The organism is Eubacterium maltosivorans (assembly GCF_002441855.2).
Taxonomy (GTDB): Bacteria; Bacillota; Clostridia; order Eubacteriales; family Eubacteriaceae; genus Eubacterium; species Eubacterium maltosivorans.
Genome location: NZ_CP029487.1, coordinates 2990290 through 3047960 on the forward strand (window position 1 = coordinate 2990290; position 57671 = coordinate 3047960).

Here is a 57671-nt window from a genome sequence, read left to right on the forward strand (position 1 = left end):
AAGAATTCCCAAGCGGCGCTTCAGGCGGTGGAGACACTCCAGACCGCCTTGTCAAACGCGGCAGAAAAGGGCTCGAGCGCTTTACAGACAGAAGAAAATAAAGAACTGGAGGCCGTTAAAGAGCGAATCCGAAATGGTGATACGGACGGCCTTAAGGTTGTTTTTATGACCTTTGACGACGGTCCCAGCGAGCACACCAATGAGGTGCTTGATATTCTGAAAAAACATCATATCAAGGCCACCTTTTTTACAAATGGCCGTGATAACGAAGTAGCCAGAGCTGCTTATAAAAGGATTGTGGATGAAGGCCATACCCTGGGAAATCACAGCTGGAGCCATAAATACGACCTTTATAAGAATCCGCCGGCTTTTTATGAGGACGTTGAGAAGCTGGATAAATTCCAGCTTGAGGTGACAGGAGAGGCCGAGATATCCCATATGTTCAGATTTCCTGGCGGTTCGCTCAATGCCAACGCGAAGTGCATACAGGGGATTCTTGACAGAGGCTATAACTATGTGGATTGGAATTCCTCAGCCGGTGACGGGGGCGGTAATCCCGCCAGTACCGACGCGGTTGTGAATAAAATTATGAGTGAGGTGCATCAGCACAATGTGAGCACTGTTCTCTGCCATGCAGAGCTGCGGGACACTACACGGGCCGCTTTACCCCAGCTTTTTGATGCGCTTAAAGCGGAAGGGTATACTTTTTTACCTATGGAATCGGATCTTTCATATCCCAGACAGGTATAAAAAGAGAAAAGTTGAAAAGTTCTCCCGGACCGCTAAAGTCCGGGGTTTTTTGCTGTTTTTAAAGGCAGTTACGTTAAGTAAAGATTAAGTAAGATTCGATAACATGTAAGCAGCGACGCTTCTGCCTTAAAGCGCAGAAGAAGTTCTATTACCGATCGAATTTTCGATAGTAGGAGATTCGCATGAAATTTTGTAGTTTATATAGTGGAAGTTCTGGAAACAGCCTTTTTGTTTCACACAGCAAAACAAAGCTTCTGATCGACGCAGGCCTCAGCGGAAAGCGGATTGAGCAGGCACTCTGCTCCATTGACGAGCTGCCCGCTCAGCTTGGCGGTATTCTGGTAACACACGAGCACCGCGACCATATACATGGTGTCGGTGTGCTTTCAAGGCGTTACGACCTGCCGGTTTACGCCAACTTTGCCACTTGGGAAAGTATGCGGGACAGCCTTGGAAAGATTGCGGAGCACAACGTCCGGGTTTTTGAAACCGGACGAGCCTTTGTTATCGGAGATTTACAGATCGAAGCTTTTAACACCTCCCATGACGCAGTGGAATCTGTGGGCTTTACCATTGACAGCGGATGCAGCAGCGTGGGTATTGCCACCGATACGGGCGTTATCACGCCGAGGATTATGGAAGCCCTGAAAGGCAGAGACCTTGTAGTGCTGGAATCCAACCACGATCCGGCCATGCTGGAGGCAGGACGCTATCCCTTTCCACTTAAGCAGCGTATTAAGGGAAATCATGGGCATCTCTCCAACGAAATATGCGGCGAGACAGTCTGTACCCTGGTGAAGGAAGGGCTTGACAAGATTGTTTTAGCCCATCTCAGTGAGGAAAACAACTATCCCCTTCTGGCATACCAGACCACTGCACGGATACTGGAGGCAGAAGGCATACAGCCTGGAGAAGATTTGTCACTGGTGGTTGCAGGCCGAAAAAACAGCAGTGAAATTTATGAACTGTAGCGGAACTTTCATCCAAAATCAAACGAGGTGAAAGAAAAATGTACGAAAATAACGAAAGACCAAAGAGAGGGTCCCATGTGCCGGCCGCCATCGCCGGCGGCGTGGTCGGCGGGATCATCGTGGCGATTATTCTCGTGGCTGTCCTGTACTTTACAGGTACCCTTGGCGGGGGAACCCGTACCGAGACCGTTGCGGGCCAGAAAGTGATCGTCAACGATGTGAATGTGGACTCCCAGGTAGAAGCCGTGGCGCAGGTCGTCCCGGAATCTGTAGCCGGAATTGAGACCACCATGACAGAAAATACCATGATGGGCACACAGGAAGCTGTTGGCGTAGGCTCAGGTTTTATTGTGACATCCGACGGTTATATTGTCACAAACCAGCATGTTATCAGCGATAACCCAAAGGAAATCAAGGTATCTTTGGCTGATGGCAATAACTATACCGCCCAGAAGATTTGGGCTGATTCCAGCCTGGATATGGCCATTATCAAAATTGACGCCAAGAATCTTCCTGCAGTTACGCTGGGAGACTCTGATAATTTAAAGGTCGGCGAGGTGGCCATTGCCATCGGAAATCCCTTAGGGCTTCAGTTTGAGCGAAGCGTCACCGCGGGGATTATCTCGGCCTTAAACCGAAGCCTGGTAGTCGACAGCAGTCTGGTGGCTGAAGACCTGATCCAGACCGACGCTACCATCAATAAGGGGAACAGCGGCGGCCCCCTTGTTAACGCCAGCGGCGAGGTTATCGGCATCAATACCTATAAAAACGCCCAGGGCGAGGGGATGGGCTTTGCCATTCCCATCAATGTGGTCAAACCCATACTCAATCAGGTTGTGACAAGCGGCAGCTTTACACCGACTGTCATTGGCATCAGCGGCTATGATAAACAGCAGGCCGCCTACTATAATGATGCTGAGCCCATCGACAAGGGCATCTATGTCGCCTCGGTGCAGGCGGGCGGCGGCGCGGCCAATGCTGGTATCCAGAAAGGCGATATCCTTCTGACCATTGACGGAAAAGACGTGAACACCATGCTGAAGATGAAGGAAATCCTCTACGGACACAAACCAGGAGATACCGTCAAAATTACCTATGAGCGCGGCGGGCAGACAAAAGAAACCGATGTGACCCTGCAAGCTGGAAATTGATCGAAAAATTTTATATAATAACCATAAGGAGCTGCCGCTTAATGCGGCAGCTTTTTTAAATTGATAAAAATCCGCTAATGCCCATTTTGTTTATGATAGGCAAGATATTAAAATACAGGAGCCGTTGTATTTTCAGACAAAAAGGACTATAATGGAGAAAATTTACATACAGGGCCAGTGCCAGGAGCTGGCCTTCAAAAATATTGGGAAAAGAGGTATCTGGCCTGGCGGATAACAGTAGTCATGAAATTTTCTTTTGTAACCATACATGTCAATCATTTGGAGGAATCGATCCGGTTTTATGAGGATATTCTTGGCCTTAAGGTTTTGCGCCGTTTTGAGGCCGGACCGGGAAGGGAAATCGCCTTTATGGGCGGCGAGGGAGCAGAGCTTGAGCTCATCGGAGATGCTCATGACAGCGAGGTGAACGTTAATGAAAAGATTTCTCTGGGCTTTGAGATCGCATCGGTAGAAGAATGTATAAAGACGCTTCAGAAAAAAGGCGTGCCGGTTTTCAGCGGTCCTTTTCAGCCAAATCCAAAGACGCGTTTTTTCTTTATTCAGGATCCGGACGGCGTGATGCTTGAGTTTATCGAACAAAATTAATTTTCAAACCATGACAAAGGATGTCAGTATTTGTGTGGTATGATAGAGACAAATACAGAACATCAGGAGGAAAAAATGGAAAAATTTTGCCAGTCCTGCGGGATGCCAATGAGCGAGGAAGTGTGTGGAACCAATGCCGATGGCAGCAAAAACGGTGATTACTGCCAGTATTGTTATGAAAAGGGTGCTTTTACAGCGCCGGATATAAGCATGGAAGAAATGATTGGGATCTGTGTTGGGCCGATGGTGGAGAGCAACGCTGAAATGACAGAAGAACAGGCGCGGGGAATGATGAGAGCGTTTTTCCCAAGCCTTAAGCGCTGGAGAGCATAACCAGGAGGATGCCACATAATCTGGTGGCATTCTTTTTTATTTTTGCAGCGCCTCTTTTCGTTTGACAAATGGGAGATAACGCCATAAAATTAAAGTAATACCAAAAATATAAAGGAGGCGCCATTATGGAGCTGCCGACCCAGGATGAAATATTAAAATTGATCTCCATTATTCAAAGAAAGACTCAGATGTATTTAAATAAGCAGACCAGCGAGCTGGGACTGACCAGCGGGCAGGCGCCCTTTATCATGATTACCTGTGAGAATGGGAGAATACCGCAGAACCGTTTTGTTGAGCTGCTGGACATGAACAAAAGCACTGTGACCAAAATGGTGGCAAAGCTCGAGGAAAATGGTTATATGACCCGGGAGGCAAACGCCTGTGACAGCCGTTCCTTTGATGTTTATCCCACCGAAAAAGCCTATGAGGTGTTGCCGGAGCTGCAGCGCATCGGTACCGGATGGGTCGATGAGATCACGGCAGACATGACAGAAATTGAAAAAGCTGTTTTTTTCGATCTTCTGAGAAAGAGCGCGGAGCGGGCAGGAAAATACTTTGACAACCATTAAAAAAGCCAACGTCGTGCTGGCTTTCAGGATGTCGACAAAGGGTCGGGAATCGTATCGCTTTAAATGAAAAAGCAGTGTCCGAAATGCTCAGACACTGCTTTTTTCTAATCCGCGTAATTATCGAAATATCCCTGGATTAATACAATGGGGGTCCCCTTGTCGCCACTTCCGGTGGTTAAGTCGCACAGACTGCCGAGCAGGTCGGTCAGACGGCGCGGCGTAGTGCCCTGGGTTTCCATTTTTCCAACGAGAGATTCCTTGGGCTTATTGGCAATGTAGTCAGAAATCGCTGATTTGAGGGCGTCGCCGGATAAATCAGCAAAGTTGTTGTCAGCCAGATATTTTAGTTTGACTTCGTTGGGGGTTCCATTTAAACCGTCGGTGTAAGCCGGGCTGACAACTGGATCGGCCAATTCCCAGATTTTGCCGACCGGATCCTTGAAGGCGCCGTCGCCAAAAACCATGACCTCAATGCTTTTGCCAGTTGCCTGGTGCAGTCTTGCCTGTACCTCGTGGACGAAATGCTCACAATCCTTCGGAAAGAGCTTGACTTTTTCCTCAGTCGCTTTGTTTGAGCCCAGGAGACCGTAATCGGTATTGTAGCCGCTGCCGTCTACCGGTTCGGTCAGCAGGTCGTCCAGACCCAGAACGGTTTGAGCGCCAGCGGCCTTTAACAGACGTTTGGAGCGTTCGCGGGTATGGATATCACAGGTGAGTACATGCTTTTCGTAGAGCAGGATACTGCGGCAGTCATTGGCAAAGACAAAACGGACTTCGGCGTTTTCCTCTTCGCAGAGTGTCTTATAGTAAGAGACGTAATCGACACCGGTAAAGGTGTGCGGATTACTTCCGAACAATTCGCGGTAGCGGGCTTCATCCAGCACGTCTGTCCAGGGGTTTACACCCTTTTCATCAAGCTGATCAAGGTCCACCAGATGATTGCCCACCTCGTCGGAGGGATAGCTCATCATAATGGTCAGCTTTTTAGCGCCCCTGGCGATTCCGCGCAGACAGATGGCAAAACGGTTGCGGCTCATGATTGGAAAAATTACGCCGAACTCGCCGTCTGGAAATTTAGCCTTTACATCCTTGGCGATGGCGTCCACACTGGCGTAATTGCCCTGTGCCCGGGCGACTACCGCTTCAGTAATGCCCACAACATCACAGTCGTTTAAATCAAAGCCCTCGTTTTGAGATGCCTCTAATACAGAATCGACCACGATGCCTGCAAGATCGTCGCCCTCCCGAATGATCGGTGCCCGTACGCCTCTGGATACGGTGCCGGTTGCTCTTGTCATATTGTACCTCCCGCGGCAGTGCCGCTTTTTTTCAGAATAAATTAAAATGAAAGCTGGGTCATTTCCCCGATGCTCGTGCGCTTTCAAAAAGAATTATATTATAAAACTTCCGGCGTGTAAAACAATTATTGTGCCCAATTTAAAAAAGCGGCTTATCGGCCGCTTTTGTTTCGTCTCTTTTCTTCATACATCCGCCTGTCCACCTGATCAAAAAAGTCGGCGGCATCCATTTCACCGGGATGGTATTCCTTAATCCCCATGCTCGCATTGATCGAAAAATGAGTATCACCTTTATAAAAAAGGTGTTCTCTGATGTCTCGGGATAGACCGGAGAGAATGGGCTCGGCCTGTTCCAGGGAAAGGTCTGGGAAAATCAGGATAAATTCATCACCGCCGATACGGGCCGCCCAGCCGCCGCCGTTGGCGGCAGCGTCTGTCAGCAGAGAAGCCATCTCACGCAGAACAACGTCGCCGGTTTGGTGTCCATAGGTATCATTGATGAGTTTAAAATCGTCAATGTCCATCATGGCGGCGGTAAAGGACTGCTTATCGTTGACACAGCGTGAAACCTCACGCTCTGCATAACTTTTATTGTAGAGGCCAGTATAGAGATCACGGACGGAAAGATTGTTGAGCTCTGCGATAACATCGGTGATGATCGTGTTGTCACAGTGGCGGTCATCATTGATCATCAGGCTGGCAGTAACATCTTTGGCCAGCTCCAGAACGCAGCGGCGTCCATCAATGGTATGCGGTGTGGAGAGAATCAGAAAGACCTTGTTTTCCAGATACTCCAGCTTGATGACAGGCTCCTTGAGACTGAGCGCGCGAATGGAGGAACAGTTATGACAGGGCGTGCCGCGCTGCCAGATTGCATAACAGGGAATGTCCTCGGCCTCCAGACGGGCGTTTTTACAATTATAGACACAGTAGTCCGCAGGTGTGACAAAGCGGTACAGGTCAAAAAAAGATGCGGCGGACTGGTCGATCAGACTGTGCAGTGCGGCATCAGAGTCTTTTATTTCAAACATGATCTTTTCACCTCGTGACCGTCCATAGTGGACGGACTGTTTTTCTGAGATTATAGTATCAGTGCGGAGCATGATTGTCAATTAAAATCATTTTGGAAATCAAAAGTTTCAGTTCGGCTTGTTTTACCGAAACCGGTATGTTTTTACTGAAATGGTCGCGGCCGCTGGCGCTTTTCGTGATAGGATAAATAAAAAAGCTTATTATTCAGATTTAGGAGGAAAAGAAATGGAACCAAAGGGAAAAGCTCTTTTAAAAGGTGCAGGAATTATTTTTTTAATATGGGGTATCCTTATCACGATTTTTGGAGTCGTGTTGTTTTCAACAGCGACGATGCTGCAGCAGCTGGGAGACAGCCATGAAATCCAGCAGATTGCCACAGAGGGTGGTCTCACAATGGAGGGGCTGGTGCATACGGTCAATATGATGTCTGTATCGCTGATCGCCAACGGCGCCTGTATCGTGATCCTGGGGATTTTAGGAATTATTTTCTGCAAAAGCATCGGGAAAGCACGCTTTTTAAGATTTTTAAGTATTCTGGTTATTGTGTTCAGCGCGGTAAACCTTGGAATGAGCATTCTCTATGGCTTGACCGCAATGATTCCACATATGGTCAGTATTGTTCTGGGCATTGTCTACTTTATCGGCGCAGACCGGAATGTTAAGACCGTCAATTTAGCGCTGGAGGATATTGACGCTGAGGATGCCGGCATACTGGTGGAGGAGGTACAAAAGAAGGAAACGGAAGAAGACGTGTAAGTGCCTGACGGGCAAATAAAATAACGTCGGCTGCATTTTATGCCCGACGTTATTTTATTGCGGTTGAACCTGTTAAAAAGGAGCAGATCGTGGTAAAATAAAAGAATAGATATTGAAGGAAGCGTTTCGAAAGAGGGATGTAAAATGAGCTTGTTACCGATTGATCAAAATCCAGAATTTCGAGGTCTGGCAAATGAGATTTTAAACCGTCAGTTTGAGCTGGATCCAAAGCTTGGCAGAGAGCTGGGCGAGATGGACAAAAAGAAAATGTATCAGGACGTCGTGTACAATTTGGATATGCTATACACTGCTTTGGCGCTTGAGGATGGAAAGATTTTTGAGAATTATGCCCGGTGGCTTTACCAGCTGCTCTGTCCATTGTTGTCCTCTTATACAAAGGAGCGGGTCAGAGATCAGCTTTTGGACAGCTATGCTCTGATGGAGGAATGCATGGAGCGGGCTGTCGCGCCTGAGAGCTTGCCTGGGATGAAGGAAATGCTTGACCGCGCGTCGCGCGCGACGGTTGAAGAATGTGAAAAGAGCGGAAAAGCAGAGGAAAAGCCGCCGAGAAAATATGAGGCGGAAATTCAGGAGTACCTGGATTGTGTTTTAAGGGCTGACACAAAAAATGCAATGTTTTTAATCCCGGAATATGTAAAGAACGGTATTCCTCTGCCAGACGTCTATGTAGACATTGCAGGCGAGTGTATGCGTGAGGTGGGTGAGCTGTGGCACAGCCATACAATACAGGTGAATGAGGAGCATTACTGCACCTCAACCACACAGATGGCGCTCTCCCAGCTGTACCCGGTCATTTTCAGCCAGAAGCGCAGGTCAAAAAAGATTCTTGTGGCCTGTGTCGGCAGTGAGTTGCACGAGCTGGCAGCGCGCATGGTGGCAGATCTCTTTGAATACAATGGGTGGGACAGCGTTTATCTTGGAGCGGCGGTGCCGGCGGAAGCTGTCCAGGCCGCAGTAGAAGCGCATCAACCAGATTTGGTAGCCCTCTCAGTAACCATGCCCCAGCATCTGTTAATCTGTAAGGAAACCGTAGAACGGCTGCGGAGCATGTATCCGGCTATTAAGATCGCCGTGGGCGGAAAAGCTTTTGAATGGACAAATGAAATATGGAAGAACTGGAGAGTCGATGCATACACTCAGGATGCCAAAACTTTTGTGGCATGGGCAGTGGATACACTGAAATAAAAAGATATGATTGGATATTTTGCGCTGTGCGGCGCACAGGGAAACGTCAATAAAGTCATCCGAAGCGTACCGATGTGTTTTGTGAATGAAGGGGAGAATATACGGCAGCTTTTTTCAGAGGATGAAAATATGGATGCGCTGCTGAATCCGGCGGACGGCCAGGTGACGTCCGCAAGGCTGAGAATCCGAGAAGAAGATCGGAGCGTCTGGGCAGCGGCAAAGAAAAGGGGCACACAGCTGCTTTTCATAATGTGGGATATTGAGGATATCTCCGAGGTGTCTGAGCTGATGAGACTGTATATTTCCATGACCGATGATCTGGAGCTGGTGCAGCAGGAGCCCTATGAAGCCAGTTATTATGAGATACAGAAGGTTAATAATCAGCTGATTAATTATCAACGGGCATTGACGAAGGCCAACGAACGGTTGAAAATGCTGCTTAAGGAAGTGCGTGAAGCCAAAAGCACCATTGAACTTCTGGAGCGCGACCCATTGACCAATCTGTATACCCAGAACGCATTTTTTGACCGGGCGGCGGCTATGTTGAAGGAAAATCCTGAAACGGATTTTGATATTATTGCTGTGGATATTGAGCGCTTTAAGATGGTCAATGACGCATTTGGCAATGCAGCAGGCGACAAGCTACTGACAGAAATGGCCATTTGTCTGCTGAGCATACGCGAAGATGGAAAAACACTGTTTGCCAGAGCTGGGGCGGATAAGTTTTACGCGCTAATACCCCACGGCACATCAGCTTATGAGATGCTGGACCGGCACATTGGATTTTTAGAGGAAAACTATCCGCTGCCCATGCGTCTTCAGATTAAGCTGGGTATCTACCGCATAGAGGACCGGAGTCTCAGTATTCCGAGGATGTGTGATCGTGCGGTGCTGGCAGCAGACAGCATCAAAGGTTTTTTTGACAAACGGTTTGCCTGCTATGATGATTCGATCCGTAAAAAGATGATCATGGAGCAGAACATTATCGATACCATGAGAGAAGCGCTGGAGCGGGAGGATTTCCAGGTCTACCTTCAGCCAAAGGTAGAGATCGGTAATGGACGGCTGATGGGGGCAGAGGCTCTGGTGCGCTGGCAGCATCCGCAGCTCGGCATGGTTTCGCCGGGAGACTTTATCCCGGTGTTTGAGAAAAATGGATTTATTTATGCCCTGGATCAGTTTGTATGGCGGAAAGCCTGTGAGATAATGGGCCGGTGGAAGAGTGAAAAGGGAGCGTTTATCCCTGTATCGGTCAATGTATCCAGGGCGGATATCTACCATGTTGATCTGCCAGGAGTTTTGATGAAAATGGTTGAAGAAAACGGCCTGGAGCCAGGGAACCTGCATCTGGAGATCACGGAGTCGGCTTATGTGTCCGATTCACGGCAGCTGCTCCCGGTTATTGAACGGCTCAAGGAGCTTGGTTTTATCATTGAAATGGATGACTTCGGCAATGGGTACTCTTCGCTCAATACGCTTTCCGAGCTTCCCATTGATGTACTGAAAATTGATCTGGAATTTTTGAGAATGCGGAAAAATGTCATGCGCAGAAAACAGATTATGCGTTTTGTTATCAATCTGGCCAACGAACTCAGGCTCCAGGTTATCGCGGAAGGTGCAGAAACAGAGGAGCAGATTGAGCTGCTGCGTGAAATGGGCTGTGAATACGCCCAGGGCTATTACTATGGAAGACCCATGCCCCAGGATGATTTCCAGGACTACCTGTCAAAACAGACGATCAGCGAAGCCAAAGTGTTATGAATAAAATAATGGCATAAAATGGACAGGAAAAAAGCCGTCCGCTCAGACATCATATCAGAGCGGGCGGCTTTTTATGATTTGATTGAATTTCTTTTATTTTTACAAAATAAAAAATGTAAATATTTTCAGAAAGAAATATCCGTAAATTTTGCAGAAAAATAGAAAAAATACAAAAATTTTGTTAAGATAGTGGGGTTTCCAGGTTGACATTCATTATAGAAGTTATATAATGACATTAAACAATGATTGACAATATTTCAGATATAAACAAAAGTAAAAATCACAAAGGTTTGGAGGGATAAAAGATGAAAAAGGTCATTGATGACGAGCGGCTGATGGTTAAAATCTGCGATATGTATTACAATCAGGATTTAAACCAGAAAGTCATTTCAGCTCAGCTTGGCTTGTCCAGGCCAACGGTTTCCCGGATCATCAGCAATGGTAAGGAGCGGGGAATTGTAAAAATCATCATCGACAACCTGGAAGGCACCGACTATGTGGAGCTGGAACGGGAAATCGAAAACCTGTATGGCCTGCGTGAGGTCATTGTCGTTGACACCAAGAAAGACATTGAAGACCAGAAAAACGAAATTGGCCGGGCAGCCGCCCAATACCTGGAACGCGTGGTCAAGGACGGTAACGTCGTCGGTGTATCCATGGGAACAACTCTGGGGTATATCGCCCGACATGTTGTGGGAAATGCGACCAAAAATATCACTTTTGTACCGCTGATCGGCGGCATGGGTCATCTTCGGATGGAGCTGCACTCCAACTATATTGTAGAGGATCTGGCAAAGGTGTTTGGCGGGGAATTTATGCTTATGCACGCTCCGGCAAGAGTTTCCGGCAAACAGATTAAAGAAGAGCTTCTGAAAGAGGACGGCATCAGCAAAATTATCCGGATGGGTGATAAGCTGGATGTGGCGCTGGTGGGAATTGGGGTTCCAAACAGCACGTCTGCCATTATGGCTACCGGCTATTATGACCGGGTAGAAATGAACAAAATGCGTGAAAAACATGTGGCAGGCGACATCTGCATGCAGTTTTATGACATTAACGGCAGCACAACCCCTTTCAAGATTGATAATAACGTGGTCGGTATTGAAATTAAAAAGCTGCGCCGCGTACCGCATTCCATCGGTGTAGCCTGTGGCATTGAAAAGGTCGACGCCATCAAGGGCGCCATCAACGGCAAGTATATCAATACCTTAGTCACCGATGTTGAAAGCGCAAGAAAGCTGATTGAAGAAGAATAGCCGTAATTTACGGTCATTAATACTTTTAGATTTTTTAAATTAAAAGGAGAACCTAACAATGAATGAAATCCTGAACCTGGCCATCAACGAAATGGCAAACACTGAATTTGACTGCTCCTGCGGGAGACATCACAATTTCTCAATTCATGACATCGCCATCGGAAAAGGCGCGATCAAGGAACTGCCGCGTGTGGCGGAACCCTTTAAAGAAGGAAAAATCCTCATCGTTTACGATGATAACACCTATAAAGCAGCCGGTAAGGAAGCAAAACAGCTGTTAGACAACGCGGGCTTCAATGTCAAGGAATTACTGTTTGACCGTGGTGGAGAATTATTGATTCCAGACGAAAGTGTTGTCGGACGTATTCTTGAAGAACAGGAATTGGACGTCAGCCTGATGGTAGCCGTGGGTTCAGGCTCACTTAATGACTCTGTTAAATATGTATCCTCCCGTACAAAGGTGCCTTATATCATTGTCTGCACCGCCCCCTCCATGGACGGCTATGTAGCTGATGGCGCGCCGCTGATCTGCAACGGTTATAAATATTCTTATCCGGCATGCCTTGCTTATGGCGTTGTCGGCGATACCGATATTATGAAAGAAGCGCCAATGGAATTAATCCACGCAGGCTTTGGCGATGTCGTCGGAAAAATCACCGCCCTGGCTGACTGGGATTTATCCGTTAAGGTCAATGACGAATACCGCTGCGAAACCTGCGTAGAGCTTGTACAGCGCGCATTGGATAAATGCTTTGGCCAGGCAGAAGCGTTAAAAGAACGCAATGACGAAGCGACTTTATACTTAATCGAAGCCTTAACCCTGACTGGTGTGGCCATGGGACTTGTCAATATCTCCCGTCCGGCTTCCGGCGCAGAACATATGCTGTCTCACTACTGGGAAATGGATTATATCGCAAGAGGGCTGACACCAATCCATCACGGCACACAGGTTGGTGTTGCGACACCAGTTATCGCCATGTTCTTTGAAGAAATGGCAGACCTTCTGCCAGAGGGAACCGGAGCACTGTGTCCGCCGCATAAAGAAATTGAAGAACTTCTTCGCAAAGCTGGCTGCCCGGTGACACCGAAGGATATCGGCATTGACAGAGATTTATTCCACAGAAGCCTGATCGAAGGCTACAAGGTACGTCCGCGGTATTCTGTTATGGAATTTGCAAAAGCTCACGGCCGTCTGGAAGAAATTGCAGACAAAATTACAAATACAATTTACGGAGAATAAGCATGCGATTTGAAAAAGACCAGGCATTGAATGATGTCAAACTGTTCGTACTGGATATGGATGGCACCGTCTATTTAGGCAACAACCTGATCGAAGGGTCTCTGGATTTCATCCATAAGGTTAAAGAAACTGGAAGAAGTTTTATCTTTTTTACCAATAACGCGTCCCGTGTGCCGTCTTTTTATAAAGACAAGCTGGCTAAAATGGGTTTGGAGGTAGAGGAAAGCGATGTTGTCACCGCTGGTGACGTCACTGCCGAATTCTTAAAAACCTATTACCCCGGCAAGCGTGTTTACCTAAACGGTACGCCGCTTTTGGAAAACAGCTTTAAGGAAAAAGGGATTAATCTGGTTGATGACGAGCCCGATGTGGCGGTTCAGAGCTTTGATACCACCCTTACCTATGAAAAACTGGATAAGATCTGCCGTTTTGTTCGTAACGGCGTACCTTTTGTAGCCACCCATATGGACACCAACTGCCCGACAGAGGATGGTTTTATGCCGGACTGCGGCGCAATGTGCGATTTAATCACCTCGTCCACTGGCGTGAAACCGCGTTTCCTGGGCAAGCCCTTTAAGGAAACGGTGGATATGGTGCTGGAAATTACCGGCTTCAAACGCGACGAAGTTGCCTTCGTCGGTGACCGAATCTATACGGATGTGGCAACTGGCGTTAAAAATGGCGCAAAGGGCTTCCTGGTACTTACTGGTGAAGCGGATATGCAGACTGTCGCAGAATCCGAGGTAGAACCAGACTGCATTTATGATTCTTTATATGAAATGAGCCAGTATTTGTAAAATCAGACAGGCTTGATTTAGAGAATAAAGGATAGTTGAAAGGCGACTGTCAGCCTTCAACTATCCGCTAAAAAGGTTGCTAATTCTATTTTATGCTGGTATAATAACGCTTTTCAGTGTAAAATAATGGATAAAGAAAAATGGAGAGTGTCCAGATGAACGATGGCTTAAAGTATTTTATTTTTCTGGCTTTTGCCATGATGGTTCTGCAAAGCTTTTTATCCTATCTTCAATATAAAAGCTACCAGAAAGCTGTGAGCGCCCTTCAGGGAAAGGGCTGGATCCTGGGCATTGGCATGCGCAAGGGGGGCTTCCATATAAAGGGCGGCGCCATTGTTGTGCTGGCCTGGAACCGGGGAACTAACCAGGTCATGGCCTGTAAAAGACTACAGGGAATTGCCATGTGGAAGCGCTTTGAAGATGTGGACGACTATAACGGCATGACACTCAATGAAGTGCGCAAAATCGGGATCGAGGAAGATCTTGCCATCAACCCCCGGTTGCGCGAAAAAGAACCTTACAGTCCGCTTTTAGTTGATAAGCGCCGTAAAAAAGGCGCTCTCATACAGGCTATAGAAGCCATAGACAGGCGTCTCGCAAAAGAGATGGAAAAAGAGGAACAGAAAAAGGTCGTGCAGGATGACGGATTAGAACGGCAGGAGTTACAGGCACGGCTGCGCGCAAGACAGCGCGAAATCAGAGAAGAGCAGTCCGACAAAGGCTGAGGGGCCTTTCAGGGCTGTGTGAGGGGGCGGTTTATCTTCAGGTGAAGAACAAGTACAGAGAACGTGTAAACGTTGGCCGTAACGCATACGGCAGGCTTAATGGTTTTATTTATATGAGTATTTATTAATTTTTAGAAGGAGTGATTTTATGGAAGCTTTACAAACTTTCGGACAAGGCTTTATGGGTCTGTTCCAGAACGGCGCGAACTACTTTATCCAACTTTATGTCTTGCAGTTACTGCCATGGGTTATTATCATGATAACCTTTATGCACATTCTGTTTAAACTAATCGGACTGGAACGAATCGAAAAGCTTGTCCAGTTGTGCAACAAATTTTTCTTAACCCGCTGGATTCTGTCACCGGTAATCGCCATGGTATTCTCAGGTAACCCGATGACTTATCCCTATGCCCGTTTCTTACCAGAAAACCAGAAGGTAGCCTTCTTTGACCCTGGTATTTCTTTCTGCCACCCCGTTACCGGTTTATTCCCACACGCCAACCCAGGCGAACTTTTCGTATGGCTGGGGATTGCCAGCGGTGTCTACGTACAGGGCTTACAGTTCGGTATCGGCATCGAATCTCTTGGTGGCTTAGCAGTGGAATACTTCCTGCTTGGGATGGTGATGGTACTGCTTCGCAGCATCTTTACCCAGGTAATCTACAACGCTAAGTACAAAGCAAAATACGGCCATGCACAGGGCTCAGAAACGGAGGCATAAACCATGTACAATGCAGTAAGAATTGAAAAAGGACATGGCGGATGGGGCGGACCGCTCGTTATCCAGCCAACTGAAAAGAAAAATAAAATTGTCTCCATTACTGGCGGCGGCATCGACCCGTTAACCCGCAAGATCGCAAAGCTCACCGGCGCAGAAGCCATTGACGGCTTCTCAAATGGTGTACCGGATGATGAAATGGCCTGCGTTATCATTAACTGCGGCGGTACCTTGAGATGCGGCGTATACCCCAAAAAAGGCGTTATGACCGTTAACATCACCCCGGTTGGCCAGTCTGGTCCTTTGGCGGAATTTATTAAAGAAGATATTTACGTTTCCGGCGTTGTCGAAAGCGGCATCACACCGGCAGACGGTTCAGAAGTGCCGGTTGAAGAGGACACGGCTGAAGAAGAAGTGGTTGAAGAAGCCACTCCGGCAGCAGACGCTCCAAAAGAAAACTGGGTAGCACGCGGCGGTAAAGCCCTCGCTGGCTTTGCAACCAAATGTGTGCAGGGCGGTAAAGAAGCCATTGATATTACCATCAAAGACATCCTTCCGTTCATGGCCTTTTATTCACTGCTCATCGGCCTCATCGAATTTTCCGGTTTAGGCGCTCTGATGGGACAATATGTTTATCCGTATTTAGGAACCCTTCCGGGTCTTTTGATACTGGTAATTATTTGTGCACTTCCTATGATTTCTCCGCTGGTAGGTTCCGGCGCATTAATCGGCCAGGTCTTATCCGTTTTGGTCGGCTATGGAATCATGAAAGGTGCATTCCCAGTTGTTTTAGCACTTCCGGCCCTCTTTGCCGTCGATGCTCAGGTAGGCTGTGACTTTATCCCCGTTGGTTTATCCATGGGAGACGCCGCAAGCGATACAGTAGACATCGGGGTACCATCTGTGTTATTATCTAGATTGTTCACAGGACCGATCATGGTGCTTATCGCATATTTTGTAGCAACAATGCTCTAGAATAGATTTTAAGGAGGAAGAATCATGGGATATAAATCAACCGTAACCGAAATTGGACCAATGGTGCAGGACTTTATCGGTGAAAAAATGATTATCGTCTTTAACGATAACGCACCTGCAGCCCTCAGAGAAATGGCTGTTCTCCATTCAATCGAAGAAATGGAAAAGGATATTGCCGTGAACGATATCATCGCCATTGGCGGACAAGAATTCGTGGTAACAGCTGTCGGCAGCGAAGCTAACGAAACATTCAGAACAATGGGGCACTGTACTTTCTGCTTCAACGGAGGGGATACGGCGAAGATCCCAGGACATATCGAACTCCTTGGCGAAGGTATGCCGGAAATCACTGTAGGCTGTACCATCGAAATCATTCACACCTAAGAAAACGGAGAGGTAAATATGTATTCAAAAGAAACGGTTATTATCAACAAAACAGGTCTTCACGCAAGACCAGCGTCTGACTTTACCAAAAAAGCCAGCGGCTTTAAATCAGCCATCAATGTAAAAAATCTGGATGAGGATAAAGAAGGAAACGCAAAATCCATCATCGCAGTTATGGCAATGTGCCTGTCAAAAGGAACACGCGTTGCCGTAAGCGCAGAAGGAGAAGACGAACAGCAGGCGGTCGATACACTGATCGAGCTGATCGATTCTGGCTTCGGCGAAGAAGAGTAATCTAAGAAAGAGGAGTGCGCGAAAGGGACGGTAAACCCCGACGTGGCACTCCTTTTTTATTGTGTCAAAATTCTGGTGACGCTTGTTTTTTTTTTGCCTTAAGCTTATAATGAATACATTAATGTAAAGAATTCAAAAAGGAGTTAATATAAAATGCAAATATCCAAACGCGTAATGGGGATGGGAGAACCTGCCCTTTTAAAATATTATCCCCTGGTGGATAAAGCCGAGGCTGAAGGGAAAAAGGTTTTTTATCTGAATATCGGACAGCCCGATATTTGTACCCCGCCCAGCTTCATGAAAAAAGTCAACGAAATGAAGGAAAACGTTCTGGCCTACGCAGCTCCCGAAGGCGAGAACGCGCTGCGGGAAGAAGCCTGCAAATATTACCAGAAATACGGCTTAACTTATCATAAAGGGGATATGCTCATCACTAACGGGGGCAGCGAAGCCCTGCTTTTTACCTTTCTGACCACCTGTAATCCCGGCGACCAGATCCTGACCCCAGAACCGCTCTACAGCATTTATAAGGAGATGGCCTCAGCCACCAGCATTGACTTAAGAGGTATCAAAACCTATGCCGAAGAAGGCTTTGCCCTGCCGGACAGAGAAACCATCGAGGCCGCCATTACACCATCGACCAAAGCCATTCTGATCACCAATCCCGGCAATCCAACCGGCAAAGTGTTCAGCAGAGAAGAAATCGAACGCGTGCGGGATATCGCTCTTGCCCATGACCTTTACGTTATTGCTGATGAAGTTTACCGCGAATTTATTTATGACGGGTTAGAATATGTAAGCCCCGGCCATTATCCAGAGCTGGACCAGAACTGTATCATTATCGACAGCATTTCAAAGCGATACAGTGCCTGCGGCGCGCGCATTGGTTTTATCCTGTCAAAAAATCACGCGTTCATGAACCAGATAAAAAAACTCTGCCAGATGCGTCTAGCTGTTTCCAGCGTCGACCAGCTTGGCGCCGCTGAGCTTTTTAAGCTGGACACCAGCTTTTTTGACGATGTGCTCAAAGAGTACACGCACCGGCGTGATATCGTCTATGACTGCCTGAAAACCATCGATGGTGTGGTCTGTAAAAAGCCGACAGGAGCATTTTATTATGTTGCCAAGCTTCCGACAAAGGATGCCTGCGACTTTATTGAATGGATGATCACAGATTTTGATTACGAGGGAAAAACCGTGCTGTTGTCTCCAGCCAACGATTTTTATATTCATCCCGAGGATGGTGCGGATGAGGTGCGTATTGCCTATGTTTTAAAGGATACGGATATGGCTGCTGCCGTGGAAACCCTGAAACAGGGACTCAATACCTATAAAGAAAAATTCCCGGAACGCTGCAAATAGGAGAAAAAAATGGAAATAAAAAATTTACAAAAGGGTCAGCCGTTTTTAGGCTACCTCTTTATCAAATCCCAGGTAACCAAAACCGCTGCCAACGGCAGCCGCTATTTTAATATGAAGCTCACAGACACCAATTTTGACGAAATTGACGGAAAAATGTGGGATGTCAAAGAAGCCGATGAGGAAGAATTCATCACCGGTAAGCTTGTGAAAATCAAGGGTGCTGTTCAGGAATACAACGGCCATCTCCAGCTTATTGCCAACCGCATGCGGCTGGCTAACGAGGGCGATGATGTCAACATCGATGATTTTGTGGAGTGTGCCCCCAAAAACACCAATGATATGATTAAAGAAATCAACACAACCATTGACGCCTTTACAAATGAAGACATTAAGAAGCTGACCAAAGCGATCTTTGAAGATAAGACCAGTATATTGTCTTACTTTCCGGCGGCCAAGTCCAATCATCATGCCTTAAAGGGCGGGCTGCTTTATCACACCTATTCCATGCTGCAAATTGGAAAAAGTCTGACACCACTCTACCCGTTTCTTAACGCAGATTTACTGTATTCAGGTATTATTCTGCACGATATCGGCAAGATTACCGAGATGGAATCCGATGAAAACGGCTCTGTCAGCGATTATACCGAAGAAGGCAAGCTGTTAGGACATATCGTTACAGAAATCGTGGAAATCGACCAATACGGACAAAAACTTGGCATCAGCGAGGAAGTCCTACTGCTTTTAAAGCATATGATTCTTTCGCATCATTATGAAGCCGAATACGGAAGCCCTAAAAAACCGATGTTTCCAGAAGCCGAGCTGCTTCACCATATCGACATCATTGACGCCCGCATGAATACCATGGAAAAAATTCAGAACAGTATAGAGCCAGGCGCCTTCTCTGAAAAGATCTGGGGATTGGACGGTATCCAGCTTTACCGGAGCAAATTATAAGCTCTATATAATGTAGAAAAAAGCAGACGCCATCGAGCGTCTGCTTTTTAAAATGTCCAAGTTAAAATAAAAACAAAAAAGATAAAAATAAATGTTAAAAGCGCTTGACAAAGGGTAAAGAACGGGGTATACTAATTAAGCTGTCTCGGAGAGCACAGCACCGCAGGGCTTTCAGTCCAGCACTTGAGAAAATTTAAAAAATAAATTTTAAAAAGTGCTTGACAGAATAAGAACGACGCGGTATAATAAAGAAGTTCGCTTGAGAAAGTCGAACATAAACTTAAAATTTTCTGAAGAGAATCAGCGGAGTGCAAGGCGCACGTTTGAACGCGTGAGGGAGCATACCGATGTATGTGACCGAACAAGAGAAAACGGGCAACGCAGCAATCGGATGATTGTCGAAAGAAAAAAAGGGTCATAGAAAAGAGAATAGTACCATAAAACCTGAAATTCCAGCTGATGGAAATCAGCAAAGGATAAAAAACGCAAGTGCGATGAACACTTCAAAAAAATCATCACATGAACCAGATCAAGAAGCCGAAAGGCAAACGATAAACTTTTTATTGAGAGTTTGATCCTGGCTCAGGACGAACGCTGGCGGTATGCTTAACACATGCAAGTCGAACGAGAAGATCAGTTAAGAACCTTCGGGGGAATAAGTGATTGGAAAGTGGCGAACGGGTGAGTAACGCGTGGGTAACCTGCCCTATGGAAAGGAATAGCCTCGGGAAACTGGGAGTAAAGCCTTATATTATGGAGAGATCGCATGGTCATTTCATGAAAACTCCGGTGCCATAGGATGGACCCGCGTCCCATTAGCTAGTTGGTGAGATAACAGCCCACCAAGGCGACGATGGGTAACCGGTCTGAGAGGGCGAACGGTCACACTGGAACTGAGACACGGTCCAGACTCCTACGGGAGGCAGCAGTGGGGAATATTGCGCAATGGGGGCAACCCTGACGCAGCAATACCGCGTGAGTGAAGAAGGTTTTCGGATCGTAAAGCTCTGTTATTGGGGAAGAAAACATGACGGTACCCAATGAGGAAGTCCCGGCTAACTACGTGCCAGCAGCCGCGGTAATACGTAGGGGACAAGCGTTGTCCGGAATGACTGGGCGTAAAGGGCGCGTAGGCGGTCTGATAAGTCAGATGTGAAAGGTACCGGCTCAACCGGTGACGTGCATTTGAAACTGTCAGACTTGAGTATTGGAGAGGCAAGTGGAATTCCTAGTGTAGCGGTGAAATGCGTAGATATTAGGAGGAACACCAGTGGCGAAGGCGGCTTGCTGGACAAATACTGACGCTGAGGTGCGAAAGCGTGGGGAGCGAACAGGATTAGATACCCTGGTAGTCCACGCCGTAAACGATGAATGCTAGGTGTTGGGGAAACTCAGTGCCGCAGTTAACACAATAAGCATTCCGCCTGGGGAGTACGACCGCAAGGTTGAAACTCAAAGGAATTGACGGGGACCCGCACAAGCAGCGGAGCATGTGGTTTAATTCGAAGCAACGCGAAGAACCTTACCAGGTCTTGACATCCTCTGACAATCCCAGAGATGGGACGTTTCCTTCGGGAACAGAGAGACAGGTGGTGCATGGTTGTCGTCAGCTCGTGTCGTGAGATGTTGGGTTAAGTCCCGCAACGAGCGCAACCCCTGCCTTTAGTTGCCAGCATTGAGTTGGGCACTCTAGAGGGACTGCCGTAGACAATACGGAGGAAGGTGGGGATGACGTCAAATCATCATGCCCCTTATGACCTGGGCTACACACGTGCTACAATGGTCTGAACAGAGGGCCGCGAAACCGCGAGGTGAAGCAAATCCCTTAAAACAGATCCCAGTTCGGATTGCAGGCTGCAACTCGCCTGCATGAAGTTGGAGTTGCTAGTAATCGCGGATCAGAATGCCGCGGTGAATGCGTTCCCGGGTCTTGTACACACCGCCCGTCACACCACGAGAGTTGGCAACACCCGAAGCCCGTGAGAGAACCGTAAGGACTCAGCGGTCGAAGGTGGGGCTAGTAATTGGGGTGAAGTCGTAACAAGGTAGCCGTATCGGAAGGTGCGGCTGGATCACCTCCTTTCTAGGGAACAGGAAGTCATGGTACTATTTTCTTTTGTATGACCCAAAGTCATACAATGGTCATTGAAAACAACATAAAGAAAAAAGAGTAAAGAGCAAATATTAAACAAAGTAAAACTTCTTAATAAATGCAATTTCAAAAAACAACATTCTTTTGAGCTCAGAAAGAGAACAAAAGAAAAACGAAATGCGAAAGCATTCGTGGAGATCAAGAAACAAAGAGCACAGGGCGAATGCCTTGGCACTGGGAGCCGAAGAAGGACGCGACAAGCTGCGAAAAGCCACGTTTAGGAGCACATATCCGACGAGACGTGGATGTCCGAATGGGGAAACCCGGCGGTTAGAAGAACCGTCACCGTTAAGTGAATCCATAGCATAACGGAGGGAACCCGGGGAACTGAAACATCTTAGTACCCGGAGGAAAAGAAAGAAACATCGATTCCTTAAGTAGCGGCGAGCGAACGAGGAAAAGCCCAGAATCCAACAATCATTTCCGTTTAGCAGAAGGGCATGGGAAGGCCCCGCAAAGAGCGTAAGACGCGCGTAAGCGAAAAGCCGAAATGAGGAGATTCAACGAGTACCACGGGACACGTGAAACCCTGTGGGAAGATGGGGGGCCCACCCCCCAAGGCTAAATACTACCCAGTGACCGATAGCGGAAAGTACCGTGAGGGAAAGGTGAAAAGAACCCCGGGAGGGGAGTGAAATAGAAACTGAAACCCTGTGCTTACAAGCAGCTGGAGCGCAAGTGACAGTGTGCTTTTTGTAGAACGGGCCAACGAGTTACGGTATGTAGCGAGGTTAAGCACTTCAGGTGCGGAGCCGAAGCGAAAGCGAGTCTTAAGAGGGCGACGAGTTGCATGCTGTAGACCCGAAACCGTGTGATCTATCCATGACCAGGGTGAAGCTTGGGTAAAACCAAGTGGAGGCCCGAACCAGTGTCTGTTGAAAAAGGCTTGGATGAGTTGTGGATAGGGGTGAAATTCCAATCGAACACGGAGATAGCTGGTTCTCCCCGAAATAGCTTTAGGGCTAGCGTTCTGTGATGAATGACGGAGGTAGAGCACTGAATTGGGTAGGGGGCGTCAAGCTTACCGAACCATATCAAACTCCGAATGCCGTCCATTTTAACAGGGCAGTCAGACAGTGGGAGATAAGTTTCATTGTCAAAAGGGAAACAGCCCAGACCATCCGCTAAGGTCCCCAAGTACTGATTAAGTGGGAAAGGATGTGTCACTGCACAAACAACCAGGATGTTGGCTTAGAAGCAGCCATACATTTAAAGAGTGCGTAATAGCTCACTGGTCGAGTGGTGGTGCGCCGAAAATGAACGGGGCTAAAATCAGGCACCGAAGCGATGGATTGTGCCGTAAGGTACAGTGGTAGGGGAGCAATCTCTTAGGGGCGAAGCTTAATCGAAAGGTTCAGTGGACTTAAGAGAAGAGAGAATGTTGGCATGAGTAGCGAAAGTGAAGTGAGAATCTTCACCATCGAAAGCCCAAGGTTTCCTGAGGAAGGCTCGTCCGCTCAGGGTTAGTCGGGGCCTAAGCCGAGGTCGAACGACGTAGGCGATGGACAACTGGTTGAAATTCCAGTACTACCTCAATGCGTTTGAGAGATGGAGTGACACAGAAGGATAAGCGAACCCGGCCATTGGAAGAGCCGGGGCAAGCAGTGAGACTGGAAAGAGAGGCAAATCCCTTTTTCCCCAAGGTCAAGCTGTGATGCGGAACGAAAAATAAGTAGGGAAGTCGCCGATTTCACGCTGTCAAGAAAAGCTTCTATCGAGCAAAGAGGTACCCGTACCGTAAACCGACACAGGTAGGCGAGGAGAGAATCCTAAGATGAGCGGGAGAAGTGTTGTTAAGGAACTCGGCAAAATGACTCCGTAACTTCGGGAGAAGGAGTGCCCCCTCGGGGGCCGCAGAGAAGAGGCTCAAGCGACTGTTTAGCAAAAACACAGGTCTCTGCTAAATCGAAAGATGACGTATAGGGGCTGACGCCTGCCCGGTGCTGGAAGGTTAAGGGGAGTGCTTAGCGCAAGCGAAGGTGCGAACTTAAGCCCCAGTAAACGGCGGCCGTAACTATAACGGTCCTAAGGTAGCGAAATTCCTTGTCAGGTAAGTTCTGACCCGCACGAAAGGCGTAACGATTTGAGCGCTGTCTCGACAACACACCCGGTGAAATTGTAGTACTCGTGAAGATGCGAGTTACCCGCGACAGGACGGAAAGACCCCGTAGAGCTTTACTGTAGTCTGGCATTGAGTTTTGATATAACATGTACAGGATAGGTGGGAGGCAGAGAAGCATGCACGCCAGTGTGTGCCGAGCCATTGTTGGGATACCACTCTTGTTATATTGGAATTCTAACGCGTTGCCGTCAACCGGCAAGCGGACAGTGTCAGATGGGCAGTTTGACTGGGGCGGTCGCCTCCTAAAAAGTATCGGAGGCGCCCAAAGTTACCCTCAGGATGGTTGGAAACCATCTGTAAGAGTGCAAAGGCAGAAGGGTGATTGACTGCGAGAGAGACATCTCGAGCAGAGACGAAAGTCGGGCTTAGTGATCCGGTGGTTCCGAGTGGAAGGGCCATCGCTCAACGGATAAAAGCTACCTCGGGGATAACAGGCTTATCTCCCCCAAGAGTCCACATCGACGGGGAGGTTTGGCACCTCGATGTCGGCTCGTCTCATCCTGGGGCTGAAGCAGGTCCCAAGGGTTGGGCTGTTCGCCCATTAAAGAGGCACGCGAGCTGGGTTCAGAACGTCGTGAGACAGTTCGGTCCCTATCCGTCGTGGGCGTAAGATATTTGAAAGGAGCTGTTCCTAGTACGAGAGGACCGGAATGGACAAACCGCTGGTGCACCAGTTGTTCCGCCAGGAGCATCGCTGGGTAGCTAAGTTTGGAAGGGATAAGTGCTGAAGGCATCTAAGCACGAAGCCCCCCTTAAGATAAGATATCTCATTCGAAAGAAGTAAGGCCTCTGGAAGACGACCAGGTAGATAGGCTGGAGGTGGAAGTGCAGCAATGTATGGAGCTGACCAGTACTAATCGGCCGAGGTCTTGATCCCATCAAGACATTTTGAAAAACTCTTTTCCTTTATGTTGTTTTGAGTGACCAACACTTTTGTCCAAAGCATGAAAGGCTTTGGTATGCAGCTGAGCGCAAGCGAAGCAAAGGTACAAAAGCGAACGCATTTTTCAAAGAAAAGCATCTTGAACAGATAGGAAGCTTTGTTTTGAAAAATACGATCCTTATAACTGAATAAAAACACAAGATTGATCTCGTGATGATGGCGAAGGGGAAACACCTGTTAACATACCGAACACAGAAGTAAAGTCCTTCAGCGCTGAAAGTACTTGGTGGGCAACTGCCTGGGAGGATAGGACATCGCGGGGTCTTTTTTTATTTTAGATTTCTTCAATAAAAAAGTTCTATAATAAGATCAGGTGAAGTCTTTTTTAGTTAATATAAAGGAGATGATTATGATGCTGTTGTGGGAAATGGAATTATTTGCTCGAGTGGTTGTTGCAGGGATATGCGGCGCTGTCATTGGTTATGAACGGCAAAACCGCTTGAAGGAAGCGGGGATAAGAACACATCTGATCGTCGCTCTGGGGGCGGCGTTGATGATGGTTGTTTCAAAATATGGCTTTTCAGATATTATCGGGCAGGATGGTGTTGCGCTGGATCCTTCACGAATCGCAGCACAGATCGTCACCGGTGTTGGTTTTTTGGGCGCAGGGATTATTTTTGTACATAAGCAGTCTGTCAGCGGACTGACGACAGCAGCTGGAATTTGGGCGACCTCGGGCATTGGTATGGCTATTGGTGCCGGACTTTACTTTATTGGAGTGGCATCGGCTTTGTTGATTATTCTTCTTCAGATTATTTTGCATAAGAATTTCCGGTGGCTTAACGTTTATGTTGGCGAGATGATCCATGTGCATCTGGTACCGGATGAAGCAGCTCTGGAGCGTTTTAAAGAAAAAATCACCAGAGAATGCGTGGAAATTATTAATTTTAAAATCAAGCGGAATGCGGAAGATTGTATTTCCATGGAGCTTTATGTAAAGCTGCCTGAAAATTATCAGACAGAACAGCTGCTGACGCTGTTTAAGGACGACCCGGACATTATCAGCATTGAATTATAGAAGAAAAAAGCAAAGAATCATTCTTTTGATTCTTTGCTTTTTTCTTTTTTATTGCCTTTGTCCACATATTTGCTGACCAGGCGGTAAGCGGTCGCCTGGCTGAGCCCCAGAGCCGAGGCCATCTCATTGACGTTAGAATAGCTTTTATAATAGCTCTGGATAATTTCACGTTTGTATTCCTCAACCATATCATCAAAAATAACGGTTTTCTTTTTTGTCTGATTTTTCTTGAGAAAATCGAGAATTTGTTCAGGTAGCTTGTCAGTGCTGACAATATTTCCGATACTCATGACTGCCATATATTCCACTGCGTTTTTCAACTGGCGGACGTTGCCAGGCCAGTCATATTGGATAAGTGCCTCAATAACCGGGCTTGCAAACATTTTGTCTTTGTCGTATTTTTTATTGTGCTTATTCAGATAGTACTGGGCAATGGGTAAAATGTCGCTACGACGGTCTCTGAGAGATGGGATAGTCTGGGTAATGCCGTTGATACGCCAGAACAGATCCTCACGAAATTTGTTTTTCTGAACGAGTTTCTGGAGGTTTTTATTGGTGGCGGTGATGATACGGGTATCCACGGTTTTGATTTCCAGACCGCCGACAGAGGTGAAACGCTGGTTTTCGAGAAAATCCAGAAGCTTTACCTGAATGTTTGGCTGGAGCTCGCCGATTTCATCAAGAAACAGGGTGCCGCCGTCTGCCAGCTCCACCAGGCCCTTTTTACCTTTTGGGCTGGCGCCGGTGAAAGCGTAGGGAACATAGCCAAAAAGTTCGCTTTCGATGAGGTTATCGGGGATGGAGGCACAGTTAATGGAGACAAAGGGTCTGTCACTGCGCAGGCTGGAATCGTGAATGTATTTGGCAAAAAGACTTTTCCCGACGCCACTTTCACCGAGGAGAAGGACGGGAATATCTGATTTTGCGCCCTTTCGCAGTTTATTGAGGGTGGCGTAAAGATTGTAGCTGCGGCCGACAATGTTGTTGCTTTCCTTAGTTTCCTCACTGCTGCTGTATTTTGCTTTTTCGTTGGATTCATTTTTTTCGCAGTCCAGGTCAAAGGAACTGATGGGTTTTTCCTTGAAGGAAGTAAAGACAACCATGACGAGCTTCTCATTCTTATCATATATAGGGGTAGTGATGGTGATATGGGTTTCGTTGGTCATCAGATACCGCTGCCTGGCAAAAACGGTCCGTTTATTTTCGATGGCGTAATCCACAGACGGCGGGGTCCACAGTCCGTTAAAGGAAGTGAAAAAATTAAGCTTACACATATCCTCCGGGGACATGCCGTGGTACTGCAGGCTGGCTGGATTGGCGTAGATCACATAGCCTTCGGCATCGGTGACGGTAATTTCGGCAAAGCAGTGTTCTAAAATATCAATATAGGTATCTTTTGATAAGGATCGCAGATATTGCTGAAAATATTCACTGTAGCGGTCAATTGAACTCATGGTGATTCCTCCTCAAGGAAATTTCTCCCCTTATTATAGCGAATCTTATGCGAAATTGCAAAATTATTAAATATAAGAAAAATAACGGAGGTTTCTCAAAATTGACAAAGAAAAAATAGATAGAAATCGTAAATAATGGCAGAATTATGCTGAAAATGAAAAAGCAAAAAGTTGGCACAGGACTTGCATTAGTATAAAGGCATAAGCTAGCTAAGAAAAAATAAAAGAACGAGGAGAAGGGTTATGTTAAAAGGAAACTTATTTGACACATTTTATTCAAAGGAAGATATCGAACTGATACACGAGAGCGTGTTGAGAGTATTCAACGAAGTTGGCGTAAAGTTTGAATACGAAGAAGCACTGGAACTGTTCAAGAAACACGGCGCCCGGGTTGAGGGAGACCTGGTATTCATTCCAGAGGAATTACTCAACAAAGCATTGAGCACCATCCCGGAATCATTTGAAATTGTGGGACCAGAAAGCAAGCTGGAAATCGGAATCGGCAAAGGCTTAGTGGTCGCGCCGACCAACGGCTGCCCGAACCTGGAAGACTGGGACGGCAACTACCGCCAGACCAACGCAGACGATCTGGAAAACTTCTACAAAATCATCAACACCAGCGATGTTTACGGCATCTCCAGCCAGGTAGCCGCCGATATCCCAGGCTTTGAGAACTGCCCGACCGAATCCGCCCTGGCCCAGATGGCCATGATGGCAAAATATTCCAGAAAGCCCATGTACAATATCTTAGGGATCACCCCGCACAACTACAAACGCGGCAACGCCCGAGAAGGCGCGCGGGAATGCGTTCAGCTGATCAAGAAATACATGGATAACTTCGACGATTACGTCTGCTACTCCGGCATGTGCGTGCTGCCGCCGCTGACCGTCGGGACCGACGCGCTGGAACACTACTTCGCCTTCGCCGAAGAAAAACAGCCGATCACCATCACCACCTGCTCCATGACCAATATGACCGCGCCGCCGTCACTGATGGGCTCCATCGTCGCCGACTTCGCCAACATGCTGGCCGTCGCCGTGATGATCCAGCTGATCGAACCCGGCTTACCGGTGATCTTAAGCCCATTCTCATCCGTATCCGATATGCGTGAAGTCCGGCTGATGACCGGCGCACCCGAATTCCTGATGATCATGTCCGGGCACATCGCCATGGGCGATTACTACCGCATCCCCGTCCGCTGCTCCGGCGCCCTGGCCGACGGCTTCACCTACGACTACCAGGCCGGCGTAGAAAGCACCCTGGGCGCCCTGGCCGTGGCCCTGTCCAACGCCTGCATCCTGCCCCATGCCTCCGGCGACCTGTCCAACTTCAACCTGCTCAGCTTCCCGAAATTCATGATGGACGAAGAAATGCTGCGCTACATGAAACGGCTCCACGACGGCGTGGCCATCTCCGAAAAGAAAGCCAACGTCGAGCTGATCAAAAAGGTTGGGCCACGCGGCGTATACCTGAAGGGCAGAACCCCCAAAGACTACCGCGAAGAAACCTACCTCACCAGCCCCGTATTCAACCGCGGCACCTGCAACGAAGAAGGCCGTGCAGCAACCCCGCCGATCGAAGAACGCGCTTACAAAGTCTACAAAGAAAGAATCGACAGCTTCGAATTACCGGATATGACAAAGGCCCAGAAGGACCTGCTGAACGAACACCTTCCGGAAAAATTCAAGATCAAATAAAACGGCATACCAACAAAGAATTCAGCGGATTGGCAAAGCAGGTGCTCTGCCAGTCCGCTTCTAAAATCTATGGGATATAACTTGATGTAAAATCCGGCGGTTTTTAAGAAGTAAGCTAAGCCGGATTTGGTTTTATATGATTTTTATTCTGTAAAGGGGGCAGGCCCGGCCCTTTGGCCGTGTCAAGCAAAGATGAAAAAACAAGAGATTACCTACAAACAATTGTCCAAATTCAGGCGCGCGCTGCTCATCTTTTTGTCCGGCGCGGGCAGCGGCATTATCTATGTTCCGATTTATTTGAAAAATGTATTTTATGAACCGCTTTTGATGGGGCTTAACATTACCAACGCGCAACTTGGATTTTTGTCCGGAATGTATGGCATCATGGCGACGATTCTCTATATTCCATGCGGTATCATTGCGGATAAGCTGAGGCTGAGAACCATGGCGGCCGGCGGATTTATCAGTACCGCGGCAGTGGTGTACTGGTACGCGTCCCTGCCGTCCTACCCGGTTCTGGTCTTGATTTTTGCCATACTGGCAGTGACGACTATCCTCATTTTCTGGGGATGTCGTTATAAATTACTGCGTTTTGCCGCGGCCGAAGCCGATTATCCGGCTGTTGTCGGTGTGAGCTACGCATTGTATGGTCTTGGCGGCCTGGCCATCAACGCTGTTACCCTGGCTTTATTTAACGCAATGCCCGACTATCGTGTCGGCGTCAGCGCTGCACTTATTTTCCTTGCTTCTGTTATTTTAGTTTTGGGGATTATTTCGTTCTTTGCCGTACCGCATTTTAAAGATGAGGTCAGCAATGATCCGGATAAAAAATTTGATATCAGCCAGTTTATTCAGGCCTTGAAGCATCCGGGCGTCTGGCTGGCCAGCGGCACCCTGTTCTTTGTCATGATTGTCTACATGGGCATGAACTACACCACCCCGTATCTCACCGACGCGTTCCTTGCGCCGTTAACGCTGGTCAGCATTGTCGGGATGATCCGTTACTATGGGATTGCCATCATCTCCGCGCCGCTGCTGGGCGGGATCGCCAAAAAGGTCAACTCACCCTCCAAAACCATTCTGGTGGTTATGGCGGCCAGCGCGATCTGCTGTTTCGCTTATCTGGTTTTACCTCAGACGGCAAGCTTTATGATGGTCGCCATTGTCATCACCCTGGTATTGGGTTTCCTGGCCAACGGCGCTTACGGCGTGGCCTCCTCTGTTTTAACGGAAACCCATGTGCCAGCCCATATCTTTGGCGCGGCCTCCGGGCTTTTGTCCGTCATCGGTTTTCTGCCAGAAAGCTTTATGCATCAGCTGTTTGGCAGCTTCATTGACAAGTATGCGGTTCAGGGCTACACCTATATTTTCATTTGCCTGACCGTCAGCGCGGTGATCGCCATCGGCGGCTGCATCGCCACTCAGATTTATATGAAGAAAAAATATCCTAAGGACGAAGTGCCGGCTGTAGAAGAATAAAACCCATCGCGGAACCCGGTTTACCCATAAATCCGGCCTCCGTAAAGGCCCTTTGAAATATAAAGGGCCTTTAATATTTATTAACGGCAAAAGATACCCTTTATTTTTGAGAGGGTATTTTTTATTAATTTTAAAGGAATGATGAAGGTAAGGAAGCTTTAATAATAATTAAAATTTTAGCACTTGCTTGTAACAGAAAAAATAAAGTGGTAAAATACCAAAAATGAGAGAAATATTAATTTAAATGGAGCATTGGAGTGTCTATCGGGAGGTGTAAGGCGAATGAGAGACGCAAAAAATAATATAGAGACAGGCTTCTCCGCTCGGGCTAAGACCTATTTCAAAAAAGGCAGCCTGTTTTCCAAAGATAAAACCTTTGACGGGGAACTTAAATCTCTCAGACGGGTAGTTCGAAAAAATGCGGAGGACTCAGAGAGCAGGAAACATTATTCTTACCACACTTTTGTTATAAAAAAGGGCAGCAGAGAGATGACTTATGTTTTTAAAGGCCATCCGGAGATGGACTTTACCCAGTATTTTAAGAAAGGCGAGCTGGTACGCCATCATGCCGGTTATGAAATACCTGAAAAGTATGACAAGACAGAGGATGATGAAATCCTGTGTATTATCTGCGGTGAGTTTTCACCGGTGGATAAAAACCAGTGTCCCTACTGCGGCGGCGTTCTGCTAAAATAAAAGAAGATATTAAAAATCCCGACTTTCGGAAAAGGAAAGCCGGGATTTTTTTAATGCCTTTTATTTTTTATATAAAATACGGATGGAATTGAGCACACAGAGAATGGCAACGCCGGTATCGGCAAAGACAGCCATCCACATGTTGGCAAAACCCATCAGGCCCAGAACCATGACCAGTGCTTTGATGATCAGGGCAAAGACCACGTTCTGCCAGGCGATACGGCTGGTTTTGCGGCCGATCTCGATGGCCTGTGGAATGGCCTCGACGCTGGAATTCATGAACACAACGTCTGCCGCCTCGATGGCTGCATCGGCACCGCTTCCCATGGCTGCTCCGACATCGGCGCCGGCCAGTACTGGCGCGTCGTTGATGCCGTCGCCGACAAACATCACGCCGCCCTGGGCTTTACGGATGGCCTGGAGCTCGCTGAGCTTGTCCTCGGGCAGAAGCTTGGCATGAACTTCATCGATGCCTGTCGCCTTTGCGACCACCTCAGCGCTTTCCTGGGCGTCGCCGGTAAGCATGGCAGTGCGGATGCCAAGGCGCTTGATCTTGGCGATGGCGTCTACCGCGTCGGCCTTAATGGTGTCTGAGATGACCAGATAGCCGATGAATTTGCCATCCAGGGCCAGAAGCACCTCGGTGCCATAATGATCATTTTTATAGCCGTCCAGGTCAACGTTCTGAGATTCGAGCAGCGAGCGGTTGCCGCAGAGCACCGTACCGTCACTTAAAATCGCTTCAATACCTTTTCCAGCGATTTCCCTGGCGGAAGCCGGACGTTCCACGGAAAGCCCCCGTTCCTCGGCGGCAGTTACAATGCTGTTGCCAATAGGGTGAGTGGAGGTGAGCTCACAGCTGGCCGCCAGAGCCAGAAGCTTAGCTTCATCCACGCCGCTTGTCGGGATGGCCTGCTGTACAACGAAGTTGCCCTCGGTGATGGTGCCTGTTTTATCCATGACCACAGCCGCGATGTTCTTAATCCCTTCGATGGAAACGCCGCCTTTAAACAGAATGCCCCGTTTGGAGCCGGCGCCGATGCCTGAGAAGAAGGCCAGAGGTACGCTGAGCACCAGCGCGCAGGGGCAGCTGATGACCAGGAAGGTGATGGCTGTGTAAATCCAGTAATACCAGTCTCCGGTCACAAGGGACGGAACCACAGCAGTCAGGATGGCCAGGCCAACTACGAAGGGGGTATAAATACGTGAGAAACGGGTGATGAACCGGTCGATTTTCGGCTTGCTGGCCGCCGCGTTTTCCACAGAGTCCAGAATACGGGTGACCATGGATTCTTCCAGCACTTTTTCAACCCGCATTTTTAAGAGGCCAGAGGTGTTGACACAGCCCGAAACCACCTCGTCGCCATAGCCGGCCTTGACCGGAACAGGCTCGCCCGTCACAGGGGAGGTATCGATTCGGCTTTCCCCCTCGACAATGACACCGTCCAGGGGAATACGGTCGCCGGGGCGCACCAGAAGAATGTCACCGATGGCGGCATCCTCAGCGTCGATGACCCGCACCTCGTCGCCGACCAGCAGATTGACGACTTCGGGGCGCATATCCACCGCGTTCATGATCTGGCTGCGGCTCTTTTCAACCGCGCGGTCTTCAAAGTATTCGCCGACACGGTAAAACAGCATAACGCCCACTGCTTCAGGGTAATCCTGAATGGCGAAGGCCGCCAGTGTGGCCACACTCATCAGGAAGTTCTCATCAAAGACCTGACCCTTCATGAGGTTTTTGACCGCTGTAATGACAATACGTCCGCCGAGGATGATGTAGGCCAATACGAAAACCGGAATATTGTAAACTGGAGGCAGGGTACGCTCCATGATCTCCCCGATGACAAACAGCGCCGCGCCGATAATGATGCCGATGAGGGTTTTGGTCTCAGCCGACATTTTCTTTTTTTCGGGTTTGGCAGAAAGGACCTGGGGTTTTTGGGCAGCAGCCTTTTGACGGATTTCCCTCGGAATAACCTGAACATCCGATTCGATGGACTGGCAGATGTCACGAAACTGGGGGAGCAAGCTGTCTGGATCTCTCCCTGTAACCTTCAACTGCTTAGTGGCATAGGTGATTGTGGCGTTGGTGACGCCGTCCAGGGCGTTGATTTTGGCCTCCATTTTGGCAGCGCAGTTGGCGCAGCCCAGGTTTTCAAGGGTATAAACCTTTGTGGCACCCTTCCCCACTGTCTTTTTGCGGGGAATGACTTTGACGTCCGGCTCGATGGCGGCGCAGATCTGCTGAATGTCCGGCAGCAGGGCAGCGGCGTTATCCGCAGACAGGCGCAGCTGCTTAGTGGCGTAGGTGATAGTGGCATACTCGACACCAGGCAGCTCTTTGATTTTGTGCTCTATTTTGGCAGCGCAGTTGGCACATCCAAGATTCTCAAGAATGAAAAACGCTTTTTCTATGTCTGCGTCTGGCATTTTACAGGTGCAGTTAGCCAGACTCTCACCGCAGATGTCACAGTATTCCTCGCCGTGGCGGCAGAGCTCACACTGGCAGTCCGCCGGATGGCCGGGAACATGGTAATGTCCGTGGTGCTCCTCGTGATCATGATGGTCGTGTCCGCAGGCACATGCCGCGTCATGGTGGTAATGCTCCTCGTGATCATGATGGTCGTGCCCGCAGGCACATGCCGCGTCGTGGTGATGATGCTCCTTGTGATCATGATGGTCGTGCCCGCAGGCACATGCCGCGTCGTGGTGATGATGCTCCTTGTGATCGTGAGGAGCACGTCCGGCGGCCACAGGTGCTTTTTTCAGTGAACGGCGCTTCCGCTCAGTAATGAGAATATCCGGCTCATAGGAAACTGCGATTTTCTGCATTTCCGGCAAAAGCCCGTCTGGGTCTTCGGCGGTGAGGCGGAGCTGTTTGGTCGCGTAGACGATGTTAGCCTCGCTGACACCGGGCAGGGCTGCGATTTTGCGCTCGATTTTTGAAGCGCAGTCAGCACACCCCAGGTGCTCAAGTATATAAGTTTTTGTTGCCATAATGGCCTCCTCGGAAAGTTAGATTAAAATATGATGAATAAAACATATGAATTGTTGTTCATATGTTAATATTAACTGTCCTGAGGAGGTTTGTCAAGGGGTAAAAGCAAAAATTAACGCGTCATTCCCGTCGTTTCCGCAAATTTGCCGTAGGTGATAAGCTCACAGAAATCATCGGTCCAGAGGGTGGCGGACTGGTAGAGGACAACACCATCGTATTCGGCGTGGTAGGTGTCAAGCGTTTTGCCGAAGTAATCCCTGACCTCACCGAGGCGCTGGCCTTTGGCGATGAGCTCGCCCACCTTTACATCGGGATACCAGAGACCGTGGCGCTTGGGCATGAGGTAGACCAGATCGGTTAAATCCACAGGGCGGTGCCGCAGCTCGGGTGCGCCAGGCAGCACGCCCAGGTGCTTCAGAATATTGATGACATCCTTTTTATCCGCGTTCACTTCTTCCTGGGTAAAACGCCCTGCGCAGCCGCGCTCCAGCAGGATACTGGGAATGCCAAGAACGCCGGCGTAATTGTAAGCCCCGGTGGTGGCAGTGGATTTGACCATATAGGGCACGTCGACGTGAAGGGCGGCCTGCCGGGCAGCCCTGGACACGGTCTCGTCTGCCGCGCCTACGTAATACACGTAAGGGGTCAGGTCTTCAAAAATCTCGCCGCAGTGCAGGTCAATGTAGAAATCAATCTGGGAATAAAGGCTGTACTCAAAAAAATGCGCGACACGGTCGGCAGGGGTGCCCTCCTGGCTGCCTGGAAAAACGCGGTTGAGGTTTTTGTTGTCTCCAGGCATAAGCGTTGGATAGCGGGACTCGAACCCGGGGACATTGACCGGGTGTATGAGGATCAGGCTTCCGTTTACATTTTCGGGGTCAAGCTCGCCGGCCAGCTGGATAGCAGCCTCGATGCCGACGTATTCGCAGCTGTGGATACCGCTGGTGATGAGGACGGTTTTTCCATCACCCGTGCCGTTGACCAGGGTGACGGGAACCTCGATTTCTGTGTGCGGGATGGGCAGCATGCCCTGGATTTTCTCGCCGGGGGAGGCGGTCAGTGTGCCGATTGATAGGTTGTTTTCCATTGCGGACTCCTTTCACTTTTGAAATAATTTTAATTTAAGCCGATTGCCTTGAGTATAAGGCATGGCGAAAACCAATGTCAAGCAGAAAAAAATAAAAGTAAAAAACATACCGGGTGGGGGTATCCGTTTAAATTTAATGCTTTTATTTTTAAAAAAGACTGGACAAGTGCGTGAAAGTCCAGTATAATTTAAGCAATTTCACAGTTTACCACAGTGAAATATTTGTTTAAAAAATTTAATCATGCCAAATACAAGTTCCCGATCGGGGATTAAAAGAGAAACCGGTGCGAATCCGGTACGATCCCGTCACTGTAATAGGGAGTTGTCCGCAAGATGTCACTGAGGCGCAGCCTTGGGAAGGCGTGGACAGACGAAGAACTTAAGTCAGGAGACCTGCTTGTATTGTTGTTTTCAGTAATCTTACGGTAGATAGGAGGGCTTTGTTTTCATTCAGCCGTCTGGGCTGTTTTTTTAATGATTTTCATGCCCTTTCCCTTTTATTCTCCGTTTCGGATTGTTACCCGTATTGCCATTTTGACAGAGGAGGATTTCTTTATTGAACACGAAACAGCTTGTTAACCGTTTGCTGCAAATCGTACTGGTGCTTTTTGGCATCAGCTTTCTGACCTTTTGCCTGACCTATTTATCTCCCGGTGACCCGGCCGAGCTGATGCTGGTGGCCGGCGGCACGCCGCCGTCTGAGGAGCTGCTAGCGGAAACCCGGGAGGAGATGGGCCTCAATGACCCGTTTCTGGTGCAGTATGGCAACTGGCTTAAGGGCTTTGTGGCCGGGGATATGGGGACGTCTTATTCCTCGAAAACGCCAGTGAGCGCGGTACTGCTTAACTGCCTTGGCCCGACGCTGGAGCTGGCGGCCGCGTCGCTTATTCTGATGCTTGTGATCTCCATTCCCCTGGGGATTCTGGCAGCCGTGTACCAGAATCGATTTCCGGATTACCTGGTACGGGGATTGTCCTTTATCGGTGTATCCTTTCCAGGCTTCTGGATCGGCCTGGTGCTTCTGTACGTGTTTGGCCTTAAGCTGAACTGGTTTCCCATCGCCACCTCGGGCACAGGCTTTATGAAGCTGGTACTGCCCGCAGTCACACTGGCCATTGCCATGTCGGCCAAATACACAAGACAGGTGCGCACCGCTGTACTGGAGGAGTTACGGCAGGATTATGTGGCTGGGGCCAGGGCCCGGGGCCTTAAGGAATCGGCCATATTGTGGCGGGAGGTGCTGCCAAACGCCATGCTGCCGCTGGTGACCCTGCTGGGCCTGTCCCTGGGTTCGCTGCTCGGCGGTACAGCGGTGGTGGAAATTATTTTCTCCTGGCCCGGCCTGGGCAAAATGGCTGTGAACGCCATTGCAGCCCGGGACTATCCGTTGGTTCAGGGCTATGTGATCTGGATCGCCCTGATTTACATGGTCATCAATCTGCTGGTGGATTTCTCCTACGGTTATCTGGACCCGAGGCTGCGGGGGCTGGACCGGGAAGTGAGAAGAAAGGCGGTAAAAGCGTAAATGAAAGCTTTTTTCAGACAGAACAGGCTTTTTGCTATCTGCGGGATTCTGGCGGTGGTGATTGTTCTGATCGCGGTGTTTGCGCCGTGGATCGCGCCCCATGATCCCTATGAGACCATTATGCAGAACGCTCTCAGGCCGCCGTCGGCGGAGTACCCCTGCGGCACAGACCAGCTGGGCCGCTGTGAGCTGTCCAGAATTATCTACGGGACGCGGGCGTCGCTGGAAATGACATTGACGCTGGTAGTTATTGTCTTTGCGGCCGGCACGTTTCTCGGGATGGCAGCCGGTTATTTCGGCGGTGCGGTGGACGCGGTGATCATGCGGATATCAGATATGATGATCTCTTTTCCGGGCATGGTTCTGGCCATTGCCATTGCCGGGATGCTGGGGCCGAGCCTCTTTAACACGGTCATTGCCCTGGCAGTGGTGAGCTGGACAAAATACGCCCGTCTGAGCCGCAGCCTGGTACTCAAGATCAAAAACAGCGTGTACATCTCCGCGGCGGTGGTTACTGGGGCGCGGACCGGCCGGGTACTGGGCGGTTACGTCGTACCGAACATCATTCCGACCATGATTGTGACCGCGGCCATGGATGTGGGCACCATGATGCTTGAACTGGCGGCCCTCTCCTTTCTGGGGCTGGGGGCACAGCCGCCCACGCCGGAATGGGGCTTGATGCTTAACGAGGGGCGGCAGTATCTGCAGACCGCGCCCTGGCTTATGCTGTTCCCCGGTATCGCTATTTTTATGGTGGTTTCGGTGTTTAACCTGATGGGCGACGGGCTCCGGGATATACTGGACCCACGTCAGGATTAGGGCAGCGGGCCTGCGGAGCAAACAACGTTTTTATTTTAATTTTCATATGAATATGAGAGGAGACAAAATGAGTAAATTTAAGAAACTGTTATTGGCAGTGGCGATTCTGGCCATGACGGCAACGGGGTTATCGGGCTGCGGTAGCAGCGGAGGATCTTCGGGGGCCTCAGATCAGCTAAACATTGGAGTGACGAGCTTTGCAGATACGCTTGAGCCCACCGAGCAGTATTTCAGCTGGGTGGTCATGCGTTATGGCGTGGGTGAAACACTGGTAAAATTCAACGAGGAGATGGGCGCAGAGCCCTGGCTGGCAGAAAGCTGGGAATTGGGCAGCGATAACCTGACCTGGACCTTTAAAATACGCGACGGCGTCAAATTTTCTAACGGTACAGCCTTGACCGCTGACCTGGTCAAGACATCGCTGGAGCGGACCTTTGAGATGAGCAAACGCGCCAGCTCAGACTTTTTCCAGTACGACGCCATGACGGCGGACGGATCAAACCTGGTGATCAAGACAAAAAATCCGACACCGGGGCTGCCTGGCTGCCTGGCCGACCCGCTGTTTTTGATCGTGGATACCACTGTGGACACCACGGCCTTTGCCACGGACGGGCCGATCTGCACAGGGCCTTACGCGGTTAAATCCTTTGACAAGGAAAAATGTGTGGTGGCAAGAAATGAAAATTACTGGGATGGTGAGGTCCCCTACAGTGAAGTGAACATCCAGGTTATTGATGACGCCAACACCCGCGCTATGGCCCTGCAGTCGGGCGAGGTAGATATGGCCGTCAACATCAGCAGCAGCGATTTATCCCTGTTTGAGGGCAACGATCAGTTTGACATCAACAGCATCGCGTCGCTGCGGACCGTGCTTTCTTTTATGAATCAGCGCGGAGCACTGGCCGATTTGAAGGTGCGCCAGGCGGTGATCCGTGCCCTGGACCGCCAGACCTACGCGGATAATCTGCTCCACGGCACCTTTGAGGCCGGAAAAGCCCCGATTCCGCCGTCTCTGGATTACGGTTTTAACACCCTGAAGGATGAAAACGCCTATAATCTGGAGAGCGCCAGACAGCTGCTGGCCGAGGCAGGCTATGCGGACACCAACGGCGACGGTATTGTGGAAAAGGACGGACAGAACCTGACGCTCCAGTACGTTATTTACGACAGCCGCGCAGAGCTGCCTATCCTGGCCACTGCTACCCAGGCCAACCTGAAGGAAATCGGCATTGACGTCAAGGTCGAGACCTACGAATACACCACTTTGCTGGATATGCAGGAAAACGGCGAGTACGATCTGTTAATCTGGAACGTCATCACCGCCAACACCGGCGACCCGGAAAACTACCTGAAAGAATACTGGAAAACCCATACCGATGAAAACAAAAACGCCAATACGGCCGGTTACAGCAACCCTGAGGTCGACGCGGTCTTAGACCAGCTGTCCACCGAGTTTGACACGGCCAAACGGCAGGATCTGGTCATTACGGCCCAGCAGCTTATCATGAACGACGCGGCCAGCATTTTCTATGCTTATCCAGAAACCAACATTATTTCCAGCAAGAAGATTACCGGTGTTGAGATGCTGCCAGCGGATTACTATTGGCTGACCAAGGAAATCAAACCAGTACAGTAGGAAAACACGATAACGAGAGGAGAAAAAGATGCTGAAAATCCGGGACATGAGCGTCCAGTACGGTGAGAAGCCGCCAGCTGTGGCACACTTTGACCTGCACATGAAAAGACATGAGATCATCAGCGTTGTGGGAGAGAGCGGAAGCGGAAAAACCACGGTGATCCGCTCCATTCTCGGCCTGCTGCCAGGAAGCGGGCGGGTTACCGGCGGAGAGCTCCTTTTTGAGGAGGAGCCCCTGTTGGAAAAAAGCCCGGAAGCCTGGCGGGCCCTGCGGGGCAGCCGCATCGCCATGATTTTTCAGGACAGCGGCAGCATGCTCAACCCCATCCGCAGAATCGGCCGGCAGTTTGTGGATTTTATCCAGACCCATAAGGCCGTTTCAAAGGACGCTGCCCGGGCTCGGGCCGTTGAAATGCTGACGCGCATGCGCCTGCCCGACGCAGAAAATATTATGGACAGCTATCCCTTTCAGCTAAGCGGCGGCATGCGGCAGCGGGTGGGCATTGCCATGGCCATGGTGTTTGAGCCCGATCTGCTGCTGGCCGACGAGCCCACCAGCGCCCTGGACGTGACCACCCAGGCCCAGATCGTGCGCCAGATGATGGCTCTGCGCCAGGACTTTGGCACAGGGATCATGATCGTCACGCACAACCTGGGGGTGGCCGCGTATATGGCGGACCGGATCATTGTCATGCAGGCCGGACAGATCGTGGAGAGCGGCACCCGGGAAGAGGTGATCTTTCACCCGAAACAAAATTATACGAAAGAGCTGGTGGCCGCAGTGCCGGAGCTGGGAGGTGCGCGTTTTGTCTGAAAAACATGAAATTGTCCTGGAAACCAGAGAGCTGACCAAATGCTTCCACGCCCCAGGCGGGCGCACGCTCAAGGCCTGCGACAGCGTCAGCCTGACAGCGCGGTGCGGCGAGACCCTGGGCATTGTGGGAGAGAGTGGCTGCGGAAAAAGCACCTTTGTTAAAATGCTGGTTCAGCTTGAAAAGCCTACCTCGGGTGCGATATACTTTAGAGGAAAGGATATCGCCGGATTCTCGGGCGAAGCGGCCCGGCAGAACCGCCGGCATATCCAGATGGTATTTCAGGATCCTGCCGCCTCTTTCAGTCCAAAGATGCGGGTGGGCGACATCATTACCGAGCCACTCATGAATTTTGGCATGATTACCCGGAAACAGCGGATGGAAAAGGCCGCGGCCCTGCTTGAGATGGTCGAGCTGGACGCGGATTTTATGAGCCGCTATCCCCACAACATGAGCGGCGGCCAGCTTCAGCGGGTAGGTATTGCCAGAGCGCTGGCACTGAACCCGGAGGTGCTGGTCTGCGACGAGGCCACCTCGGCCCTGGATGTTTCCATTCAGAAGAAAATCGTGGCGCTGCTCACCCGGCTTCAACGGGAAAAAAACATTGCCATGCTCTTTATCTGCCACGATATGGCCCTGGTCCAGAGCCTGAGCCACCGGCTGGCCGTCATGTATCTGGGCAATATCGTGGAGACCGTGCCAGGCGGGCAGCTGTGCGAAGCCGCCATGCACCCCTATACCCAGGCGCTGCTGGGGTCTGTGTTTTCACTGCACATGGACTGCTGTCAAAAGATCGAAACCATTGACGGTGACCCGCCGAGCCCGCTGGATTTACCGCCGGGCTGTCCCTTTGCCGGGCGATGTCAAAAATGTATGCCGGTCTGCAAAACGAACAAGCCCGTCCTGAAGGACGTGGCGCCAGGCCACCAGGTGGCCTGCCATCTCTATTAATTAAGGAAAACCCTATGGAAAAAACCCGTGAAATCCCGTTAAAGGGCCAGATGACCGAGGGCAGGATTGGGCGGCAGCTGCTGCTGTTCGCCCTGCCCCTTATGTTCTCAAACCTCTGCCAACAGCTGTACAATACAGCTGACGCCGTGATTGTCGGCCGTTTGGTGGGCGCAGACGCGCTGGCAGCTGTAGGCGCGAGCAGTTTGCTCATCACCTTTATGATCTATTTTTTTATCGGCCTGTCTATCGGGGCCAGCGTGCTGATTTCACAGTTTTTTGGCAGCCGGAAATACGATAAAGTGCAGGAAGCTGTGCACACCGCCGTAGCCCTGAGCCTAGTATCCGGCCTTGTCCTCACTGTTCTGGGTCTGGCCTTTGCGCCGGCTATGCTGCGGATGATGAACATTCCCGAGGTTGGGCTGGCATACGCCATACCCTATATCCGCATCTATTTTCTGGGCATGATACCCATGACCCTTTACAATATTGGCAGCGGCGTCCTGCGTGCTGTGGGCGATTCCAAAACCCCGCTGGCCTGTCTGGTGGTCACGGTGGTGCTAAATATCGGGCTTGATCTGCTCTTTGTAGGGCCGCTGGGCATGGGCGTTGCCGGAGCTGCGCTGGCCACTGCCCTGGCCCAGCTGGCCGCCGCTGTGCTCATTGTCATTATCCTGCTGAGGGCCGACCCCATCTATCGGCTGCGGCCAGCGAGAATCCGTTTTTACGTCCAGACACTCAGAGATATTGTGCGTATCGGCCTGCCCGCCGGGCTGCAGTCTGTGCTGGTCTGTTTCTCCAATGTGGTGGTCCAGTCCCAGATTAACACCTTTGGGCTGGAGGTCATGGCTGGGTTTACCGCTTATATGAAGATTGACGGGTTTCTCTTTATGCCCATTGACGCCTTCTGTCTGGCCATCTCCAACTTCGTGGGCCAAAATATGGGCGCAGGGCGCTGGGAGCGGGTGGTAAAAGGCAAGAACGTCTGCCTGCTGCTGTGCGTTGGTGTGACCATTGGCCTGGGCGTAATGATTATTCTGAACGCCCGGCTGATCCTGGGCATGTTTACCTCGGACGAGGCAGTGGTTTTAAACGGCATGCGCCAGTTGTACACCGTGGTGCCCCTTTATGGCATTTACGCTGCCGATCAGGTGTTTGTGGGCGTTCTTCGGGGGGCCGGGGCTACGGTCATCCCCATGGTCATCACTCTGGTGTGCATGTGCGGCCTGCGGCTGAGCTGGATTTTTACCACCCTGAGGTTTGTACACGATGCGCGCATGATCTACCTGAGCTATCCGCTGACCTGGATCGTGACCGGAGCAGTGCTTTTGCTCTATTATTATAAAGGCGGCTGGCGGCCGGAAAGGGCCGTCTGAAAAATCGTAAATATTTCAAAAGAAGTTGTTGACAAAGCCGCCTAAAGGGCGTATGATGAAGTTAATTAAATATTGAATGATCCTATGTAGTGGGAAAAGGGTGAGAGTCCCTTGCTGTAATCGCAGCTGTAATGCAAAATGCTTTCTGAAAAAGCCACTGTCAATGATGATGGGAAGGCGGAAAGATGATATTGCTGAGCCAGAAGACCGACATAGTGATTGGTTCTTAAAAGACTCCGATTTAGAGTGCTTAAGAAACGAAACAAAACCTTTACCATCCAGATTATACTGTGTTCGTTCATCCCTCTCTGAATCCGAGAGGGATTTTTTTATGGAATTTAAGGACGGTCGCCTTATCATTCGTATTTAATTAAATCTCATAATGCCTGTTCCATCAGACAGGTGTCATTAAATCCTCTTTTCAGTCAGCGAGGCTGAAAAACCCTCCCTTTTTTGGAAAAGTCCCAAACGCCGGGGCTTTTCTTTTTTTTGAAAAATTTTGAAATTATGGTTTCCAAAGTGTATTTTTATGGTATAAGATTTAGGAGAAATGAAGTTCGCACCCCCTTTTTATAGGGTGATAGGGGAAAATATGGTATAATGGAAGAAATGCCGGAAAGGCAGAAAATGGGATGATTAGAATTGGAATTTGCGACGACAATGCTTTGATTGCGGAAAAACTGGAGACGCTCATCATCAGGTATGGTGAGGAACACAGTATTGATGTGGAAACGTACGTCTATCATGACGGCAGCGAGGTGCTTGAGGACCGTATCCAGTTTGATATCCTTTTTCTTGACGTGGAGATGCCAAAAACCGACGGGATCGATACGGCCAAGCAGATCCGTAAGTGGGACGCCCGGGTCAAGATTATCTTTATCACCAGCTATACCCACTACATGCGCAACGCCTTTGCTGTGCACGCATTTGAATATCTGGTCAAGCCCTTTAACACGGCAAAGGTAAACATGGTGCTGACCGAAGTGTTTGATTTTATCGAAAAGGAGAACAAAAGTCACGATATTTCCCTGATGATGGGCGGCGAGTTAAAGGTCTTTGCCAGCAACGATATTTATTATTTTGAGCGCGTGCGGCGAAAGATCAAAATGTGCACCGCGCAGGGCGATTTTGAATTTAACGGCGTCCTGAGCGAGATTATGGAAAAGGTTCAGGACTTTGACTTTGAATACTGCCACAAAAGCGTGATTGTGAACCTGTTCCACTGTAAGCGCATTGCAGGCGCCGACCTGTATCTGGACAATGGCGAAACCCTGCCCATAGCTCAGAAGCGCGCCGTAGAATTTAAAGCGCGGCTGTTTGATTATATTGAGGAGAATTTTAAGCTGTTGTGAGAAAGGGCTTGGAGGATAGTTTAGGGGAAGAATATGGATAAGTGGATTTATGTACTAGATATGGCTTTATCGTATGGGATTACAGGATATATTATGTTTCGTTTTATGTCCGAAGTATATGATAGAAAATATGGAGAAAACTTTAAATATTTTATTAGCTTTTTAGTTTTTGTTGTTGCAGCAATAGGATTGAATATCCTAGGCATTCCTATATTTAAAATAATTTTTTTATTAATATCACTATGCTTAATTAGCTATTCTCTCTTTATATTTGACAAGAAGTGGATGTTAATCTATGATTTTGTCTTTGCGCTTTATATAATTTTTTCAGATGTTATATCTGTTGTAATTGTTTCTTTAATAATGGATACTACGATAGAAGGAGTTGAGGAAAGTTTTAATTTTTTATTTCTTTCCGGAATATGCAATCAAATAATTTTATTGTGCGGATTTTATATTTTTGTATCTATATTTAAAAAGAACGAATTGAATACACTCAAAATAGTTCAAAATATCTTTTTAATGTTACTGGCGGTTTTTGAAATAAGTGTGCTGTATTATTTTTATATAACAATACAACAAAATTCGTCTGGAATCGCTTTAGCATATATTTGCTTTGGGTTCATTGGATTAGATATATATTTGGTCTATCTATTTGAAGCTATATCAAAACGCTATCAACTGGAAAGAGAGATGGATTTGAAAGAACAGCAGGTAATAATGCAAAATACTTATTATAAAAGTATTGAAGCGCAATATGATTATTCGAGACGATTAATACATGATATGAAAAATCATATGCAAACTGTTGAGGAACTTTATGCTAATGATAATGGTGATATGGCTCAAAGCTACGCTAGAACAATTTATAGAAAAATGGATGAATTGGGAAGTCGCTTTAAATGTAGTAATCGCTTTCTAACAATAATCATCAACAATAAATTAATAAAGTGTGATGAAAATGATATAAATGTTACACTAAAAATAGAAGATGTAGGTATTGAATTTATGGATTTTTTTGATGTTACTACAATTTTTTCTAACCTATTAGATAATGCAATTGACGCATGTCTTGAACTTTCAGTAGACGAAAGACATATAGAGATTAAACTATTTAAGTTTAATGATTTTATAACAATAGTTGTTTGTAATAGTTATAATGGCAAGATTGATTATAAAAATAATGAATTAAAAAGTACAAAGGAAGGAGAACATATGGGCGTTGGTTTGAAAAATGTAAAGGCAGCGATTGAAAAGTATAATGGAAGTATTCAATACAAAGCAGAAGAAATGTTTAGGGTTGAAATTTTAATTTCTTCATCGTAAAAAGAGCATAGAATTTCTTACTTTGGACATATTTAAAATATAAAAGACCATAAATTTATTTCTTGAAGCAGTAAAGATTGTGATTTATTTTCTTTGTACATATAATAGCATTTATCAGCTGATAAACTACATAATATAGAATGTTATGAGGTGTACTAAATGAAAAAAGATGGTTTCAAGAATAAAATCCTAAAAAATGTGGCAAAAGCTGCTCATCATGAAGCAGTTAAAGATGCTAACACAGCATGTTGGATGATCCATCATCAAGAAAAAGCTCCCGTAAATACTAAAAAATTCCGTAAATTCTAATGTTTGAGAAAGCTTCTGAAGCATTAATTTATCAATTAAAAAAAAGAGAAATTGTGGTCGATGAAGATGTTGAAATATACCAGTTTGGAATCAAGGTTTTAATGCTCAAAACGGTTCACTACGCTTCCATGCTTTTGGTGGGCCTGCTTTTCGGCATGCTGCCGGAGACCATACTCTTTTTAATTGTATATGCGGCCATCCGCGCCTATGCCGGCGGTTATCACGCCGATACACGCGGGGTCTGCTACCTGCTGTCATGGATCACAATACTTTCTGTTTTACTCATTGCCCGGTTCTGCCCGGCAGGGGCGGTTGCGGTGGTTACCGCAGCGCTTACGCTGTCCGCTTTTCCGGTGATCTACAAATGGGCGCCGGTCGAAAACAGCGCAAAGCCGCTGGATGATGCAGAGTGCACCCATTACCGGAAACGGGCGAGAAGAATACTGGTGGCTATCAGTGCTTGTGCGTTGCTTGCCGGACTGGTTTTTAACAGCCGGTTTGGGCTGGTCGCCGCGGAATGCCTGGGCCTTGAGGCGCTGATGATGCTGCTGGGGCTGTGGAAAAATGGGCGTTAAGCCGAGGTATACAAGAGAACAGCAGGATGTGATTCAGGAAGCGGTGGAATGTGGTTTTGATGTGTCGCCGTATATTACGGAGGCCTTCACGCCAGACCAGATACGGGAAATTTTCTGGGGATTGATGACCGGTGTGGATGTGACCTTTTATAACGATCCTGAGTATTCAAACTGCCAGATGTGGCAAATACGGGAAGGACTTACAGGAAAGGTAGATGTATCGGTCTATGCGGATAAAAATCTGGATTGGAAAAAAATGTACCTGATCCGGATGGGTTTAGAGGAAGGGCTTGATGTATCGGAGTATGTGCGGCAGGGCATGGACCCGGAGCAGATCCGGGCAATTTTGCAGGGCTACCGTACCGATATTGATTATACGCTTTATGCGAAGCCCTGGTACACAGCTGGCGAAATGCGGGAAATCGGCTCAAAACTGATCCGGGAAGCGGTTCTGAACAGAGCGGAGGAGACGCCTGGCGCTGGCGGTATATTTAAGAGTATAAAAAAATAACAGGTGCCCAACTGCAATTTGGACACCCGCATTTTTTTATTCTACTGGGTCGTGGCTGAGTAAAAACAGAGTCAGAATTTCTTCTGCGTATTTTCCTTTTTCTGCTGGACAGCGTTCTAAAAGCTCCAGCAGTGCTGCGTACTTCGTCCCCATATATTCTTTGGGGCCGTAGAGAATTGCGTCGGCGGACATTTTCAAAACGTCACAGAAACGATTCAGGCTTTTTAGAGAAAAGCCCTTAGTCCCCAGTTCTATATCGGCAAGGAAGGTTGGTGTGATACCGATTTTTCTTGCCAATTCATCACGGGACATGTTCAGAAATGTTCTTTGTTTACGAATACGAAGGCCAATCGCCTTATGATCTAGCTCTTGCATACAATTCCCCCTAAAAATAGTATTTACGCTTTTAGCTGTTGACTCCATACCATTGTGATATAAGCCGGTGGTTTATTTAAAAACCAGACACTTTTGCGCATTTTAATAGGACCACAGTAGACTTCTTAATTATATCCGCTTTTACCAGTAATTTCAAGTCTCTGTAAGAAAACTGAAAGGAACCGGAAAAAAGTCCGGTATTCTCTCCCGAAGACAGGTTCAGGGGGATTTTTTTGTTTGTCGGAAATATTTTAAGTTGAAAAAATTTCGTACTCTCAGGCAAATTAATCGTGACAAAAAGTCGAAAAACCGGCAGGTTGCATATAATTCAAAATGTGATATAATGAAATGGATTAACGGAAAAAGGACGTATTTTTATGAATGTAAATTTTGAACATTACAAGGTCTTTTACTACGTAGCGCGCCATGGCACCATTACACAGGCGGCCCAAGCACTGTATATCTCGCAGCCGGCAGTGAGTAAATCGATCCATCTGCTGGAAAAGGAGCTGTCATGTGAGCTTTTTCACAGGAATCAGAAGGGGATGACTCTGACGCCAGAGGGCGAAATGCTGTACGGACATGTGGCAAAGGCCTATGAGCAGCTGGCACTGGGTGAAAAAAAGCTCTGGGAAATGCTGAATCTGAACAATGGGGTGGTGCGGCTGGGCACCAGTGACATGATCGCCCGTTTTTTCCTGCTGCCTTATCTTGAGAAGTTTCACAGCCTGTACCCGGATATCCGCATCAATATGCAGAGCGGCACCACGCCTGGCACACGTGTTGCCCTGAAGGAGGAACGTATTGAGGTGGGCGTGGTATCCTCACCGGTGGCTGCCTCAGACGATATTGAGATTTATCCGATCCGGGAGATTCAGGACGTTTTTGTGGCGGGTCTGGACTACGCGCCCCTTGCCGAGAAGGTGCTGAGCTTTGAGGAGATTATGGCGCACCCCATCATCTGTACAGAGCGCAACACGGCCAGCCGCCATTATCTGGACACATTTTTCCTCAAACACAAGATCCATCTGGAGCCGGCCTTTGAGCTGGGGACTATGGAGTTAATCATGCCTTATGCGGAAAGAAACCTGGGTATTGGCATCGCAGTCCGTGATGTGGCGCAGGAGCGTCTGGAGCAGGGGAGTTTGATTGAGATCCGGGCCAAGGTGGAGATGCCGAAGCGGCAGATCTGTGTGATCAAGCGGAAAAAGGGTGGTATCTCTAAGGCAGCAGAGGCTTTTCTGGACATCATTTTACCATAACTTTTGGTTATAAAACATATAAGAATATTTCATTTTACTTATGGCAACGAGAAGGGTAAAATCGTTACTGTACGAAAAATGAAAGGAAGATTTTATTTTGAAAAAAGGCTATTTATATATTGTCATTGCGACGTTGTTTTTCAGTTCAATGGAGATCGCCCTCAAAAGTGTTTCAGGCCAGTTCAACGCTGTGCAGATGAACCTGACCCGTTTTTTGATCGGCGGTCTTGTTTTAATTCCCTTTGCGTTCAGGACGCTTAAAAAGAAAAATGAACATCTGGATAATAAAAGCCTGCTGCACTTTGCGGGATTGGGCTTTCTGGGGGTGGTGGTCAGCATGACCTTTTATCAGCTGGCTGTGGAAAATGCCAACGCCTCGGTGGTGGCAGTGCTGTTTTCCAGCAACCCGGTGTTTGTGCTGTTTTTCTCAGGCATTATCCTGCACGAGGTGATCAAGAAAAACCATGTAGCGGCCATTGTGCTGGAAATTATTGGAATCCTGGTGATTGTCAATCCTCTGCACACCGCCCTCAATATCGCGGGAGTGGTCATGGCGATTTTGGCAGCGGTGGCTTTTGCCCTGTATTCGGTCTTTTCTAAAAAGCAATGTAACCGCTACGGCGGCGTGGTGGTGACCTGCGGGAGCTTTTTATTCGCCAGCCTGGAAATGCTGCTGCTCATCGGACTCAGTCATGTGGGCCCGGTGGCGGATATGCTAAGCGGTAGCGGACTTGCTTTATTTGCCAATATTCCACTGCTCACAGGTTATACAGTGTCCAATATCCTTACGATGCTGTATATCTGTATCGGCGTGACCGGCGGTGGCTATGCTTTTTACTTCATGGCTATCGAAGAAACCTCGGCCAGTACGGCGTCGCTGGTGTTCTTCTTTAAACCGGTGCTGTCGCCTATTTTGGCAGTGCTGATCCTGCACGAAGCGGTGCCGGTCAACATGGTGATTGGTGTGCTGCTGATCCTGGCCGGCTCTCTGGCGAACCTGCTGCCAGCGTTTGCGCACAGGGAAGAAAAGTCTGTGTCCCTGAGCACAGAGCAGGGCCGTTCCTAGCCTGTTTTATAAAATCTGAATGTTGAAGCCACAGAGAATCCCTTAAAATCTCTGTGGCTTTTTTTGTTAAAAATCTGCTTTTTAATTTAGAATTATTCTTGACAAGCTTCTTTTATCATGCTAGAATACACTCATCAAACAGTTAGAAAAAACTAACAAAAATAAATTTAATGAAAAGAGGTATCAACATGAAAAATTTAATTGGCAAAGAATTGATCGATTTTGAAGTACAGGCATATCATGAAGGTGATTTTAAAACCGTCACAAAGGAAGATGTTCTGGGAAAATGGGGCGTGTTCTTCTTTTACCCGGCAGATTTTACTTTTGTGTGTCCGACAGAGCTGGCGGACGTAGCGGATAATTATGAAGAGTTCAAAAAGATCGGCTGTGAAATCTATTCGGTTTCTGAAGATACCCATTTTGTACATAAAGCCTGGGCCGACACCACTGATACTATCAAAGGCCTTCCATACCCAATGTTAGGCGACCCGGCCGGTGTGCTGGCAAAATTCTTTGGTGTGCTGGTCAAGGAAGAAGGACAGGCGCTGCGTGGTACCTTTGTGGTGGACCCAGACGGCGTCATCAAGGTTTACGAAATTCATGACATGGGCATTGGCCGTAATGCTGAGGAGCTTCTGCGTAAAGTACAGGCCGCTCAGTTTGTAAGAGAACACGGCGATCAGGTCTGCCCTGCTAAATGGAAACCAGGCGAAGACACTCTGACACCAAGCTTAGACTTAGTCGGTAAGTTGTAAGAAGCAGGAGGGCGCCATGGATAAGATTTATGACTTGATTATTATCGGCGGCGGTTCCGCCGGACTCTCGGCTGGTATCTATGCTGCCCGGGCCATGCTCGACACATTGATAATTGAGAAAAACCAGCCGGGCGGCCAGGCTGTGAATACCGCAGAGGTGGTTAACTATCCTGGTATCCGCCGTACCACCGGCCCCAGGCTCATGGATGAAATGCACAAGCATGCCATGGATTTTGGCGCAGAGTTTGCTGTGGCCGAGATTGAGGGGGTGGATTTTAACGGAGAGGTGAAAGAGCTGCACACCAGCCGTGGCACCTACAAAAGCCGTGCGGTCATCATCGCTACAGGGGCCTCCCCGCGCAAGATCGGCTTTGTCGGCGAGAAGGAGTATACCGGACGCGGCATTGCCTACTGTGCGACCTGTGACGGCGAGTTCTTCAGCGGCCTTGATATTTTTGTGCTGGGAGGCGGTTTTGCCGCAGCCGAGGAGGCTGTGTTCCTGACCCGTTACGGCAGAAGCGTGACCATTGTGGTGCGTGAGGATGATTTTACCTGCGCCCAGATGGTGGCAGACAAGGTTAAGGAGCACCCGGGCATTGAGGTGTGGTACAACACCGAGGTAAAAGAAGTGTCCGGCGATGATTTCCTGAAAAAGGCTGAGTTTTTTAACAATAAGACAGGCGCCACCTTTACCTATGAGAGCAAAGACGGCAAGCCCTTTGGTATGTTCGTGTTCGCGGGCTATGAGCCGGCGACCCAGATATTTAAAGATCATGTAGACATTGACGCTGAGGGCTATATTCCCACCAGTGACCGCATGGAAACCAATGTCCCTGGCGTCTACGCCGCGGGCGACCTGCGGCCAAAGGAGCTGCGCCAGATCGTCACGGCTGTGGCCGATGGCGCCATTGCAGCCACCGCAGCGGAAAAATACGTGGCGGCAGAGCGGGAACGCCTGGGTCTGGCAGCACCAGAACCTAAGGCAGTCAAAACACCGGCAGCACCAGAGCCGGAAGCGGAAGCGCCCCAGGGCGCGGAAGATGGTTTTATCCCGGCAGCCATGAAAGCCCAGCTCAAGGAAATTTTCGGAAAGCTCGAACGCACCGCGCGGGTGGTGACCATCATCGATCCAGCTGTGCCAAAAACTTTGGAAATGCAGGGCTTCTTAGAGGAAGTGGCAGCGCTTAACGACCATATCCAGGTCGAGGCCTATAAAAAAGGTGAGGAGCCTGAGCTGGAAGCCGCCATGCATCTCGACAACCTCCCGGTTGCGGCTCTGTTTGATCCAGAGGGCCAGTATTCCGGCGTCAAATTCACCGGTATCCCCGGCGGACATGAAATGAATTCCTTTGTTCTGGCAGTTTATAACTTTGCCGGACCGGGCCAGGCAGTGGACGAGGCGCTCGCCAAACGGATTGCGGCCATCGACCATCCTGTCAATGCCCAGATCTGTATCTCTTTGTCCTGTCATTTCTGCCCAGATGTGGTGGCGGCCTGCCAACGCATCGCTCTAATGAACCCGAACATTCAGGCGGAAATGATCGACACGGCTCTTTTCCCAGAGCTGAAGGAAGAATACAAGCTCATGAGCGTGCCAGCCATGATCCTCAACAAACGGGATGTGGTTTTCGGCGCTAAGAAAATGAGCGAAATCGTAGAAATTTTTGAAAATCTGAAAAACTAAATCATTAAATCCTCCGTAAAGGCGGCCTTCGGGCCGTCTTTTAGCGTGTCAAAAAAATTTAGCATAAGAGACGAAGCATTAAAGAGAGGACTGTTTAGTTGAAAGTGGAAAGTTCATGAAGCAAATCTGCCAAAAGCAGATTTAATTGAATACGGCCTTCGGGCCGTCTTTTTTTGTAAAGAAAACGACTTGCTGTGCAAGCGGCAAGGCAGGCTTAAGCACGGGCAGAAAAACGTTTGTCAGGGACATAACAGAGGAAAATTTGGCGGCCGTATCGTTTTCTGAAAGCGCTTGAATTTTAAACGCGCAACTTCAGTAATAAAACGACAGAAATGGTAAAAAAAGTGAAAAGGTATTTTGAGTTTGTTAGACTTATTATAAAGGTAATCAATAGTGGCGATTTGGCGCTTGCCACAAATATAAAGAAAATAAAAAGGTAGAAAAAATGAGAGAGAAGAGTAAAAAAACCATCAAAACAAGGCTTCTGGCCCTACTTCTGGTTTTCTGCATGACATGCCAGATGGTTTCGTATAGCCCGGGGAACGTGGTACGGGCTGAAGGGGAGGACAGCGGAGTAAGTGAAGTCCTGGACGATGGAGGGCTTAGTCTGCCCGAAAACATCACGGAAGCCGGTCTGGAAAACTCTGCCGAGGAGTCTGAAACCGTTATTCCCGAGGAGGAAACCCCGCAGCCAACCGACTGGACTGCGCAGACCGACAGTCTGCGGCTGACCCTGGCGGGTATGAGCTATCAGAAAGGCGATGAAGAACCCGTTGATCTCAACGCTGAGGAAAACAAATGGGATTTGTCTGCCCTCAACCCCGAGGAAGCCGGACGGCTCACCTTTAAATGGCAGTACGCGTTTGCAGAAGGCACGGCGCTGAACAGCGGCGATACCTTCAGCCTTGGCATGCCCAAAAACGCTGAGGGAAAAGCCGTTGTCGAGCTTAAGGACACCGAAGCTCCCGTTGCCCTGACCGATGAAAAGGATAATGAGCTTGGCAGCTATGAAATAGAGGACAATATTGTTACCGTTACCCTGAACGAGACAGCCGCGGGGAGCACCGAAGCCGTGAGCGGCGTTCTTGAGCTGAGCGGCGTCCTGAACGCCGAAGCCCTGAAGAATGGCGAAACCACAGACGCAGCCCTTGCGCCCCAGGGCGAAGCCGGTGAGCAGTGGCAGTTTACGCTGCCCGGAAAAGCCGCGGCAGAACCCGTCCCAGAGCCTGCGCCAACCGCCGAAGCCGAACCGGAAAAAGAAAATCCGGTGATGAATGGGTTAAAGGCCTTGTTTGGGGTGCAGCCGAGAACAGCGGCGCAGACAGGGCCGCAGGATGTGACGGATAATGAAAATGATTTGAAATTGGACATTGCTTATATTGATTACATTTCCCCTGATGGTATTACCCAGTCCTTTTCACCTGAAGGAGCTCCGCCGACTATTGATATGTCGAAAGTCAAGTATGAAGTAGGCGGTTATTTTAACATGGGCGTCAATTTCAAATTTTTAAATTTAAAACCCGGCGATACAAATCGTTCCATCAAAGGCGGAGACTATTTTATTTATGATATTTCAAAATATTTTAGCATCAATGATGAAAGCATCATTGATAAGGACCAGACTCTTGCCCAAGGGGGAACAGACATTGCTAATTATGTGATTACAAAAAAAGAGGATGGCAGTTATGAGCTAAGGGTTACCTTTACCGACATTGTCGCCAATGGAAATTATACCACCATCGAAGGAAATATTGCAGTAGGTTTACAGCTAGCAGACCGTGGAAATGATAATGGAAATCCTGTTACGATACCTTTGGACATTCAGGGAACGCCGAATCCCGACTCTGTCATAACACTTCCGCCTAAAACACCATTGATTGACGGCATAAAAAAAAGCGGCATTTATGATCCGGAAACGGGTGAAGTGGTTTGGCAGTTAGCTGTCGGTACATCGGAAAAAAGTGCTGGTGCCAGTCTTGCAGACGTTAAAATCATTGAAAAGTTTCCTGCTGGTCTGGCATTGGCCGATAAAGTCAGTGGAACGCTGGAAGATGGCACTCCGTTGGAGTTTAGCAAGCAATCTGACGGAACTTACGCCTTTACATTTTGGAAAACAGACGATACTAAGACAGCGCCGAAGGCCCCGGCGACTATCACGGTCAGGACAAATGTGGCAGACAGTGTTTATGAACAATTAAAAGATAACACGGGAGCGGCCAGCGCAACTTTGACCAATGATGTTGAGATCGCTATGGATGATGGTGCTGGGATTAATCTTGGTGGGAACAGAACCGCCAGTGCGCCGGCCACTATCTATAAATCCGGTATCGAAAAGCATGGCGTACAAATCGGCAGTGATACCATCAAATGGTATATTACCATCAACGATACCGGAGACGGAAACCCGAGAAATAATATTTATCAGGCTATAGTAACCGACAAACTCTCTTCGGGTTTACAGTTTGATCCTTCAGGAACTGTTACGATCACCAATATTGATAAAAATCAGGCCGTCGGTTTTACGTATTGGAATGGTATTGGTGAGGAACCGCAAAAGAACTACTATACTTACACGGCGCCTGTTTCAGATGCTGAGGGAGGCAAGATCGTCTGGTATTTTAAAAATCCGGAAACCCTTAAAAACGCTTATCAAATTGAATTTGATACAAAAGTAGAACTGCCAGATAAAGATGTAGATTACGACCCGGATAATATGCCGGAAAGCTTAAAAAATGAAGCTTATATGACCGCCAGCTGGCTCCATGGTACGAAGCCTGGGACAAGTATTGAGTATGGTTTTGGCCCTATCGGTTCAGACTTTAATGTGGCTTATGTGGATAAAAGCGTACAAGCAGACCAGAAAACCGGTCTTATCGACTGGACCATCCACCCCAGCACGCATCTGCCGTCGGAACATTTGAACGGCACTAATGACAGCGCAGTACTTACCGATAGAATTACAATGGAAGATCAGGATTTTCAGACAGGGACTCTAAAAGTTTATAATGAAAGCAATAAGGAATTGGCAGAAATGGACGGCGTGAAGATAATAGAGCCTTCTATTATAAATGGCAATCAATTTACGCTCACCATCACGGGCACAAGCCTAAAAAATTTGAATAATCTGACCATAAAATATCAGACTAAGGCTAAAAATTATTTCAAAGAAAATTATACCAATCATAAATACGCCAATACTGTTGATCTAGAAGTGCATGACGGCAATACAGTTTTTAAAAGTAAAGACAGCGCTGAAGTTACCTTCCCCAATAATTTCCTGAAAAAAACTACTGCATACGAGGATACCACCGGAACAATGATTTATACTATTCTGGTGAATGACAGCAAGATGAGCATGGATAAGCTCTCTGTCACCGACAATTTAAATGCTTTGGTCACAACCATTACAAAAGGGGATGGAACATCAACAGAGATCACAGGCCTGAACAAAGATGGCACAAATATTTGGACTGTTGGATCTCCGACAGATACCACCATTAAAGTAGATGGAACAGATAAAACTTTGTCAGATGCTGATGTAACACTTGAAAATAAAAATGGAATCATCACGCTGAATAAAGAAAGTTTAACGAGTTCATCCTACCAATTTGACATTAAATTAAAACTGACCGACGAGGCAAAGAAGAAATATCTCGGCGCGGCGGACTGCAGCGTCAGCACAAAAAACACTGTTACCGCAAAGACACCTCAATTTAATGAGGACAATGGTTTTTCGGTAGAATCCATTGGAAACGGACAGGGACAGATCATTGAAAACAAGCTGGCGGACAAAAAGAACATTACAGCAGAAGGTGTTAAAGGAAAATATGACTGGCAGATTGTTATTAACCCCAACGCTGTGCAACTAGTAAAGGAGGATGGCAACGACGCTACCACAGCGGTGATTCAGGATACCATTCCAACAGGTATGGAGTTTGACATCGCCTCGTTGGTTTTAGAAAAAAAAGAAAATGGAAGTTACAGTTCTGTAAGCTTAGATAAAACAAAAGACATTGCCATCAAAATGGAAGGCGGCAGTACAGTTTTACAGATTACTCTCCCAGATACCAAATCTGCGTATAAGCTAAAATACACCACCAATATTGTTGCGCCTATCAATAGCGGAAAAGTTACTAACAAGGCCGAGCTAATTGTAGACGGAAAGACCTCCAGTAGTTCCAACCAGGAATCCAGTGCAGATAGAAGTTCTTGGGCGCATTTGGAAGGCTTTGCCAGCTATACCTTTGTCAAATACGACGCTACCGCAGGAATAACCTTCCCGCTGCAGAATGCCAAGTTTGGTCTGTATACGGAGAGCAACTGCAGCACACTCAAAAACATCTATGTCTCCGATGAAAATGGAAATGTTCAGTTCTTTGGACTGCAGCCAGGTGAAACCTATTACGCAAAAGAGCTGGAAGCTCCGCAAGGGTATCAGCTGGATGCAAGTGTTAAAACAGTTAGTATCGAAGCAGATAAAGGTGGGCAGACAGTTGACTCTGATCCTGTAAAAAATGACCGTAACGCCGGCGGTGTGATGGAAATTGTAAAGCAGTTTAATCAAGCAGACAACAATCAATTTACAGATAAAAATTTACAGTCCACCTTCGAGCTGTATCTGTATCCCTTTGCTGAAAAAGGAGACACCGCCAAAAAAACCAAGGTATTTGTAACGGCTAATGGTGGAGGATATTCCTACACCGGAACTGAAATGGGCGGCACGGCAGACAATAGTATTGCAATTCAAAACGCCGAAGATGGCCACCTGAAAATTGAGGATCTCCCATGGGGAACTTATGGATTAATCGAAAAGGAAGCGGCTGATGGCTTTGTCACCGACGCAACTGAAAGAAAGTTCGTTGTGACAGAAAAAACAGGCAGCACCCCAAATTTTGAAACAAAATATGGAGAAGGTTTTAATAAAACGAGTGGTGAGTTGGATCCTGTAATTAACGGTTCAACAAAAATCTTCATTGGAAAGAAAGACGAAAAAGGCAAGTTTTTATCCGGCGCGCATTTAGTGATTGCAACAGAAGCGGTTACTGAACAAACCAGTGATAAAATTGTTAAAAATCCGATTGATAATTTGCCATATAAGTGGATTTCAGCGGGAGAGGTTAAAGAAATCACAAACCTTCCTGCAGGTACTTACTATCTCTGCGAGATTGACGCGCCGGGAAGTGTAACAACCGTTGGTAAAGCAAACGCCATTCTATTTACGCTAAAACAAGATGGTAAGCTGACAACCGGCGAGGGTATTACAGAAGATACCATTACCATGGTTGACAAAACTAACAAAATTACCATCAAAAAGCTGGACCAGCTGGACAGCCGTGTACCGGGGGCGACCATCGAACTTCAGGAAAAAAAGGATGACGATAGTTATGCTGTTCCGAATGCTCATAATGAAAGTAATGGTAGCGACAACGAGTGCTGGGTTCGCACCACAGATGCAGATAACGATCTTGTTTTTGAAGGCCTGCAGCGTAATAAAGAATATAAAATTGTCGAAACTGGCACTGCCCCCAGCGGCTACCTGTCAGCTAAGGAAATCACCTTTACCATGGGTGATGACAATAGTGTAAAAAATGTAGTGCTGAATAATACGGGCATGGAGAGTGCGCCAGATAATTATAAGAATATTAACAACGGCACTACTTTCACTCTTCGGGATGAACGGATTTTAGGCCATGTCGAGTTCCTAAAACTAGACAAAAATAAAGATGAAAAAGGCAATCAAAAACCACTTGCAGGGGTCACCTTCGATTTATATGAAGATGTAAATAAAGATGGTAAGTACGATAATGGAGATAAAAAGATCAATAAGGATAATGATCACTTTGTTTCCGCCCCAGATGGTAAGGTAACGACAGTTGGTAGCGGCTTAATTAACCCGCAGACAGGAATGGAATTTTTAAATGGCATACTTGAGGGAACATATTATTTTAAAGAGGTTGAAACGCTTCACGATTATGTCCAGCCGGAAGATTTGATTACAGCGTCTGTGAAAATTACAGAAGGTAACCGATATACTTGGACAACGGTTGGAAGCAATACAGAATATTTTGTCAATAAGCTACTCTCGATTACCAACATGCCAATTAAATGCGACGTAACCCTGGAAAAAACTGATGTGGAAACTGGAGCTGCAGTCAATGGTGCGGTATACGGGCTTTATACAGATGAAGATTGTACAACATTAGCCCAAGGCGGCCCTGCCAATGCTAAAAAAGACAGAACAGCCACCACGCTGAAAAAAGACGAATCAATTCAATGGACGGATTCGAACAGCACCACTTACACACATCAAATGACGGCAGAAGGTCAGGCATGGTTCTGCGATGTGGGCAGAGGAACGTACTGGATTAAGGAAATCACACCAGCGCCGGGCTATACCCTCAGCGATCAAGTGATCGGGCCATTTACCATTGATAATAACAGCAAAGAAGCAACAATAGACCTTAACACAACATCAACTATCGGCGGAGTAACCAATGGCAAGATCACCGATGAACAGACAAAAATCGAAATCGCCAAAATAAAAACGGGGAC

46 protein-coding genes, 3 rRNA genes and 2 riboswitches (2 of these 51 only partly in view) are annotated in these 57671 nt (G+C 48.1%); of the genes, 43 read left to right on the forward strand and 6 right to left on the reverse strand.

Annotated features, from left to right (window positions below; all coding sequences use genetic code 11):
* The 6 genes from CPZ25_RS13935 to CPZ25_RS13960 form a co-directional block, all read left to right on the forward strand.
* Window positions 1–750, forward strand: the 3' portion of a protein-coding gene (locus tag CPZ25_RS13935; RefSeq protein WP_096918900.1) for a polysaccharide deacetylase family protein. 126 nt of this gene lie to the left of the window's left edge; 750 of the gene's 876 nt are visible here — the last part of the coding sequence; its start codon lies off the left edge, out of view; it ends in the stop codon at window positions 748–750.
* A gap of 182 nt (window positions 751–932) precedes the next feature.
* Window positions 933–1721, forward strand: coding sequence for an MBL fold metallo-hydrolase (locus CPZ25_RS13940; RefSeq protein ID WP_058693099.1), 789 nt, complete (start codon window positions 933–935; stop codon window positions 1719–1721).
* A gap of 38 nt (window positions 1722–1759) precedes the next feature.
* Window positions 1760–2872 (forward strand): S1C family serine protease, encoded by a 1113-nt coding sequence (locus CPZ25_RS13945; protein ID WP_058693100.1) that lies wholly within the window; start codon window positions 1760–1762, stop codon window positions 2870–2872.
* 243 nt (window positions 2873–3115) lie between these two features.
* Window positions 3116–3478 (forward strand): VOC family protein, encoded by a 363-nt coding sequence (locus CPZ25_RS13950; RefSeq protein WP_096918901.1) that lies wholly within the window; start codon window positions 3116–3118, stop codon window positions 3476–3478.
* Between the two features lie 75 nt (window positions 3479–3553).
* Window positions 3554–3811: a zinc ribbon domain-containing protein gene (locus CPZ25_RS13955; RefSeq protein ID WP_096918902.1), complete on the forward strand. Its 258-nt coding sequence runs from the start codon at window positions 3554–3556 to the stop codon at window positions 3809–3811.
* Between the two features lie 125 nt (window positions 3812–3936).
* On the forward strand, window positions 3937–4380 hold the full coding sequence (locus CPZ25_RS13960; RefSeq protein ID WP_058693102.1) for a MarR family winged helix-turn-helix transcriptional regulator: 444 nt from the start codon (window positions 3937–3939) through the stop codon (window positions 4378–4380).
* 104 nt (window positions 4381–4484) lie between these two features.
* Here the strand turns inward: CPZ25_RS13960 and CPZ25_RS13965 are convergent, their stop codons facing one another.
* Both CPZ25_RS13965 and CPZ25_RS13970 read right to left on the reverse strand, forming a co-directional pair.
* Window positions 4485–5678, reverse strand: a complete 1194-nt coding sequence (locus CPZ25_RS13965) for a coenzyme F420-0:L-glutamate ligase (RefSeq protein ID WP_096918903.1) — start codon at window positions 5676–5678, stop codon at window positions 4485–4487.
* 152 nt (window positions 5679–5830) lie between these two features.
* Window positions 5831–6709: a GGDEF domain-containing protein gene (locus tag CPZ25_RS13970; RefSeq protein WP_074618358.1), complete on the reverse strand. Its 879-nt coding sequence runs from the start codon at window positions 6707–6709 to the stop codon at window positions 5831–5833.
* Window positions 6710–6935: 226 nt separating this feature from the next.
* Between CPZ25_RS13970 and CPZ25_RS13975 the strand changes: the two genes are divergently transcribed.
* The 17 genes from CPZ25_RS13975 (at window position 6936) to CPZ25_RS14055 (ending at window position 25373) form a co-directional block, all read left to right on the forward strand.
* Complete coding sequence (locus CPZ25_RS13975; protein WP_096918904.1) at window positions 6936–7466, forward strand: hypothetical protein; 531 nt, start codon at window positions 6936–6938, stop codon at window positions 7464–7466.
* 144 nt (window positions 7467–7610) lie between these two features.
* Window positions 7611–8672 carry a cobalamin B12-binding domain-containing protein gene (locus CPZ25_RS13980; RefSeq protein WP_096918905.1) on the forward strand — a complete coding sequence of 354 codons (1062 nt, stop codon included), beginning with the start codon at window positions 7611–7613 and terminating at the stop codon, window positions 8670–8672.
* 6 nt (window positions 8673–8678) lie between these two features.
* Entirely contained in the window at window positions 8679–10433 is a 1755-nt protein-coding gene (locus CPZ25_RS13985) for a putative bifunctional diguanylate cyclase/phosphodiesterase (RefSeq protein WP_096918906.1), read from the forward strand.
* 305 nt (window positions 10434–10738) lie between these two features.
* Window positions 10739–11689 (forward strand): sugar-binding transcriptional regulator, encoded by a 951-nt coding sequence (locus tag CPZ25_RS13990; RefSeq protein ID WP_038353450.1) that lies wholly within the window; start codon window positions 10739–10741, stop codon window positions 11687–11689.
* Window positions 11690–11747: 58 nt separating this feature from the next.
* Window positions 11748–12929, forward strand: a complete 1182-nt coding sequence (locus CPZ25_RS13995; protein ID WP_096918907.1) for a sn-glycerol-1-phosphate dehydrogenase — start codon at window positions 11748–11750, stop codon at window positions 12927–12929.
* Window positions 12930–12931: 2 nt separating this feature from the next.
* Complete coding sequence (locus CPZ25_RS14000) at window positions 12932–13726, forward strand: HAD-IIA family hydrolase (RefSeq protein ID WP_058693109.1); 795 nt, start codon at window positions 12932–12934, stop codon at window positions 13724–13726.
* A 155-nt stretch (window positions 13727–13881) separates the two neighbouring features.
* A complete protein-coding gene (locus CPZ25_RS14005) occupies window positions 13882–14451 on the forward strand; it encodes a transcriptional regulator GutM (RefSeq protein WP_058693110.1) in 570 nt (189 codons plus the stop codon).
* A 148-nt stretch (window positions 14452–14599) separates the two neighbouring features.
* Complete coding sequence (srlA, locus tag CPZ25_RS14010) at window positions 14600–15172, forward strand: PTS glucitol/sorbitol transporter subunit IIC (protein WP_058693111.1); 573 nt, start codon at window positions 14600–14602, stop codon at window positions 15170–15172.
* A 3-nt stretch (window positions 15173–15175) separates the two neighbouring features.
* Window positions 15176–16144 carry a PTS glucitol/sorbitol transporter subunit IIB gene (srlE, locus tag CPZ25_RS14015; protein ID WP_096918908.1) on the forward strand — a complete coding sequence of 323 codons (969 nt, stop codon included), beginning with the start codon at window positions 15176–15178 and terminating at the stop codon, window positions 16142–16144.
* A gap of 24 nt (window positions 16145–16168) precedes the next feature.
* Entirely contained in the window at window positions 16169–16528 is a 360-nt protein-coding gene (locus tag CPZ25_RS14020; RefSeq protein WP_013378528.1) for a PTS glucitol/sorbitol transporter subunit IIA, read from the forward strand.
* 18 nt (window positions 16529–16546) lie between these two features.
* On the forward strand, window positions 16547–16822 hold the full coding sequence (locus tag CPZ25_RS14025) for an HPr family phosphocarrier protein (RefSeq protein ID WP_058693113.1): 276 nt from the start codon (window positions 16547–16549) through the stop codon (window positions 16820–16822).
* A 153-nt stretch (window positions 16823–16975) separates the two neighbouring features.
* Window positions 16976–18184, forward strand: coding sequence for a pyridoxal phosphate-dependent aminotransferase (locus CPZ25_RS14030; protein WP_058693114.1), 1209 nt, complete (start codon window positions 16976–16978; stop codon window positions 18182–18184).
* A gap of 9 nt (window positions 18185–18193) precedes the next feature.
* Complete coding sequence (locus tag CPZ25_RS14035) at window positions 18194–19138, forward strand: 3'-5' exoribonuclease YhaM family protein (RefSeq protein ID WP_058693115.1); 945 nt, start codon at window positions 18194–18196, stop codon at window positions 19136–19138.
* Between the two features lie 559 nt (window positions 19139–19697).
* Window positions 19698–21221: ribosomal RNA gene (locus CPZ25_RS14040) — 16S ribosomal RNA — on the forward strand.
* Window positions 21222–21426: 205 nt separating this feature from the next.
* Window positions 21427–24289: ribosomal RNA gene (locus CPZ25_RS14045) — 23S ribosomal RNA — on the forward strand.
* Window positions 24290–24501: 212 nt separating this feature from the next.
* Window positions 24502–24618 (forward strand): 5S ribosomal RNA (gene rrf / locus CPZ25_RS14050).
* The 16S, 23S and 5S rRNA genes sit together here, the layout of an rRNA operon.
* An 86-nt stretch (window positions 24619–24704) precedes the next feature.
* Window positions 24705–25373 (forward strand): MgtC/SapB family protein, encoded by a 669-nt coding sequence (locus CPZ25_RS14055; RefSeq protein ID WP_243129308.1) that lies wholly within the window; start codon window positions 24705–24707, stop codon window positions 25371–25373.
* 17 nt (window positions 25374–25390) lie between these two features.
* On the opposite strand, the gene CPZ25_RS14060 is transcribed toward CPZ25_RS14055, so the two are convergent.
* Window positions 25391–26827, reverse strand: a complete 1437-nt coding sequence (locus CPZ25_RS14060; protein ID WP_058696154.1) for a sigma-54 interaction domain-containing protein — start codon at window positions 26825–26827, stop codon at window positions 25391–25393.
* Window positions 26828–27070: 243 nt separating this feature from the next.
* Between CPZ25_RS14060 and CPZ25_RS14065 the strand changes: the two genes are divergently transcribed.
* From CPZ25_RS14065 to CPZ25_RS14075, 3 genes are all read left to right on the forward strand, one after another.
* Window positions 27071–28525, forward strand: a complete 1455-nt coding sequence (locus CPZ25_RS14065) for a trimethylamine methyltransferase family protein (RefSeq protein ID WP_058696153.1) — start codon at window positions 27071–27073, stop codon at window positions 28523–28525.
* A 192-nt stretch (window positions 28526–28717) separates the two neighbouring features.
* Entirely contained in the window at window positions 28718–30004 is a 1287-nt protein-coding gene (locus tag CPZ25_RS14070) for an MFS transporter (RefSeq protein WP_243129309.1), read from the forward strand.
* Window positions 30005–30286: 282 nt separating this feature from the next.
* Window positions 30287–30700 (forward strand): hypothetical protein, encoded by a 414-nt coding sequence (locus CPZ25_RS14075; protein ID WP_058696151.1) that lies wholly within the window; start codon window positions 30287–30289, stop codon window positions 30698–30700.
* A 60-nt stretch (window positions 30701–30760) separates the two neighbouring features.
* Here CPZ25_RS14075 and CPZ25_RS14080 read toward each other — a convergent pair whose 3' ends face one another.
* A complete protein-coding gene (locus CPZ25_RS14080; protein WP_096919045.1) occupies window positions 30761–33700 on the reverse strand; it encodes a heavy metal translocating P-type ATPase in 2940 nt (979 codons plus the stop codon).
* 113 nt (window positions 33701–33813) lie between these two features.
* A complete protein-coding gene (locus tag CPZ25_RS14085) occupies window positions 33814–34788 on the reverse strand; it encodes a M14 family metallopeptidase (protein ID WP_058696150.1) in 975 nt (324 codons plus the stop codon).
* A gap of 61 nt (window positions 34789–34849) precedes the next feature.
* On the opposite strand from CPZ25_RS14085, the gene CPZ25_RS21030 reads away from it, so the two are divergent.
* The 12 genes from CPZ25_RS21030 to CPZ25_RS14140 all read left to right on the forward strand — a co-directional run bounded on the left by CPZ25_RS21030 (window position 34850) and on the right by CPZ25_RS14140 (window position 45977).
* Window positions 34850–34975, forward strand: coding sequence for a hypothetical protein (locus CPZ25_RS21030; RefSeq protein WP_263422117.1), 126 nt, complete (start codon window positions 34850–34852; stop codon window positions 34973–34975).
* A 48-nt stretch (window positions 34976–35023) separates the two neighbouring features.
* Window positions 35024–35203, forward strand: a riboswitch (cobalamin riboswitch).
* A 141-nt stretch (window positions 35204–35344) separates the two neighbouring features.
* Window positions 35345–36313: a nickel ABC transporter permease gene (gene nikB / locus CPZ25_RS14090; RefSeq protein WP_058696149.1), complete on the forward strand. Its 969-nt coding sequence runs from the start codon at window positions 35345–35347 to the stop codon at window positions 36311–36313.
* On the forward strand, window positions 36314–37132 hold the full coding sequence (nikC, locus tag CPZ25_RS14095) for a nickel transporter permease (RefSeq protein ID WP_058696148.1): 819 nt from the start codon (window positions 36314–36316) through the stop codon (window positions 37130–37132).
* 67 nt (window positions 37133–37199) lie between these two features.
* Window positions 37200–38768, forward strand: coding sequence for an ABC transporter substrate-binding protein (locus CPZ25_RS14100; protein WP_096919046.1), 1569 nt, complete (start codon window positions 37200–37202; stop codon window positions 38766–38768).
* A gap of 28 nt (window positions 38769–38796) precedes the next feature.
* Window positions 38797–39582: an ABC transporter ATP-binding protein gene (locus CPZ25_RS14105; RefSeq protein ID WP_096919047.1), complete on the forward strand. Its 786-nt coding sequence runs from the start codon at window positions 38797–38799 to the stop codon at window positions 39580–39582.
* On the forward strand, window positions 39566–40531 hold the full coding sequence (locus tag CPZ25_RS14110; RefSeq protein ID WP_339622489.1) for an oligopeptide/dipeptide ABC transporter ATP-binding protein: 966 nt from the start codon (window positions 39566–39568) through the stop codon (window positions 40529–40531). The genes CPZ25_RS14105 and CPZ25_RS14110 overlap by 17 nt, the downstream gene beginning before the upstream one ends.
* A 14-nt stretch (window positions 40532–40545) precedes the next feature.
* Window positions 40546–41904, forward strand: coding sequence for an MATE family efflux transporter (locus tag CPZ25_RS14115; RefSeq protein ID WP_096919049.1), 1359 nt, complete (start codon window positions 40546–40548; stop codon window positions 41902–41904).
* A 67-nt stretch (window positions 41905–41971) separates the two neighbouring features.
* A riboswitch (cobalamin riboswitch) is annotated at window positions 41972–42134 on the forward strand.
* A gap of 402 nt (window positions 42135–42536) precedes the next feature.
* A complete protein-coding gene (locus tag CPZ25_RS14120) occupies window positions 42537–43256 on the forward strand; it encodes a LytR/AlgR family response regulator transcription factor (protein WP_058696143.1) in 720 nt (239 codons plus the stop codon).
* 33 nt (window positions 43257–43289) lie between these two features.
* Window positions 43290–44582 carry a sensor histidine kinase gene (locus tag CPZ25_RS14125; protein WP_096919050.1) on the forward strand — a complete coding sequence of 431 codons (1293 nt, stop codon included), beginning with the start codon at window positions 43290–43292 and terminating at the stop codon, window positions 44580–44582.
* 159 nt (window positions 44583–44741) lie between these two features.
* Window positions 44742–44891: a cyclic lactone autoinducer peptide gene (locus CPZ25_RS14130; RefSeq protein ID WP_096919051.1), complete on the forward strand. Its 150-nt coding sequence runs from the start codon at window positions 44742–44744 to the stop codon at window positions 44889–44891.
* Window positions 44891–45466 (forward strand): accessory gene regulator ArgB-like protein, encoded by a 576-nt coding sequence (locus CPZ25_RS14135; protein ID WP_096919052.1) that lies wholly within the window; start codon window positions 44891–44893, stop codon window positions 45464–45466. Before CPZ25_RS14130 ends, CPZ25_RS14135 begins: the two co-directional genes overlap by 1 nt.
* Window positions 45456–45977: a hypothetical protein gene (locus CPZ25_RS14140; RefSeq protein ID WP_058696140.1), complete on the forward strand. Its 522-nt coding sequence runs from the start codon at window positions 45456–45458 to the stop codon at window positions 45975–45977. The genes CPZ25_RS14135 and CPZ25_RS14140 overlap by 11 nt, the downstream gene beginning before the upstream one ends.
* Window positions 45978–46013: 36 nt before the next feature.
* Here the strand turns inward: CPZ25_RS14140 and CPZ25_RS14145 are convergent, their stop codons facing one another.
* On the reverse strand, window positions 46014–46352 hold the full coding sequence (locus CPZ25_RS14145; RefSeq protein ID WP_013382606.1) for a helix-turn-helix domain-containing protein: 339 nt from the start codon (window positions 46350–46352) through the stop codon (window positions 46014–46016).
* A 377-nt stretch (window positions 46353–46729) separates the two neighbouring features.
* Between CPZ25_RS14145 and CPZ25_RS14150 the strand changes: the two genes are divergently transcribed.
* The 5 genes from CPZ25_RS14150 to CPZ25_RS14170 form a co-directional block, all read left to right on the forward strand.
* A complete protein-coding gene (locus tag CPZ25_RS14150; RefSeq protein ID WP_074618196.1) occupies window positions 46730–47614 on the forward strand; it encodes a LysR family transcriptional regulator in 885 nt (294 codons plus the stop codon).
* Between the two features lie 97 nt (window positions 47615–47711).
* Window positions 47712–48680 (forward strand): DMT family transporter, encoded by a 969-nt coding sequence (locus CPZ25_RS14155; protein ID WP_096919053.1) that lies wholly within the window; start codon window positions 47712–47714, stop codon window positions 48678–48680.
* A 188-nt stretch (window positions 48681–48868) separates the two neighbouring features.
* A complete protein-coding gene (gene ahpC / locus CPZ25_RS14160) occupies window positions 48869–49435 on the forward strand; it encodes an alkyl hydroperoxide reductase subunit C (RefSeq protein WP_013382603.1) in 567 nt (188 codons plus the stop codon).
* Window positions 49436–49451: 16 nt separating this feature from the next.
* Entirely contained in the window at window positions 49452–51119 is a 1668-nt protein-coding gene (locus tag CPZ25_RS14165) for an FAD-dependent oxidoreductase (protein WP_096919054.1), read from the forward strand.
* Window positions 51120–51564: 445 nt separating this feature from the next.
* Window positions 51565–57671, forward strand: partial view of a SpaA isopeptide-forming pilin-related protein gene (locus tag CPZ25_RS14170; RefSeq protein ID WP_096919055.1) — the beginning only. Its footprint extends 6385 nt past the window's final position; 6107 of the gene's 12492 nt are visible here — the first part of the coding sequence; it begins with the start codon at window positions 51565–51567; its stop codon lies beyond the right edge, outside the window.

Excerpts from the sequence above, each read along its gene's own strand:
- CPZ25_RS13940 (WP_058693099.1), top strand. The coding sequence starts at position 933 with ATGAAATTTTGTAGTTTATATAGTGGAAGTTCTGGAAACAGCCTTTTT.
- CPZ25_RS13945 (WP_058693100.1), top strand. The coding sequence starts at position 1,760 with ATGTACGAAAATAACGAAAGACCAAAGAGAGGGTCCCATGTGCCGGCC.
- CPZ25_RS13950 (WP_096918901.1), top strand. The coding sequence starts at position 3,116 with ATGAAATTTTCTTTTGTAACCATACATGTCAATCATTTGGAGGAATCG.
- CPZ25_RS13955 (WP_096918902.1), top strand. The coding sequence starts at position 3,554 with ATGGAAAAATTTTGCCAGTCCTGCGGGATGCCAATGAGCGAGGAAGTG.
- CPZ25_RS13960 (WP_058693102.1), top strand. The coding sequence starts at position 3,937 with ATGGAGCTGCCGACCCAGGATGAAATATTAAAATTGATCTCCATTATT.
- CPZ25_RS13965 (WP_096918903.1), bottom strand. The coding sequence starts at position 5,678 with ATGACAAGAGCAACCGGCACCGTATCCAGAGGCGTACGGGCACCGATC.
- CPZ25_RS13970 (WP_074618358.1), bottom strand. The coding sequence starts at position 6,709 with ATGTTTGAAATAAAAGACTCTGATGCCGCACTGCACAGTCTGATCGAC.
- CPZ25_RS13975 (WP_096918904.1), top strand. The coding sequence starts at position 6,936 with ATGGAACCAAAGGGAAAAGCTCTTTTAAAAGGTGCAGGAATTATTTTT.
- CPZ25_RS13980 (WP_096918905.1), top strand. The coding sequence starts at position 7,611 with ATGAGCTTGTTACCGATTGATCAAAATCCAGAATTTCGAGGTCTGGCA.
- CPZ25_RS13985 (WP_096918906.1), top strand. The coding sequence starts at position 8,679 with ATGATTGGATATTTTGCGCTGTGCGGCGCACAGGGAAACGTCAATAAA.
- CPZ25_RS13990 (WP_038353450.1), top strand. The coding sequence starts at position 10,739 with ATGAAAAAGGTCATTGATGACGAGCGGCTGATGGTTAAAATCTGCGAT.
- CPZ25_RS13995 (WP_096918907.1), top strand. The coding sequence starts at position 11,748 with ATGAATGAAATCCTGAACCTGGCCATCAACGAAATGGCAAACACTGAA.
- CPZ25_RS14000 (WP_058693109.1), top strand. The coding sequence starts at position 12,932 with ATGCGATTTGAAAAAGACCAGGCATTGAATGATGTCAAACTGTTCGTA.
- CPZ25_RS14005 (WP_058693110.1), top strand. The coding sequence starts at position 13,882 with ATGAACGATGGCTTAAAGTATTTTATTTTTCTGGCTTTTGCCATGATG.
- srlA (WP_058693111.1), top strand. The coding sequence starts at position 14,600 with ATGGAAGCTTTACAAACTTTCGGACAAGGCTTTATGGGTCTGTTCCAG.
- srlE (WP_096918908.1), top strand. The coding sequence starts at position 15,176 with ATGTACAATGCAGTAAGAATTGAAAAAGGACATGGCGGATGGGGCGGA.
- CPZ25_RS14020 (WP_013378528.1), top strand. The coding sequence starts at position 16,169 with ATGGGATATAAATCAACCGTAACCGAAATTGGACCAATGGTGCAGGAC.
- CPZ25_RS14025 (WP_058693113.1), top strand. The coding sequence starts at position 16,547 with ATGTATTCAAAAGAAACGGTTATTATCAACAAAACAGGTCTTCACGCA.
- CPZ25_RS14030 (WP_058693114.1), top strand. The coding sequence starts at position 16,976 with ATGCAAATATCCAAACGCGTAATGGGGATGGGAGAACCTGCCCTTTTA.
- CPZ25_RS14035 (WP_058693115.1), top strand. The coding sequence starts at position 18,194 with ATGGAAATAAAAAATTTACAAAAGGGTCAGCCGTTTTTAGGCTACCTC.
- CPZ25_RS14055 (WP_243129308.1), top strand. The coding sequence starts at position 24,705 with ATGATGCTGTTGTGGGAAATGGAATTATTTGCTCGAGTGGTTGTTGCA.
- CPZ25_RS14060 (WP_058696154.1), bottom strand. The coding sequence starts at position 26,827 with ATGAGTTCAATTGACCGCTACAGTGAATATTTTCAGCAATATCTGCGA.
- CPZ25_RS14065 (WP_058696153.1), top strand. The coding sequence starts at position 27,071 with ATGTTAAAAGGAAACTTATTTGACACATTTTATTCAAAGGAAGATATC.
- CPZ25_RS14070 (WP_243129309.1), top strand. The coding sequence starts at position 28,718 with ATGAAAAAACAAGAGATTACCTACAAACAATTGTCCAAATTCAGGCGC.
- CPZ25_RS14075 (WP_058696151.1), top strand. The coding sequence starts at position 30,287 with ATGAGAGACGCAAAAAATAATATAGAGACAGGCTTCTCCGCTCGGGCT.
- CPZ25_RS14080 (WP_096919045.1), bottom strand. The coding sequence starts at position 33,700 with ATGGCAACAAAAACTTATATACTTGAGCACCTGGGGTGTGCTGACTGC.
- CPZ25_RS14085 (WP_058696150.1), bottom strand. The coding sequence starts at position 34,788 with ATGGAAAACAACCTATCAATCGGCACACTGACCGCCTCCCCCGGCGAG.
- CPZ25_RS21030 (WP_263422117.1), top strand. The coding sequence starts at position 34,850 with ATGGCGAAAACCAATGTCAAGCAGAAAAAAATAAAAGTAAAAAACATA.
- nikC (WP_058696148.1), top strand. The coding sequence starts at position 36,314 with ATGAAAGCTTTTTTCAGACAGAACAGGCTTTTTGCTATCTGCGGGATT.
- CPZ25_RS14100 (WP_096919046.1), top strand. The coding sequence starts at position 37,200 with ATGAGTAAATTTAAGAAACTGTTATTGGCAGTGGCGATTCTGGCCATG.
- CPZ25_RS14105 (WP_096919047.1), top strand. The coding sequence starts at position 38,797 with ATGCTGAAAATCCGGGACATGAGCGTCCAGTACGGTGAGAAGCCGCCA.
- CPZ25_RS14115 (WP_096919049.1), top strand. The coding sequence starts at position 40,546 with ATGGAAAAAACCCGTGAAATCCCGTTAAAGGGCCAGATGACCGAGGGC.
- CPZ25_RS14120 (WP_058696143.1), top strand. The coding sequence starts at position 42,537 with ATGATTAGAATTGGAATTTGCGACGACAATGCTTTGATTGCGGAAAAA.
- CPZ25_RS14125 (WP_096919050.1), top strand. The coding sequence starts at position 43,290 with ATGGATAAGTGGATTTATGTACTAGATATGGCTTTATCGTATGGGATT.
- CPZ25_RS14130 (WP_096919051.1), top strand. The coding sequence starts at position 44,742 with ATGAAAAAAGATGGTTTCAAGAATAAAATCCTAAAAAATGTGGCAAAA.
- CPZ25_RS14135 (WP_096919052.1), top strand. The coding sequence starts at position 44,891 with ATGTTTGAGAAAGCTTCTGAAGCATTAATTTATCAATTAAAAAAAAGA.
- CPZ25_RS14140 (WP_058696140.1), top strand. The coding sequence starts at position 45,456 with ATGGGCGTTAAGCCGAGGTATACAAGAGAACAGCAGGATGTGATTCAG.
- CPZ25_RS14145 (WP_013382606.1), bottom strand. The coding sequence starts at position 46,352 with ATGCAAGAGCTAGATCATAAGGCGATTGGCCTTCGTATTCGTAAACAA.
- CPZ25_RS14150 (WP_074618196.1), top strand. The coding sequence starts at position 46,730 with ATGAATGTAAATTTTGAACATTACAAGGTCTTTTACTACGTAGCGCGC.
- ahpC (WP_013382603.1), top strand. The coding sequence starts at position 48,869 with ATGAAAAATTTAATTGGCAAAGAATTGATCGATTTTGAAGTACAGGCA.
- CPZ25_RS14165 (WP_096919054.1), top strand. The coding sequence starts at position 49,452 with ATGGATAAGATTTATGACTTGATTATTATCGGCGGCGGTTCCGCCGGA.